The organism is Microcoleus asticus IPMA8, assembly GCF_013179805.1.
In the GTDB taxonomy this organism is placed as follows: domain Bacteria; phylum Cyanobacteriota; class Cyanobacteriia; order Cyanobacteriales; family Microcoleaceae; genus Microcoleus; species Microcoleus asticus.
In genome coordinates, this window is sequence record NZ_SRRZ01000037.1 from 1 (window position 1) to 54,337 (window position 54,337).

A 54,337-nucleotide genomic window follows, 5' to 3' on the forward strand; every position below is an offset into this window, starting at 1 on the left:
TTCTGTTTTCCTTTCTTCTTGCCGTTTTTACGGATATGGGTTGATTTACATTCTGGGCATTGCATAAATTATTCCTCCTATTCATACTCTAACTCAGCAACGCCTAATTTTAGTACAGATTACCAAATCCGCTTTTAGATGGTAGGGTGCGGCTCTTTTGTAGTAAATCCCGATCGGTTAAATAAAGAACTTCCTCCCTGTCAATCGATTTTAGATTTTAGATTTTAGATTTTAGATTTTAGATTTTAGATTTTAGAATCGACCCCACGGATGAATCCGGGGGCGAGCACAAGATGATTCGGAGCTTTCTTTCTCCCTCCACGGATGAATCCGGGGCCCCGGATCTAATTACTTTCGATCGGCGGAAAATTTCGCAGAGAGCGAGAAATCGAGTTGCAAATATTCCTTTAGCTAGGAGGTACAAAAATTCACCAACCTTAGTATATCGAGCTTATTGCCGTGACAGTAGCGGCGGTGGTTTTAGCAAGACCGATCGCGCTTAACAGAAAGCAATATCATAACTAACAAGAATTCGAGCAAGTTGCATCCTGCCGTAATCCTCTAGAGATACTATTCGACTGCGATCGCTCTGACTAATTTACCTACCTGGAGGGATGCCACAAATTGCTGAACTTCAGAAATTAATAATAGGAGAACTATTTATACCAACATCCGCCCAAAAAAACCCGATCTTGCTTGTCCTATAACCAAAAATAGGTGAGCGATATGCCTCCGGCACGCTACGCGATCGCAACGGATTTAGTATGATGCACTTACAATACCCAACTCAGTCTAAATTATTGTAGAAAAATATGACCGATCGCAACTCACCAACTGATAACATTAAACAATCAGTCCGACGCGCAACCTCTGACTCTTGGTTCGAGCGACTGGCAAGACTGGGATATGCCGCCAAAGGCTTGGTTTACTTTATTATCGGTTTTCTAGCCGCCCAAGCAGCTTTTGGGACTGGCGGTAGAACCACAGATAGCAGCGGTGCCTTAAGCACAATTGTCACCCAACCCTTCGGAAAATTCCTGCTGTTTCTTGTGACAATTGGCATTATTGGGTACGTTATTTTGCAAATTGCTCAAACGATTCTCGACCCGGAACACGCTGGTGAAAAAATGGATGTCAAGCGAATTGCCCAGCGCGTTGGCTATGGTTTTAGTGCGTTAGCTTATTCAGGTTTGGCGCTGACGGCTGTCAAATTAATTATCGGTTCTGGTGGTAAAAGCGGCAATGCAACTGAAGATTGGACGGCCCAATTTTTAGCACAACCTTTTGGACGGTGGTTGGTAGGATTGGCAGGAGTAATTGTTATTGGTGTCGGTTTTTATAATCTCTACCAATCTTATAAAGCTAAGTTCCGCCGCCATTTAAAACTCAGTCAAATGAGTCAGGCAGAGCAAACTTGGGCGGTGCGGTTGGGTCGATGTGGTATTGCTGCCCGCAGTATTGTTTTCGTGATTATCGGTATTTTCTTAATTCAAGCTGCCAAACTATCTGATGCCAGTCAAGCTAAAGGATTTGGAGAAGCGCTAGCAATCTTGGCACAACAACCTTTTGGTTCTTGGCTGTTGGGAATTGTCGCTTTAGGTTTGATCGCTTATGGCATATACTCCGCGATCGAAGCTCGTTACCGGCAGATTGTGCGTTGAAAAACTGATGAATTTTCCAGTTAAACTATATTAAATCCCCACTAAAATTGGTTGGTAGTGCGGAGTTTAGTCCGCAGGTCGGAGCGGACTAAACTCCGCACTACCAACCGTTTTTTATTATGGTAATCAATCGGACACGATCTGATATGATATCACCAGCCCCCAATCCAAAATAAAAATCGGGGCGATTCCAGACAATCCCAGAATCACCCCAATTACCGATTTCAAACTTTAGATTCAATCCAAAATCCCAAATCCAAAATCAATTAGGCAATAGTTGCCATTTTCACATCGCTATTAGCCAACAAATTTTGCAATTCGTCCGAATCCACAGTTTCCTTTTCAACTAGCATATCTGCCAAAGCATTAAGGACGTGGCGGTTGCCGACGAGTACATCTTTAGCGCGGCGGTAAGCTTGCTCTACCAACAAACGCACTTCATCATCGATCGTCGCTGCGGTTTCTTCGGAGAAATCCCGTTCGGCCATGATATCGCGACCCATGAACATATTCCCTTGCTGGCGGCCCAGAGCTACAGGGCCTAGCCGATCGCTCATTCCGAAACGAGTCACCATTTGCCGCGCTACTCTTGCCACTTGCTGCAAGTCGTTCGAGGCACCGGTTGTTACTTCTTCTTCGCCGAAGACAATCTCTTCAGCAATGCGGCCGCCCAAAGCTACCGCCATTTGATTTTGCAAGTAAGAGCGAGAATACAAGCCAGAATCCATCCGATCTTCGCTCGGTGTGAACCAAGTCAAACCGCCAGCGCGGCCGCGGGGGATAATGCTAATTTTCTGCACCGGGTCGTAGTCGGGCATCAAGGCACCGACTAAAGCGTGACCGGCTTCGTGGTAAGCTACCAAAGTTTTGCGCTTTTCGCTCATCACGCGGTCTTTCTTTTCTGGGCCGGCGAGCACGCGGTCGATCGCGTCGTTGACTTCATCCATCGAAACTTCGGTCAAGTTGCGGCGGGCTGCCAAAATTGCTGCTTCGTTCAGCAAGTTTGCCAAATCGGCACCGGTGAAACCGGGAGTGCGACGGGCGATTTTCTCCAAGTCCACGTCTTTTGACAAAGTTTTGCCGCGGGCGTGAACGTTGAGAATTTCTAGGCGGCCTGAGAAGTCGGGGCGATCGACTACAACTTGGCGATCGAAGCGACCCGGACGCAGCAGCGCGGCATCTAGCACGTCGGGGCGGTTTGTGGCAGCAATCAGAATGATGCCAGTATTGCCCTCAAAGCCGTCCATTTCTGTCAGCAACTGGTTCAGGGTTTGTTCCCGTTCGTCGTTACCACCGCCCAAACCAGCTCCCCGCTGGCGGCCTACGGCGTCAATTTCATCGATAAATACGATACAAGGAGCGTTCGTTTTAGCTTGTTCAAACAAGTCGCGGACGCGGGAAGCACCGACACCCACGAACATTTCCACAAATTCTGAACCGGAAATCGAGAAGAAGGGAACGCCTGCTTCTCCAGCAACTGCTTTTGCGAGCAAGGTTTTGCCTGTTCCGGGAGGGCCGACCAGCAGCACGCCTTTGGGGATTTTTGCTCCGACTGCGGTGAAGCGGTCTGCATTTTTCAGGAAGTCCACGACTTCTGCGAGCTCTAGCTTGGCTTGTTCGATGCCGGCTACGTCGCCGAAAGTCACCTGAGTTTGGGGCTCCATTTGGACTCTAGCTTTGGATTTGCCGAAGTTCATGGCTTGGTTGCCGGGCCCGTTTTGGGCGCGCCGCACCAGGAAAAACAGTCCCACCAAGAGCAGGATCGGGAAGAACAGGCTGCTGAGGGCTTTTACCCAAAAGCCTTCGTCGCTTTGGGGCAGAACGGAAATGTCTACGTTGTTTTTGGTCAGGATGTTGATCAGTTCGGGGTCGTTCGGCAGGTTAACGATTACCTTGTTGCCGTCCTGAGCTGTAACCAGAGCTTTGCTGCGGTCAGAACTGATATTTATTTTGTCTACTCTCTTGCCTTCGACTTCCTGAATGAATTGACTGTACTTCCAAACTTCCCTACTTGGGGGCTGTTTGTCAAAAAATGCCGTTGCTAAGGCAATGACTACAATAGCCAGCAGTGCGTACAGGCCAGCGTTTCTCCAGCGTTTATTCACCGAGGTCGATCCTCCTAATTTTTAGTCCCTGTAATTTGGGATTTTTTATTTATGTTCATCAATCTTAACGTAATTGTAACTTGTTTGGGGCCGGCAAGTATCTTGTGAAAGAAGAAGGAGTTTAGTTATATAGGAGAGAGGGCAGAGGGCTGGGCTGGGCTTCGGCTTAAGGCTGAGGGCATTTGGAGAATTCCCAAACAGTCACGGACGATCGCACCGCGGCTTCCCAATAGTGCGCTTGTAGGCTAGATTTAATCTGCGATCGATGCGATCGAACTGTCGATCGACCTCTAAAATCTTAGTTGGTTACACCTAAAAAGTTAGTTTGTCAAGGATGCTGAAAATGTTGTGCGAGTGCGAGCTGAGCGTCACTGCTTTGCCGGATGATGCCACTTACTCTTAGAAGAGTGAATCTTTCTAGGAGCGATCGCCCGAAAAAAAAATTGAAACAAGATCGATGACAAGTGTCTGCTCTGTAGCGATAGATTGAGCTTAGCACCTTTCCCTATAGGGAACAAGCCAATCGGTACCAGCGTCTAGTCGGTCAAAGTATTTATTGGGTGAAATAAACTCAATCGCCGAACGCATTTTTCTATTAATATACCTTTATTTTTTTACTGGAAATTGTCAATGTCAGACTTGCAAGATACTTTTATTTTCAACGGTCAGCGCCTACAGTACAATCGACTCAAACACAATAATTTTCCGAGTTCTGAGAGAGCAGTAGAAATTCCCATAGCCTGCAATTTTCTGGCCAGATTAAAGGATAAAAGCAGGCTGCTGGAAGTCGGCAACGTGCTGAAACATTATGAACAACTTATCGAGCGAGATCTGGCCGAAATTCAAGCTAGAAGAATTATAGACAAATACGAAATAGCTGATGGAGTAGAGAATGTAGATTTAATGGATCTTTCACCATCTGAGAAATATAGTGCTATAATTTCCATCTCTACAGTAGAACATATAGGACAAGGAGCTGAACCAAATGAAACTTACGGTGAAAAACTAGAAAAGTGCGATCGAGAAGGGCCTTTAAAGGCGATCGCTAAAATCTACGATTTGCTGGCAGATGGCGGCGAAGCATTGATTACTGTACCCTTTGGCAAACTTCTAGAAAGGGGATGGTTTATCCAGTTCGATCTTGATTACTTGAACCTCTTATTTAAAAAATACAATATTCCGCAAACAGCTATAAATCCAAGTTTTTTAAAGTTAGTCCAAGCCTACTACCGACCTACGCACTGTTCTGTTTGGGTACAAGCGAATCCCCTAGAACTTAGCAACGTAGAATATGATTCGCCTTTTGGTTTTGCCAATGCGATTGCTGTTCTAGAAATCACCAAAGTTCCTTCAAACATCTCTAATTTTACTCTAGAAAGCCTTCCCCAAAAACCAGAAAAACTTTTGATGACCAGCAGGCTTTGTGTATACAAAGATTTCCAAACAGATTACTATCAACGCTGGATTTCCCAAATGAGGGAGCCTTTTACTCCTCGCCGCAAACAGTGGGAATTCGTGGCAATTGTCCAAGCTCTGCAAGAAAGAAACTTTCTGGGTAAGGGCAAAAAAGGTTTAGGATTTGCTGTTGGAAATGAACCGTTACCGTCTTTGTTTGCTGCTTTGGGCTGTGAAATCACAGCAACCGATCAAAGTATTGATTCCCTTAGCGCCAAACAATGGGGCGAGACAGACCAACTTTGTAAAGGGAAACAAGCTCTCAATGTCAAAGGCATTTGTCCGCCAGAACAATTTGACAGATTAGTTGAATTTCGGGAAGTAGATATGAACTACATTCCTGAAGATTTGAAGCTAGGACAGTTTGACTTTATTTGGTCGTCTTGTGCTTTTGAACACATAGGTTCGATCGAAAAAGGGCTGCAATTTGTGCAAAAATCTTTGGCTTGTTTAAAGAGTGGCGGAATTGCGCTTCACACAACAGAATATAATTGTACGTCGAATACAGGTACGCTAGATTTACCCCATTTAGTATTTTACAGGCGTCAAGATATCGATCGACTAATTGAAGAATTAGAGAAGCAAGGACATTGGGTAGAGCCTGTAAACTATGACATGGGCAATCAAGAGCCTGACTTAAAAATAGCAAAGCCACCTTATACTGAGCCGCATCTAAAATTAGAAATGGGAGGTTATGTTGCCACATCTCTGCTTCTGATTATCCACAAAGATTTTCATAAAAAATCAGAAACTTTCAAATTCTCAGCCGTTGGCAGCCAAAAAACAGAAAAACCGCTCAAGATTCTTTACGACATTTCTGTCCTCGGATACGGCCATCACGTAACTCGTTCTCGAACTGGTGTTGCCAGAGTTATCGAGAATATCGCATTAGGTCTACTTACCTCAACAGAATTAGAGCTATCTTTTTGTGCCACTCATTCTATAGGAGCCGTCCACAATACCCTGGATTACTTGGAATCGCAGCCAATTTTTAAAGACATACCCTTTGTACATCCCAGCTTTATTTATCAATTGCGCACCAAGCTAATTGAACTTTACAGAATGCTGGAAAATCAGAGTAAAGTTTTGATAAATAATGGCAGCGAATCAGAGGCTCTGTCTTTGATAGAAAGTTTAAAAAATCCTCTGGTTCAGGCGATGAATCTCACCGCTAATCATAACTCGCTCGATCCAAATATTTTGAGCGAAACAGATATTTTTCACTCAACATTTTATCACATTCCCGACCAAGTAAGGCAAATTAAAAACCTGAAAAAAGTTACCACAATTTACGATTTGATTCCCATTGTCTTGTCGGATTTATTTGTCGGCAAAAACGACGGCGATTATCAGAGAATGGTAATGTCATTACAAAGCTTAACTCCTGAAGATTCCGTAATTTGCATCTCTCAAGCTACTAGAAACGACCTACTCAATCATGTCAAAAATCTTGACCCAGCAAAAGTTTCCGTTTCCTACCTAGCAGCTAATCCGGATATATTCTATCCCTGTTATGACACCAACAAGATTGCAGCAATCCGAAAGAAATACTCCATACCTGATGCACAATATATCTTGGGTGTAAGTACGATAGAACCTCGAAAAAACATCCAACACGCCATCCGTTGTTTTGCAAAAGTAGTCCAACAGCAAGGTATTAAAGATTTGTACCTCGTATTAGTTGGTGCTCTCGGGTGGGATTACGAACAAATATTGGCAGAAATATCCCAGAGCAGTTTATCAAAAGACCGGGTGATTATGACTGGTTATGTAGCTGATGAAGATTTAGCGGCAGTGTACAGCGGTGCGCTAGCATTTGTTTATCCATCGCTCTATGAAGGTTTTGGTCTTCCACCTTTAGAAGCAATGCAGTGTGGCGTTCCAGTCATTACTTCAAATACCTCATCTCTTCCCGAAGTAGTTGGTGATGCAGGAATTACGATCCATCCTCAAGATGCTGACGGACTTTGCCACAATATGCTCAAAATTTATAACAGTCCATCTTTGCGAAATGAGATGTCATTAAAGTCGCTGAAACAAGCTCAAAAATTTAGTTGGGACAGGTGTATTCAGGAGACAATTGCTGCCTACAAAATTGCTTTATCTAGCTAAAATATTAATCGATAAGAACCATAGATGCAACCATCAAACCTAGAGCCAATAAAAGTTATCTACGATATTTCAGTCCTGGGACAAGGACATTTGCATTTGCGCGCTCGCACGGGAATTTTTAGAGTAGTTGAAAGTATTGCTGAAGGATTAACCAGCTCGAAAGAATGCGATTTACTGTTTAGCGTAAATCAGTATTTTCAGTTGCTCGATGCTAGCCTCGATTATCTAGAATCTAATCCTAAGTTAGCAAAAGTTCCCCTGCTGCACTCAACTTTTCCTAGGATTTTTTACAAAAAGCTAATCGATACTTACAATCTGGTTGGGTGTCAAATAAAAAATAATGCGGCTGGCAATCCAGGGGAGGATAAGTTATTTTTGGAGGAAGTGAAAAATCATCTAGAAAACACGAGTAAAATGATTGGGGCTTACTCTAATACTCTTGACTCTCGCAGTTTAGATGAAGTCGATATTTTTCACTCTCCCTACGATGAAATACCTGCATCTGTTAAGAGAGGAAAGAAACCGCAAGCATTTCTCACTATTTATGACTTAATCCCGGTTTTATATCCCCAGTTTCTGCTGAGCGAACAAATCCCTTTACTTTACAAAAAAACTTTAGCAAGCATTTCTCAGAAAGACTGGGTGATTTGCATATCGCATTCAACAAAAAACGACCTTTGCAATTATCTAAACATGGACGAGTCGAGAGTTTTCGTCACGCATCTGGCTGCGGAACCGACTGTATTTTACCCCTGCCGCGATGCGGAAAAACTTGCTTCGACTCGGAGCAAATACGGCATTCCCGACGCTCCTTATATTTTGAGTTTGGGTACATTGGAACCTCGGAAAAATCTCGACGGTGCAATTCGCAGTTTTGCTAAACTAATTGAGGAACAAAATATTAAAGATTTGTATCTGGTGTTAGTGGGTACTCCGGGATGGAAATACGATAAAATTATGGAAGAAGTTTCTAAGCAAAACTTTCTAAAAGAGCGGATATTTTTTACAGGATACGTCCCAGAATCTGATTTGGCAGCCCTTTACAGCAGTGCTTTAGCATTTGTCTATCCGTCGTTTTATGAAGGTTTTGGTTTGCCACCTCTGGAAGCGATGCAGTGTGGAGTACCGGTGATTACCTCAAATACATCTTCGCTTCCCGAAGTAGTTGGGGAAGCGGGAATTATGGTAGATCCAAAAGATACCGACGCGCTTTGTCATAGTATGCTGGAAATCTACAACAAATCATCGCTGCGAGAAAGTATGTCTTTAAAATCCTTGGCACAAGCTAAACTTTTTAGCTGGCAAAGGTGCACTGACGAAACTATCGCTGCTTATCGAACTGCTTTATCGTAATTTTACAGGAAATTCACCAATCATGAAAATAGTTATTGACGGCATATTTTTTCAAAGCCAGCAAAAAAGCGGGATTGCTCGCGTTTGGCAGTCTTTGATGGAAGAATGGGTAAAAGACGGTTTTGCTCAGAATATAGTAATGCTCGATCGCGCCGGCACAACACCGAAGGTTGCCGGCATTCAATATCGCTCGATTCCGGTTTACGATTACAACAAAACCGATGCTGACAAGCAAATGTTGCAGCAAATCTGCGATCGAGAAAATGCAGATTTATTTGTTTCTACCTACTATACAACACCGATTTCGACGCGATCGGCATTTGTCGCCTACGACATGATACCCGAAGTTACGGGAGGCGACCTGAATAATCCCATGTGGCGTGAAAAACATCATGCTATCCGCCAAGCATCTTCCTACATCGCCATTTCCCAAAACACGGCCCGCGACTTAGTAAAATTTTTTCCCGAAATATCTCCCGCATCAATTACTGTCGCTCACTGCGGCATTCAAAAACATTTTTATCCTTCTAGTATACCAGAAATAGAAGCATTTAAAACTGCACACCGGCTTGAAAAGCCCTACTTTTTAATAGTTGGAGAAAGATTGGGGTTCAACGGTTATAAAAATACAATTACTTTTTTTCAAGCTTTATCGAGACTCAGCAGCAAGTCGGGATTTGATGTTGTTTGTACTAGCGGTCAACCTTCGCTAGAACCTACATTACAACCGTACACTGCTGGTTTAAACGTCCACCTGCTGTATTTGGGCGACGATGAATTAAGAGCGGCTTACTCGGGTGCGATCGCCCTCATATTTCCGTCCAAGTATGAAGGCTTCGGGCTGCCAATATTGGAAGCAATGACTTGCGGTTGTCCCGTCGTCACTTCTCCCAACAGCTCGATTCCAGAAGTAGCAGGCGAAGCAGCATTTTATGTAGGTGAAAATGATGTTAATGCACTGGGAAATGCCCTGCTTGACGTGCAAAAACCGGATATTCGTCGGTCGTTAATTGGTGCCGGACTTGGACAATCCCGCAAATTTTCTTGGTCAAAAATGGCAACAACAGTTAGTTCAGCGTTGATGCAAGCCTGCGGCAGCGGACAGCAAATCCCGGCAAAATCGCCGGAAGCTCCAATATTATTGTCAAGCATTATCGAGCAATACCAGAAAAATTCGACCGATTTATCCGCACTAGCAAATGCCCGCCAAGCTAGAAAACAAATTGCTGCTATCTGGCTTAATTTACCAGTCGAACAAGTTGCAAGTGCCTTTGCAGGCGATCCAGGCAAACACCACCAAGCGCTGCTGGCCAGCGAGATTAGAGATGAAGCGCTAACGGATACAGAAGAGACTTTTGTCAGCGAATTAGCCGCCAATGTGGCGAAAGGATTTAACGAGCCAAAAGCCATCAATTACCTGCTCGCAGCCATGCTGTACCGTCGCGCCCACCAATTGCCGCTCAAGTACGATCGCGCTACACTGCCTAATTGGTTCGCCAACGAATATCTCAAATTCATGTTTACTTGTCCCAACCTATTCCAAAGCAGAGGAGAAGCAGACAGTTACTATCAATTCATCCAAGGCTGGGTGGATTACGTCCACAGCAATATCTTCAAAAATCCCGATTCCCAGCTTTGGCAAAATATAGCTTTATTTTTCTCGCAAGTTGCGAACTTTATCCCGCTTTATTTTACCACGGCAAATCTGCGCGATATTTACACCAAACGGGCGGAAATTATTGAGTTTGCACTCAAAAATCGCGGCTGTTCAATTGATTGTATTTTCCCGGCGCGATCGCCAAATCGCACAAAAATCCGCCTCGGCATCATCAACGACCATTTCGCGCCGCAAACCGAAACCTTCGCTACAATCCCGGTTTTCGAGCATTTAAACCGCAACCAGTTCGAGATTTACCTGTACGCGCTCAACACCAGCGGCCACCAATTAGAACAATACTGTCAAAGTCGGGCCGACAAACTGGTTGCACTCCCGAAAGACTTTGCATCGCAAGTCCAAACAATTCGCGCCGACGACTTAGATATCCTGTTTTTAGGTACGAATTTAACAGCTATTAACAAACCGCTGACTTCACTAGCAATGCACCGTTTAGCGCGGGTACAAACTACCTCTTTCTGTTCCCCGACAACCACCGGAATCCGGCACATGGATTACTACATCGCCGGTCAATTTACCGCACCGGATGCTAGTTATCAAGAACAATATCGCGAACAGTTGGCTGTTCTCGAAGGCAGCGGTTTTTGTTTCAAATACGCAACAGAGTCGGAAGTAGCTACAGTCAAACCTACGCGCCAAAGTCTCGGAATTTCCGACAAGACAACAGTTTTTATCTCCGGTGCGAACTTCTACAAAATTCTGCCTGAATTGAGGGAGAGTTGGGTAAAGATTCTAGCTGCTGTACCCGATTCAATCTTAATTTTATATCCCTTCGGGCCGGCTTGGACTCGGACTTATCCGGCTACGCCTTTTGTTAACAATATGAACGCTGTCTGCGCTAAATACGGCGTAAATAACAACCGCTTGCGGTTCGTAAAACAACTGCCAAGCCGCGCGGATGTCAAAGAATTTTTGCAGCTAGCAGATGTTTATCTCGATTCCTATCCTTACGCTGGGGCAACATCGTTAATTGACCCTTTGCAAGTAGGATTGCCGGCGGTGGTTGTGGAAGGAAATGCTTTGCGGTTCCGCCAAGGTTCGGCGATGCTGCGGGAACTGCAAATGTCTGATTTAATTGCGTATGACGAAGCATCTTACATTCAGCTAGCCGTTACCCTCGGCACTAACCAGCAATTGCGGCAGCAAAAACGGCAGGAAATTCAGCAAAAAATGCAAGGCAATCCCCGCTGTTTTGACAGTGTTGCATACTCTGGGGCGATCGGCAAATTATTCCAAGAACTCTTTGGCAAATGGCAAACCAGCCACCAGGAAGCATCCCGCAGCTTACAAGATAGCATTCCCAAGCAGGCAGATTTGGGCGAGATTCTCTCGAATGCCGTCAAGCTTTACCAAAGAAACTCATCAAACATCTCAGCAATATCCGAACTGCGTCAAATTCGCAAACAAATCGCTGATTTTTGGCTGAACATTCCCGCCGAAAACCTTGAAACCGCCTACAAAAGCGCTTCAGGTAACAGCTATCAAATCCTGTTCAAGAGTGGCTTCCAACATCAACCGATGATGGAAAGCGAACAAATATTTTTGCAAGAATTAACCCAGATTAGCAAAGGATTAGTGCATCCCAAAGCTATCAATGCTCTACTGGGTGCGATGCTGTATTTTCCACCGGGAACCATGCGAATTCCCGACGCTCGCAACCGTTTGCCGCACTGGTTAATTGCGGATTACGAACAAGTTTTTGAGACGGAAGCTGCCGTCAACTCTGACTCAACTTCTGATTTGCTAGCTCAATACATTCAATCGCCACAATTTGCGAACCAACTGTTAGGATGCGTCAATCTTTACCGCATAGATTCGTCTGACGAATCGGTAGTTTTGGAACTCCGCCAAATCCGAAAGCAACTGGCTGATTTTTGGCTAACTGTTCCTTCAGAAAAACTTGAAAGTTTTTACCGAGGAGACGTTCGCAAGGGATATCAAGCACTACTTAGCTGCGGCTTGCAAGCAGAATCAATGACTGAAGCCGAACAAAAATTTTTGCAGCAATTGACCGAAATTAGCAAAGGGTTGGTGCAGCCTCAAGCTATCAATGCTCTGCTGGGGGCGATGCTGTATTTTGTTCCGGGAAAAATGCGGGTTCCCGATGCTCGCACCCGCTTGCCGCAGTGGTTGCTTGAAGATTACGAAAAGGTGTTTGAAAGCGCATTTGCGACAACCGAACAAACACTTGTCAAACAAGATTATCTGCCGCAGTTTCTCAATCAATTAACTGCTGCCGTCAATCTTTATGAAATCGACCCGACGGCTGAATTGGTAATAGCAGATTTGCGCCAAATTCGCAAGCAAATTGCCGATTTGTGGCTGAGCCTTTCCGGCGAACAACTGGAACTTTTGTACCGGAGTGATTTTGGCAATGGTTACAAAGCAATGCTGGGCAGCGGGTTTATTAATGAGCCACTGAATGAGAGCGAACGCGAGTTTTTCAACTCGTTGGTTGCTGAGTTGGGTAAAGGGTTTGGAACGCCTAAAGCTGTGAATAATTTGTTGGCGGCGATGCTGTATTGTCGCGCTGGACAGTTGCGGGTTCAGGATGCGAATACTTGTTTGCCTCCGTGGTTGTTGGCGGATTACGAGCAGTTGGTTGGGGGTGCGGTTAAGGTAGCTGTTGGGTGATGAAAGGCGGAGTAGGCGATATCTTTAGGGAGACGGCACTGCCGTATCCCTACTGTAACGTAGGCTGGGTCGCATACCACCCAGCCTTGTCTGGCGCGATTAGTTAGGCAATTGGAACTTGATTTTGAAGGGCAAAAGAAATGCTTAAAATATATAGAAACGGTGCAAATGGAGAAATAATTCGAGGTCAAGGGTTGTCGGCATTTATACACAACTGGAACTACTATGAAACCATCATCGGAGTTTTTGAGGACGGTACGATCGATTGTTGGGGATTGGTTAACTTTGAGGAATTCAAAACCAAAGTTGCTGAGGGATGGGTTGTTACCGAAGTTCCGAAGGGTGCGAGGATAAGCTGTCACCATCTATACTACGGAAATTCGACTTTAGAGTTTTATAAAGAGATTGATGAGTTTGTTAAAGAAGTAGAAGATACGATCAATCTGCTTCAGGGCAAGCAAACAGTTGCAGAGACTTGTGTTGAAGCCTTTGCTAGATTCCTAACATTGCCAACAAAAAAAAATAAAAGTAGGTTGCGAGCAGCTTACAATGCTATTCCAAAACATCTGAGAATTTATGTTCTTGGTGATATGGATTGTAAAGATTCCGCTATCAGAATGTGTATCGAAAACACAGAAATTTCCCAGGAAATTCTCGAAAGCTTCAAGAGGGACTATGAAGGGATATTGGAACAATTAAATTAAGCGAATATCTGAATCCTCAGTATTGTCCCAAACTGTATCTAGTGATGTTTGACTGGCTTGAAGCCAAAACTCAGCTTCTTCATCAGGTAAGAGTGTTACTAATACTTTTGCCCCTTCGGGTAACTCTGATAACTCCAGCAGTTCAATTTTCCCTTGTCGAACCGTAGCCCAAAGCGTTTTCAGCATATCCACCTCATAAACTGTGCTTTATGCAATTTGCAGATTTCTGGTAAGTTGTCGCACAGAGCGACTAATTACAACCTAACATTGTTTAGCCCGATCGCCTGACGGGGAGTGGCGGGCAATGTTTCGCCCAGAAGATGGACAAGCTGCGACATTACGCGATCGCTGTTTGCACCGCAGCAGTCCTTTATCCGCAGGGAAGGTTTGTAGTGGCGCACTGCAAAGGCATTATTACTGTTGGATCTAAAATCCAATTTTAACCCCGAGTTGCTATTAATTTAACACGAGTTCTGGCTGCTGAGTCTCAAACAAAGGACGAGTTACCTGGCGCAAGAGCACTGTTTCTAAACTGCCTTCTACTACATTTTCTGCTTCTATTTCCAACTCGCCCCACAATAGCCGATCGCCTTGATTTGGCATTTTACCTAAATTGTGGATCACGAATCCGGCGATTGTTTGGTAAGCTTGGTTAGTCGGCAGGTTTAACCCGAGTTTTTCGTTAACTGCTCTCACTTCCCATAGGCCAGAAATTAGTGCTGAATGAGCATCTTTTTGAACGAGAGTTGCCTGGGAAGGTGACACCAGCGGTTGAGACTCTTTACTGGTAATCCAACCAGTCAGCAGCCGCACGGTACCGTTGAGAATTGCTAGCAGCGGCCACAGTAATTTTGAGCAGAGTTCGAGGGCCGGCATCAGCAGCAAAGCGGTGCGTTCTGGGGCGTGGGTTGCTAATACTTTGGGGATTAGTTCTCCTAAGACTATTTCTACGTAAGTTACTAAGATAAAAGCTGCGGGAACTGCGATCGAATGAGCAGTCAGCACGGCGGGCAAATGACCGATCGGCAATTTGTCGATCCACGGTTCGATCCAGTGTACAGTTGCTCCCTCACCCAACCAACCCAACAGCAAACTCCCTGCTGTTGTGCCAGTTTGAGTCACAGACAAATAATGGGGTATGTTGTTTTGAGCTTGGTGGACGAGTTCGGCGGTTTTCGCGGTTGGGCGATCGTCCAACTGGGCAAGTTGGCGGATTTGATGGCGATCGGCTGATACTAATGCTAATTCTGACGCCACAAAAAACGCGATTGCAAGTGTTAATCCCAGCAACATTGCTAATCTCAGCACTGTTTCGGCGACTTCTATTTCTAGCGATGTAATGTTGTTCAAGATAGATATCTAATACGATAGATGTTTTCAGTTAATTATTTAATTTTAGCTGGCGATGGAGATAGATTGAGCGCCATAAATTGCGGATATCCCCACTACCCGTATTCGTAGGTGCGCCTCGGCGCACCTTAGCCGTAAAACTTGTTAACTCTTTCTCTTCTCTTATCCTCCTTCGCGCATGAAAGCGTCTTCGCGGTTCGTTCAAAACCATCCAATTCACAAAGCCGGAACTCATTGCTATATCAACTCTCCTTTACTTCCCGGAGCGAATTAATTTCCGTAAAAGTCTGCACCGGATCGGACTTCAACCCGCCTTGAATGTAATTCAACTTCACTTCTTCTAACAAATCCGACAGCAGCGATTGCAATTCACCGAGAGTTTTTTCATCTTGCAATTCCCGCCGCAAACTTTGATTAAATTCTTGGCTGAAATTATCGAGAATTTTTCGACCTTTATCGTCTTCATAAGTAGTAGATACCACATCCACAGCAGTTTGAGCCAAATAATTTGCTAGCTGTTCCGTCATCTCGGTCGGCAAAATATTAATCGGAGAGAAAGTTTGCAGGATTTGATAGAAATCCGACTGTTTGATTGTTGTTTCCAAATTGTGGTGCAGCAATTCTTCCAAATCCGGTTGCACCTGCGGCAAAACTTTGTAAATTGTCAGATCCAAAATCCGTTTGGTAATTTGTTCGATCGTATTTTCCTGATTGACGTGAAGGTACGGCTGCTGCGCCAGCAACATCTGCGCCGCGTCGCCCTGTTTTATCGAACTTTTAGCTTGATTGATAAACCGCACCATCATGTATTCCGACATCGTATTGGCTAAATAAGCCACCGGTTCGTAGGTAATTTGAGTAACTACGCGATCGAGATTCACCAAACCCGACTTGTGCAGCCGCACCAATACCGGCAGAATCCGCCACCCCTGCCAAATCGGGAGCACCAGAAACACCTCGTACCAGCGCCTCAGCACAAAATCAAACCAAGTTACCCCCGGCTTGCGGCGGGTGTGGAACAGACTTTTAATCAAAAATTCCGCCCCAAAAAAACCGATAAACAACGCATCAATTCGCCAAAACTGGTCAGCGCTTTTCAAATATTCGGGATTTGCCAAACTCGAATCAATGCCTTTAATCGGGTCATAAATTTTAACTAAACCCGGAAAATAGCTCTGATAAACAGGGCGCAACGGCAGGTAACTGAAATGGAAAATTACCAGCAAAAAATTGACCACTGCTACTAATGCGCTCAGTTTTGCCCAAGAAATTGCTTTTTTGGACAACTTTACATCGGTGCTGTTAACAGTTGTGTTGGAATCTGACATAAAAGTAATTTTCCCAGTTTGCTAATCGATAAATCTATCTTGTGGCCGACGCTAAAAAACTCTTAACCTATTATAATCCCTTGGTGGACAACAAGTATAAGGAAACCAAATGCCGTGAACTTAAAAACAGTCATATCGCTGCTCAAACAAACTTTTACTGAATGGCAAGAAGATAAAGCGCCAACCCTAGCCGCGGCCCTAGCCTATTACACAGTCTTCTCCCTCGCCCCGCTGCTAATTATCGTAATTGCGATCGCCGGTTTAGTCTTTGGTGCAGAGGCAGCCCAAGGTCAAATCGTCGCCCAACTCCAAAGTTTAATCGGCAAAGATGGTGCCCAAACCGTCCAAGAACTAATCCTCAAAGCCTCCGAACCAAAGTCGGGAATGATTGCTACTCTAGTCGGCATCGCTACACTTTTGTGGGGTGCTTCCAACGTATTTACTAATCTCAAAGAAGCCCTCAATACTATTTGGAATGTTTCACCTCCTCCCGGACGCGGAATCTGGGGATTTTTGCAAGACCGCGTATTGTCTTTTGCAATGATTTTAGGCATAGGATTTCTACTGCTAGTATCTTTAGTAATTAGCGCAGTTTTAGCAGCGGTTAGCTATTGGTTGAACGGCTTGCTGCAATTACCAATCAACATTTGGCAGATTGTGGACTTTGCTCTCTCCTTCGGCGTAGTTACGCTGCTTTTTGCCTTAATTTACAAACTTTTGCCCGATGTTAATCTTGCCTGGAATGATGTTTGGATCGGTGCCGCCATCACCTCAGTGCTGTTTACGATCGGCAAATCTCTAATAGGAGTTTACCTCGGAGGTAGCGGTATTGCCTCTACCTACGGTGCTGCGGGATCGTTCGTGATTATCCTGCTTTGGATTAATTATTCCGCTCAAATTCTCTTCTTAGGTGCCGAGTTTACCCAAGTTTGGGCTAACCGATACGGATCTCTAATGCAAGGTTCGCGAAAGAATATCCTAAACAGCGAAAACGGGGAATCCTCCGCGCGCAAACATCGGAAGAACTCTTAATATTAGACAAACGGGAAATTTGAGGTTAAAGTCGCACTCCGGGTTTGACAGAAAAAGCAAAAAGGAAGAGGGAAAAAGGCAGAAGGTGCAAGGCGGAAGAAAAGCAAAATTTTGAATGCAATAATTTTGCTTTTTTTTTCGCTTGCCCTCTAACATTCAGTCTTCGGGACGACCGACTTCTGCTTTCTCGAAAGCCCTACTGATTGATTCAGAGGGGTAAAATTCTACCTTTTGCTGACCTCGCATCTCTAGCAGCAAGCTGAAAGCAGGCTCGAGTTAGATATGGCTAGGAGGTGCGAGTTTGACAGCGACCAGAATACAGGAAATTCCCTTCACCCTCCTTCATTTATATTTAAATTATCTAGAATTTGAGCTGCTGCACGTCTCTGTCAGCAGAAGGAAGTCGTCTGTCAATTTTTCCCTGCAACTTATCCCTGAAGGATGATTTTTCGATCCCGCATTTTCACTTTAATACAAATTAGCTAGAAGATTCCAGTGCAGGCGCAGCAGCCAAAATAGCACTTTCAATCTTCTCCTAAAATATTTTAATTTTTGCTAAAAAATCATGATTTCGTTAAGTAGAAAACGCATCGCTCTCATTTCAGTACACGGCGATCCCGCTGTGGAAATTGGCAAAGAAGAAGCGGGCGGGCAAAATGTTTACGTGCGTCAAATAGGGGAAGCTTTAGCCAAACAGGGGTGGCAAGTTGATATGTTCACCCGCTCATCCGATCGGCAACAAGCAAGGATTGTACAGCACAGTCCCAATTGCCGGACAATTCGGCTAGTAGCAGGGCCGCAAGAATTTATTCCTCGCGACGAAATTTACGGATATTTGCCAATCTTTGTTCAAGAATTTCAGAAGTTTCAGTTAGAGTCAGGCTTTCAATATTCCTTAGTTCACACGAATTACTGGCTTTCTTCTTGGGTGGGAATGGAGTTGAAAAAATCGCAACCCTTGGTGCAAGTTCACACTTACCATTCTTTGGCAGCAGTTAAATACAAGTCGGTTTCGACAATTCCCATGATTGCCAAAACCAGGCTGCAAGTCGAAAAAACACTTTTAGAAACAGCCGATCGCGTAGTGGCTACCAGTCCCCAAGAAAAAGAACACATGAGGTCTCTGGTTTCCTCAAAAGGAAATATTGACATCATTCCCTGCGGTACGGATCTTGAACGGTTCGGCTCGATCGCCCGATCGACCGCCCGCCGCGAGTTGGGAATACCCCCGGAAACCAAAGTCGTGTTGTACGTCGGCCGTTTTGACCCCCGCAAGGGCATCGAAACCTTAGTCCGCGCCGTCAGTCTGTCGGCGGTGCCCAAAGCCGATTTAAAACTCATAATTGGCGGCGGCTGGCGTCCGGGGGAAAGCGACGGCAAAGAGCGCGATCGTATCGGCAGCATCATTGAAGAACTCGGGCTGAGCGACATTACCATTTTTCCCGGTGGCTTGAGCCGAGACATTCTCCCCGCCTACTACGCCGCCGCCGATGCGTGCGTCATTCCCAGCCACTACGAACCTTTCGGTTTAGTCGCCATTGAAGCGATGGCCTGCGGCACGCCCGTAATCGCCTCCGACGTGGGAGGGCTGAAATATACTGTAGTGCCGCAAGAAACAGGTTTGCTGGCGCCGCCGAAAAATGAAGCAGCCTTTGCCGATGCGATCGATCGCTTGTTAGTTGACTCAGTATGGCGCCAGCAACTCGGACACAGAGGCCGCCAGCGCGTCGAAACCTATTTCAGTTGGGACGGTATCGCCTCCCAACTCAGTCAACTTTACACTCAACTGCTCGAACAATCGGTCATTCAGCTTGACCCCGTGAGCGCTTAGTAGTATCACTTAGTATAGTTGAAGCCAGTTTCCCTCGATCCCTGTTGCACTCATCCGTTCTAACTGGGAACCTTCAACTATAAGTGATATCAGGAGGTACTATTGTACGCGCCAGAACATCTGGGAAGCCATCTGCAACCCATTTCAGACATCGAGCTAATTCGCCTGTGGGTGGAGCGCAAATCCCCCCGCAGCAAGCGCTTTAGCTCGCAGGCGGCCAACCGTTTTCGGCTGTTTGTAGCAAAACCGCTGGCAGAAGTGACTCTGACTGATGTCGAGACTTTCGCTGCAGCAATGAGATCTCGAAAACTTCCACCCGGTTTCTACAAGCAAACTTTGCTAGCGCTGAAATCGCTGTTCGCCTTCGGCCAGCAAACGGGAATCTTGCCCGCAACCATCCCCCTGCACGGGTGGCCGATGCGGCAGCGCAGGCAACTGTCCAAACGCCTCCGTTTTAGAATCTCTTGGACTTTGTTAATCTGTTTGTGCTTTTTCTTAGGTCGAATGACGCCGAGGCTGCTGTGGGCACAATCGGTCTCGCCAGAAAGCTCGCCCGCCCCGAAACGCCTGCCGGAAGTTGCGGCGATCGATTCACCAGACAAAGGAGAGGATAACATCGAGCGCGATCGATCGCCCGAAACTACAACTCTGAATTCACCAGAGCCCATACAGGATAAAAGACTCGATAGCATCGGTCCCGAACGTCGAGTCAAAGCCTTTCTCGACACGATTGCCAGCGCCGAAGGAACCGCTAGCCCCGACGGCTACCGCACCCAGTACACCGGCACGAAATTTGTCAGCTTTCAAGATCATCCCAGGGAAATGAGGTGCGGCCGCCGCTACGGCAAAAAACTCTGTTCCGACGCAGCGGGGCGGTATCAGTTTCTGAGCACAACTTGGGACAGATTTGCCAAAAAATTTGGCGTCCGCGATTTCAGCCCAGAAAATCAAGATTTGATGGCTATAGAGTTAATCCGAGAAAAAGGTGCATTAGAAGATATAGAAGCGGGTCGATTGGAGTCAGCAGTGAGAAAACTCGCTTACATCTGGCCTTCTTTTCGCCGTTATGGCGGTTCTGTAGAATCCTCTATGCCCACACTCGAAGCAATGTACCTGCAAAATTTGGGGATTTACCGGCAAGGATTGGTTGTTAGCAATTAGTCAACAGTTCAAGGACGAGTGGAGATTCGAGTTTGGGAATTTTGGATTAAATTTTGACATCCAAAATTGAAAATGGGGCCGTTATGGGTGATGTCTATTCTTCAGAAATTTAAAAATTAAGCTAATTTTCCATCTTCCATGTGAACGATGCGATCGGCAATATCCAAAATTCGGTTATCGTGGGTTACTAACAAAATAGTACAGCCCTGTTCTTTGGCAAGTTGCTGCATCAAATTCACCACTTCGCGACCGGATTTGCTGTCCAGGGCTGCGGTTGGTTCGTCAGCTAAAACAATTTGCGGTTGACTGACCAAAGCGCGGGCGATCGCCACTCTTTGTTTTTGTCCCCCTGACAAATCATCTGGATAATAGTTAATCCGCTGTTCCAGTCCTACTAACTCTAACATTTTTACAGAGCGATCGCGCATTTGAGAACGCGACAAATTTCCGTGAACTTCCAAACCCATTTGCACGTTTTGCAGCGCCGTCAAACTCCGGTGCAAGTTGTGCGCCTGAAAAATATAGCCAATTTTGCGTCGCGCCTTTACCAATTGGTCTGCACTCGCTTTGCACATTTCTTGACCGATTATTTTGAGACTTCCCGATTGACCGGATCTCAGTCCGCCAATCAAAGTTAAAAGCGTGGTTTTTCCTGAACCGGAAGGCCCCGTCATCAGCACGATTTCACCTGCATTAATTTCTAGGTTGATGTCAAAAAGTACCTGTTTTCGCAGTTGACCTTGACCGAAGTAGTGGTCGAGTTGGTGCGCGGAAATTATTGGTGCAGAAATCTGTAATGTGTTGGTTTTTGGGTGGAAAGTAGTAGAATTCATAACTTATTAGTTTGAGGTTTGATCTTTAATAATCAATCGCTTTCGTCGCCGAAAACACAGAGCCAAAAGAAGATAATAATTTGCCAAAAAATCAGTTTCTAGTCAGTAATTTTTACAAATCAAGCTTTAATACCCCTTTCTTCTTTAGTTTCTCTATGCTGGAACTTCCTTTGTGTAGGATTGGTTTTAACCAGTATTATAAAGGGGTTTCTCACTCAGATTTAGTGTATTTACGACTCTATTCTTCATTTCCCCTTAAAACATATCTGCCGGGTCGGCTGCTTGCAGCTTGCGAGTGGCAATTGCTCCAGAAATAGTGCACATAATTACGTTCAAAAGTAATACTATAAAAGCTCTAAGCAGCGTCATATAAAGGGGTAAATTTGTAGCTTGGCGAGTTAAAGAGTAAAGCCCGAAAGAGACTCCTACTCCGGGCAAAAAACCGAGGAGGGAAAGAATTAGAGCTTCTTCAAAAACGATGCCGAGTAAATAAACATTGCGGTAGCCCATCGCTTTGAAAGTAGCGTATTCTCCCATGTGGTCGCTGACATCGGTTGAGAGAACTTGATAAACAATAATCACACCCACTACAAAACCCATCGCGACGCCTAAATTAAATACAAAGCCGATCGCAGTATTCTTGGCCCAATAGTTTTTCTCAAAATCGATAAATTCTTGTTTGGTTAGTACCTTGACATCATCTGGTAAGTATGCTTTCAAAACTTGTTGAACTTCCACGGGGTCAGCACCCGGTTGCAGTTGAATTAATCCGGCATTAACACTCGCGGCGTTTTGTCTGGGAAACAGGCGCAGGTAATTTTGATCGCTAGTCATCAAAATACCGTCGGCGGCAAAAGATGCTCCAACTGTGAATAAACCGCTGACGTTAATCGTGCGCCGCTCGACCTCAGCTTTAACGGCTTTTCCTTCAGTGATTTGTGCGATCGTTCCTTGGTACTCTCCCCTAGAAGCTCGATCGAACAACACGGTATCCGGCAATTTAATCGCGCTCAAATTTTGGTTAACTTCGGGAAGCGCAAACGCAGGGCGATCGGGATTGAAACCCACCACCATCAGCGACGTTTCGTGCCGAGTTTCGGGATTTTTCCAGTTAGCAATTTTCACGTAAAGCGGCTCTGCTGATTTCACGCCCGGTACGTTCATTGCTTGATACAATCTGCGCCTGGGGAAGGAAGACAAATTAATCAAATTTCGCGCTTGAGGGTGAATCAAAACTAAGTCTGTTTGCAAGGTTTGATGCAGCCGCGTATTGCTGGTGTAAAGCGCATTTTGAAAGCCTAGCTGCATGAACATCAAAACGTCAGCAAAGGCAATTCCTGCTACTGCAACCAGCATTCGCCCTTTGTCGTGACTCAGTTGCAGCCATCCGAGGGGAGTTCTGCGTCTTAACTGTTCTAAGGGTTTTATTAGTCCAATCATAGGATTTTAGATTTTAGATTTTAGATTTTGGATTTTGGATTTTGGATTGAAGAAAGCGACTCTGCGGTTTAAGACTTCTTAATCTTTAATTTCCCCGAGCGATCGAGTTTAGATTTGAGATTTTGGATTTAAGATTGAAGAAAGCGACTCTGCGGTTTAAGACTTCTTAATTTTTAATTTCCCCGATCGCCACTTTGACTTGCAAATTGGTTAATCCCGCTACTTTCTGGCTGGAAGCTTCATCTAAGCGCACTTTTACTTCCACAATTCGACCATCAATATTCGCAGAAGGATCGGTGTTAACAATGTTTTGCCGCTGCACTTGCAAACCAATATGTTCGACAGTTCCCCGCAATTCGCCTGTCAAAGCATCGCTAGTAATTTTTGCAATTTGTCCTAGGCGTACTTTGTCCACATCGCTTTCGTAAATTTCCGCAACAGCCAGCATCTCGCGAGTTTGTCCGAGTTCGACAATGCCGTCGTTTCCCACCCTTTCCCCCGGATGCGTGTGAATTTTCAGGACTTGGGCGTCTCTGGGAGCACGGATGTAAGCTAGATCCAGATTGGCTTTGGCTTGTTTGGCTGCTGAAGCGGCGGAACTGACTTCGGCGGCGGCTGCTGCTATGTCAACGGGACGCACTTCGGCGATGCGATCGAGATTTGCCGCAGCTTCATTAATCTGCTGTTGTCGAGATTGCTGAATTTGGCTGAGTTTGGCTTGGGCTTCGTTAATTTGTTGTTGGCGAGATTGCTGAATTTGATTTAGTTTGGCTTGGGCTTCGTTAATCTGCTGTTGGCGGGATTCCTGAATTTGATTCAGTTTTGCCTTTCCTTCGTTGAGTTGCTGTTGAGTTGTTTCGGCGGCGAGGCTTTTGCTGTCGCTAGTTGAGGCGGAAATTGCTCCCTGTTCATAGAGTTGGGAGTAGCGGCGATCCTCGCTTTGGGCGTTGCGGAGTTCGGCTTGTAGGCGGGCAATTGCGGCTTTTTGAGTTTGAATTTCCCCTTGCTGTTCGGCCCTCAAGCGAGCAATTGTGGCTTGTTGCGCTGCGATTTCGGTGCTGCGATCGACTTCTAGGCGGCTGACGATCGCCTGTTGCGCTGCGATCTCGTTGCTGCGATCGGCGGATAAACGGCTAATAGCCGCTTTTTGGGCTTGAATTTCCCCGTTTTTGGCTCCGGCTTTCACTTTTGCTAGATTTGCCTCGGCGACGCGCACTTGTTCTTGAGCTTGGTCGAGGGCAGCTTGCAGGCGATCGCGGCTGTCCAAAATTGCGATCGCCTGGCCTGTTTTCACCCTGTCTCCCTCTTTCACCAAAAGTCGATCGATTCGGTTTCCTTCCGCCGCACCAGAGGCAGAGACTTTAATTACTTCTCCTCTGGGTTCCAGTCGCCCCAAGGCTGTAACTGTGGTTAATTGGGATGCTGCGACTGCTGCTGCTGCGGCTACTGCGTTGGGATCGGGTATGCGCGATCGCCAGATCGTGTAGCCTGTTGTTCCCCCTGCCGCCAGCGTTGCTAGTGCTGCCACAACTAGGAGTTGTTTAACTAGGGATGGAGTGGAGGATAAGCCGTCTGCTGTTGGTTGGTGTACCATGACATACCTCTTTTTGAGGAATAAAACTAAACCGTTTAGTTCTGATATGTCTTAATACTAAACCGTTCAGTATAATGATGTCAAGAGCCCAAATAAAAATTACAGAAGCAAGGTATGGCAAGGACAAAACCGATCGAACCAGAGGCAGCAGGAGGTGACAAGAGTGAGCAAATCCTGCAAGGTGCGATGCAAGAATTTTTAGCCCACGGCTACGCGGGGACGAGTATGGATAAGGTAGCGAAGACGGGAGGAGTTTCCAAAGCCACGGTTTACAGCTATTTTGCAGATAAAGAAGGATTATTCGTGGCCTTGGTACAGCGGCTGGCCCAAAAAAAAGTCAATTTTACAGTTCTGGATGAAGAACCGGCCGTAGCGCTGCGATTCGTTGCCACCACTGTATTAGAGCAGGTGACGCAGGAACCTGAATTTCTCAATTTTGTGAGGTTAGTGATTGCCGAATCAGGGCGTTTTCCCCAGTTAGCGCAGACTTTTGTGAAAAACTTAGCTAAACCGGGTATCGAGCGGCTTACTCAATATTTGGCATCGCATCCAGAGTTAAAATTGCCCGATCCGGAGGCAACGGCGCGGATTTTTATTGGATCGCTGGTATATTTTCAGTTAACGCAGCATATGATGCACGGCAAAGATATTATCCCAATGGAGCGCGATCGACTGATCGACGGTCTGCTGCACTTGATTTTAGGCCGGCAGTCCAATTCCTAAGTGCGATCGACAGAATCTAGGAATTTTATTTGATAACATTTAAATGCCATAAAGAGCGAGATCCCTTTATGGCTGCGATCGCAGGTTTTAGTCAGGTATTTTTCCTAACCGTTCCCTCAATTCATCAGCCGATAACTGCGACAGTTGTTCTACAAACAATGTCAATTCTGCCACAGGCAATGCCAATAAATTAGTAACGGCTGCAGGCAGAATATCGCCCAATTCAGGCGATCTTATTTGCAACGCACTTTCAGCTAACAATTTAACGGCTGCTTCGCGCCCTGTTTCATCGACTGTCAGCATCGATATTGCCAGCAACAAAACTGTAAATTCAGCCGCCGCCAAGTTGGATATTGGAGATAGAAAAACCGTCATTTTGGGGCTTAATTCTCCAAATCTAACTCGCAGAAAGTTTTCTAAGATTAAGCGCTGTTGTTCTTGCCTGCCTCGTTCTAGTCCTTCTTCTAGTCCCTGTTCTAGTCCTTCTTCTCTAGCTTGTTGCTGTGCTGCTTGTATTTGTTGTTGAAAAAGTGGTGCAATGGCCATAATTAACTCCCGCTCTTCTGGCTCTAATTCTTGTGGCGCATCGGTTACTAAATTTGACTGTAACCGATACAGCAATTCTAGCGCAATTATCCGTAACGGATCGTCCGTTGCTAAAGCGCTCAATTGGGAAATAGCCCTTTGCTGCACTCCCCCTTTGCCCAAAATCCTCAACCACAGAGTTTCTGGAGTTTCTGGCAACTGGTGAATCGCCACAATTGCCGATCGCAAAGATTCACCCAAAAAATAGATTCCCTGCATCCAATTCTCTGTGTCTGGTATCGCATTAAAGCTATCTACCAATGCTTTCGATGCTGTGGGCATCAAAATCCACATTTTGGGTAACTGGGCGTCATCATAGCGAGTATTTTCTCTCCTAAATTTTCGCTCCAATTCACCTCGCACGTCCAATAACTTGCCCAGACAGCTACAAATTTCGCTGACGTTTGCCGGATTGCGAAAGGGTTCAAAAATTGCTGTTGTGTTTGCCATTTTTCCCAACAATCCCAGGGTTTCTGAGTATTCTGGAATTGCGGTGCTGGGAGTGAAGTAAACATCGATTTCTCGGACTTCGGAAGTTACATCGCGGCCGATATTAACCGTTCCGATCGGCGAAAGCAATTATTCCAGAAATTCTTTGGCAAAGCGATCGTGAATAAATCGCGTCATAGAAATTAGGATGAGTTTTATGAGTGAATCTTAGCATACCTACACGCTTTTGATTTAGGTGAGTAAGCCTAGGCGCATCTAAATTTTACAGTCAAGTTTGATGAAATTCTTGTGAGGTGATATCTCGTAGGCTGCCCGAAAAATACAACGCAAGGTGCAGGACAGCTTATGGTAAGGTGCGCATTACGACCCTACAGAATTAATTGATGCGTCCAGGAATGTTTAGGTTAATTTTCACTTTCCACACTAAATAGATCTTTGAGCCGTTTCCTTACCCACTCTATAGGATTTTCATCGTCTTCCGCTGCATCTACCAATTCCATTTCTCGAAGTTGCTGTTGCCTCTGGCTTAGTTCTTCTTTGTGTTTCACTATCTCTTGAATAATTTGTTCAGATAAATCCGGCTGTTCTGTTAAAATTTTTTGGAATCCTTCTTTATTGATAGCAAACAATATTGTTTCTTCCAAAGCTCTCACCGAAGCAGTTCTAGGGATTCCCAACATCAAAGAAAGTTCCCCCAAAAACTGACCCGTACCGAGGTTATTCAGATGTTTGTCAATAGCTTCCACAAAAACTTCGACTGAACCTGAAAGAATCATGTAAAAAGCATCTCCAGGGTCGTTTTCGCGAAATAAAAATTCTTGCGATCGCAGCCGTTGGCGGTATCCAACTTCAATCAATTGCCGCAATTCGAGATCCGTCAGATTTTCAAAGTATTCCACCTCTCGCAGCAAACAGCTAAGGGACGATTGCTTTTTCATTTCCTCTGCAATAATCGGCATTTTTTGCTTGTTTTCCGAGGAAGTGTTCGTGATGTCAATTCCACTTTTTTTGTTGTTGAACATTGACAAAATAACTTCGGGATTTTGCAAATAAATTTCTCTGTCGTTGAACGGAAATTCTATTTTATGCTGGCGGAAATTGTACTCAATCGCAAAATTCAAAGAACTTTTAATTACTTCTCTGTCTGTCGGTCTGTCCGTCCAAACTAAAAGTTCAAATTTAAAACTATCATCGCCAAACTCGACAAATAATACTTTCGGATTCGGTTCGTACACAACTCCCGCCTCCGCGTAAGCAATATTTAACAGAGTTTCTGTCACTAACAGCGGGTTACTATTCTCGGCTACTTCTACGGGAACTCGCAGACAGAGTAGCGAGTTTTCGTAACTCCAATTAACAATTTTGTTGCTAATCATTTTGCTGTTGGGAACTATGACGCTGGAGTCGTCATTGGTTTGGATGATGGTCGAGCGAATCGAGATTTTTTTGACGATTCCCATTAATCCTTCTAATTCCACAAAGTCTCCGACTTTCACAGGTCTGTCTAAAAGCAGCGTTAAGCCGCTGACGAAATTAGTTGTTAAATCCTGGATTCCGAAACCAATTCCGACTCCCAATCCTCCCGCAACTACTGCAAAAGAAGCGAGGTTGAAGCCTATACTTTGGATGGCGACGATCGCTCCGAAAGCTACTATTAAATACCCAATAATTACTGCGATAGCTTCCCGGTTTCCCTCGTCAATTCCCAGTCTAACTAGCAAGCGTTCCTTAAGAAAGCCAGTAAAAGAACGCGAGATGACGAGGATAGCTATGAACAATACAATCAGTTCCACAAGTGACTGCAGCGATACAGGATTCTCACCTATTGTAAATAAGGTCGCTGTAAATATTTGGGAGATTTTTATCAAAAATTCTTCGGGTATTGTAGTCACTTTAGTTCCAGTTAATAATAAGTTTATAAAAGGTTAAACCTTTGGAGATAAGGACTAATATCCTTATTTTTAAGTAAAAAAGAAACCAGAAAAAAAGTCTTTTTTACGAGATTTTTATTTGTTTTGAGTATCCGAACAAACTGATTTTTTTACAGAGCAGATATGTGATGATTCAGACTACGCCGTTATGCGTATTGCTAATTTCTCGGATATATGGTCTTCCCCTGCCTGCGGTTAGTGTGCCACTTTTTCGCCATAGCGGAATCATCTATTATTCATGCGAACCCTCTACTAGCTTTAGTCAACTTTAACTGTCTTGGATTTTATCATACTTTCCGCTGATTTTTGGTTTAAGTCCCGTTATAAACTTAAGCAGGGATTATTCAATGACTATTTAAGTAGACAAGTCAAATATCGCAGTATTACAATGAGTTTAACTGGTGGGAGAGAGATTGCTATCACTGTGCCAGTTGCGTCCGTCTTGTGTATATCTAAGAATGTCTAGCTGAAAATTTAACGGATTTAGCTAAAATTGAGAACGTTCCAAGAATACTTGGCATTCTACCGACATTGGGAAAAAATTAAAACTTAATGGCATTTGTCAATCAGTAAAATTACTTAAAACACTGTTTGTTTAGGAGTGGAAAATGCGCGATTTGGGGGTGGGTGGGCATAAATATGGCGTGAGGCATGATTCCTCGATCGCCCAAATCTAAGTTCTCCACCCCCAACCTGAGTAAATGCTGAGCATAATTGTTGATTGACAAATGCTTCCCTAGCTTAAGTTGTCACCAATGTTCTACCGATAGGATTGATTAGCAATAGAATTGATGAACAATAGAACGGCTTGGGGATACATCCGAAGAATTAACGGAAATAATGTCGCAAGGGATACATATATCGCCAATTGAAAACCTAATGGTCGCCCTGCTGAACGTTTTCTTCAGTACCCAAATAGGAGAAAACGAAAACCTTGCGATCGCGTAATTGGAAAGAAGTTCTAGAATTATAGCTGAAATGCACGAGCCAACATGAGCAAATTCCCACCAGAGAAAACCCAACCGCCACACCAACAGAGCACAACAGCACAGGTATTGCGACAGGCTCACTTCGACGCTTTTTTTGCAGGTTCCAACGCCGGACTGCTGATTTTTGACCGCCAACTCCGGTACGTCCAAATTAACGAAGTTCTAGCCCAGATGAATGGCATTTGTGTGGCAGACCATATTGGTAGGTCAGTGCGTGAAGTGCTGCCAGAATTAGCTCCAGCTGTGGAACCGATGCTGCAAGCCATTCTGGATACAGGCAAGCCAATTCTCGACTATGAATTAGTGGGTGAAACCCCGAAAGAACCGGGCATCCTGCGCTACTGGCAAGCATCTTACTATCCTTTGTTGGATGAAAATGGCATCGTTTTTGGTCTTGGTGGGATTGTAATTGAAATTACCGATCGCAAGCGGGCAGAACAAAAGCAGGCACGACTGACGGCAATTTTGGAAGCAACTTCCGACTTAGTAGGAGTTGTGGATGCGACTGGGCATAGTGTCTATCTCAACAAAGCCGGACAGGAAATGCTGGGGATGTCCCCAGAGGAAGCACGATCGCCGTTTACTATAGATTCTGTATTAGCTCCCTCGGCAAGGGCAAAATTCCACAACGATATAATTCCCACCGCCTTGCGAGAGGGTAGGTGGGCTGGTGAAATCCTATTTTTGTCACGCGATGGGGAAGAAATTCCAGTCTCCCAGGTTTTGATCGTTCACAAAACCGAAGCGGGTGAAGTCGAGTTTATTTCGACTATTGTGCGGGATATTCGCGAACAGCAGGCGGCGCAGCGCGATCGCAAAACTGCTGAAGATGTCCTCAAACAAAGTGAAGAACGGTTTCGTTCTTTGATGGAAGCCAGTGCTCAAATTATTTGGAACTGCAATGCCGACGGCGAAATGGCGATCGAGCAACCTACTTGGAGTGCATTTACAGGACAGACATTTGATGATTACAAGGGAGGGGGTGGGATCAACGCTATCCATCCAGACGATCGCTCGTCTATGTTCACTGCCTGGTCAACTGCTGTTGCTAATCGCTCGTTCTATGAAGTTGAATTTCGTATGCGCCGCTATGACGGGGAATACCGCTACATGAGTTGTCGTGGAGTGCCTATCTTAGAAGCTGATGGCACGATTCGCGAATGGGTGGGAGCAAATACGGATATAACAGAGCGCAAACAAGCTGAAGAAGCTCTGCGCCAACAGCAAGCTGCGCTGCGCGATCGCAACTTCTTACTGAACTCTATTTTGGAAAGTACGCCAGACATTATTGTTGTTAAAGATCTAGAAGGGCGTTATGTTGCCATTAACTCCAATGTGGCAAACTTTTTGGGCAAGTCAATTGAGGAAATCATCGGCAAAGATGATTTAGAATTAATGTCTGCTGACAGTGCTCGTGAACTTATGGCAAAAGATCGCCAAGTCATGGCAGCAGGAATCACTGAGACTTTCGAGGATGAAATCTCTGCTGATGATGAAACCCCTACAACCTTTTTAACGACAAAAGCTCCTTGGCGGGATGCTAATGGCAATATTCTGGGCATCATCGCCACAAGCCGAGATATTAGCGATCGCAAACAAGTCGAAGCGGATCTGCGCGATCGCAATGCACTTTTAAACTCTATTTTGGAAAGTACGCCCGACTTTATTATGGTTAAAGATCGGGAAGGGCGTCATGTTGCCCTTAACTCTAATCTGGCAAACTTCTTTGGCAAGCCAATTGAAGAAATCATCGGCAAAGACGATTTGGAACTACTGCCGCCTGATATTGCCCGTGAAATTATGGCAAAAGATCGCCAAATTATGGCAGCAGGAATCACTGAGAGTTATGAGGAAGAAGTCTCTAATCATGAAACCAGTGCGACCCTTTTGACTACCAAGGCTCCTTGGCGGGATGCTAATGGCAATATCTTAGGTACCGTCGCTACAACGCGAGATATTAGCGATCGCAAACAAGCTGAAGAAGCTCTGCGCGAACGCAACGATCTGCTGAACTCGATTCTGGAAAGTACGCCAGACATCATTGTGGTTAAAGACCGGGAAGGGCGTTATGTTGCCATGAACTCCAATTTGGCAAACTTCTTAGGCAAGCCAATTGAGGAAATCATCGGCAAAGATGATGGCGAATTACTGTCGCCTGAGAGTGCTCGTGAAATGATCGCAAAAGATCGCCACGTCCTGGCAGCAGGAATCACTGAGATTTACGAGGAAGATGTCTCTCAGGGTGAAACCACTAAGACGTTTTTGACGACAAAGGCTCCTTGGCGGGATGCTAATGGCAATATCCTCGGCATCATCGGCACTACACGAGATATTAGCGATCGCAAAAAAGTCGAGCAAACACTCCGTCAAACCCTAGAAATACTGGACTTAGCTAGCGATAGTATCATTATTAGAGATATGGACGATCGCATCATCTACTGGAACCAAGGTGCAGAAAAGCTCTATGGTGGGACAAAAGCGGAAGTAGCCGGAGAGTTCATTCACGCATTCTTAGAAACCATCTTCCCTAAACCATTAGAAACCTTATTGGCAGAGTTTTTCGAGCACGGAAGTTGGGAAGGAGAACTGCACCACACTACCCGTGACGATCGGCATATTATTGTCGCCAGTCGCTGGACATTACAACGCGACGCAGAAGGAAAGCCTTGTGCCCAACTCGAAATTAATACCGACATTACCGATCGCAAACAAGCGGAAGATGCTATAAAACAAAGCGAAGAACGCTATCGTTCGCTAATCCTTGCTACGTCCCAAATGGTCTGGACAGGCGATGCTGAGGGGCGATGCCCGGATATGCCGAGTATGAGAGCTTACACCGGACAAACGGAAGCTGAGGTTGTTGGTTTTGGCTGGTTAGATGCAATGCACCCGGACGATCGCGAACGAACGGCTCAGGTCTGGATGGAAGCAGTGCAAACGAAAAGCCTGTATGACATAGAATATCGAATTCGCAGAGCAGATGGAAACTATCGCTATTTCCAAGGTAGAGGCGTGCCCATTCTGAATGAAGATGGCAGCATCCGGGAGTGGGTTGGCACTTGCAGCGATATCCACGATCGCAAACAAGCGGAAGATGCTATAAAACAAAGCGAAGAACGCTATCGTTCGCTAACCCTTGCCATCTCCCAAATTGTCTGGACAACCGATCCTGAAGGAAGATGCCAGGATTCACCGAGTATGAGAGCTTACACCGGACAAACGGAAGCTGAGGTGGTTGGTTTTGGCTGGTTAGATGCAGTTCACCCGGACGATCGCGAACTAACAGTTCAGGTGTGGATGGAAGCAGTGCAAACGAGAAGCCTGTTTGACATACAGTATCGAATGTGCGGAGCGGATGGAAACTATCGTTATTTCCAAGCTAGAGGGGTGCCAATTCTGAATGAAGATGGCAGCATCCGGGAGTGGGTTGGCACTTGCACCGATATCCACGATCGCAAACAAGCCGAAGAGGCTATCAAACAAAGCGAAGAACGCTATCGATCGCTAATAGTTGCTACGTCCCAAATCGTCTGGGCAATGGATGCTGAAGGAAGAGGCACGGAGCTACAGAGTTGGAAAGCTTACACCGGGCAAACTGAAGCTGATGTGCTTGGTTTTGGCTGGTTAGATCCAATTTATCCGGACGATCGCGAACGAACGGTTCAGGTGTGGATGGAAGCAGTGCAAACGAAAACCCTGTTTGAGATAGAATATCGAATCCGGAGAGCGGATGGAAACTATCGTTATTTTCAAGTTAGAGGGGTACCCATTCTGAACGAAGATGGCAGCGTCCGGGAGTGGGTTGGCACTTGCACCGATATCCACGATCGCAAACAAACAGAATTCGTACAGGCAAAAGCCAGGGAAGCCGCAGAAGCAGCTAATCGGGCTAAAAGTGAATTCCTTGCCAACATGAGCCACGAATTGCGGACTCCGCTTAATGGCATCATGGGATACGCGCAGATTCTTCAGCGTTCCAAAGTCTTGAATGAAGAAGAGCGATCGCGCATTGATGTCATTTATCAGTGCGGTTCGCATTTACTGACCTTAATCAATGATATTCTCGATTTGTCGAAGATTGAAGCGCAGAAAGTCGAACTCATGCCCACGGATTTTCATTTCCCGGCGTTCCTGCAAGGTGTCGCAGAAATGTGTCGCATTCGAGCTGAACTTAAGGGAATTCACTTCCATTTTCCATCAAGCCCCGAACTCCCGATCGGTATTCGTGCAGATGAAAAACGCTTGCGACAAGTATTAATTAATCTTTTGAGCAACGCTATTAAATTTACGGATGAGGGCAGTGTCACTTTTATAGTCAGTTTTGCAACAGAAGGAAAAATTCGCTTTGAAATACGCGATACAGGTACCGGCATTGCACAAGATCAACTCCAAGCTATCTTTGAGCCCTTCGAGCAGGTAGGCGATCGCAGGCGGCAGACGGAAGGTACGGGATTGGGACTGGCAATTAGCAAAAAAATTGTAGAACTAATGGGCAGTACCATTCAGGTTCAAAGTGAGATGAATGTTGGCAGTATTTTCTGGTTCGATGTCAATCTGTCTCAAGCCGATGAATGGGTGAAAACGTCTCAAATCGACAATCGCGGGCAGATTATCGGCATCAAAGACCGCCAACCTAAGATTGTGGTTATCGATGACAAATGGGCTAACCGTTCGGTAATTAGCAATTTGCTCAGTCCGATCGGCTTTGAGGTGTCTGAAGCCAACGATGGGCAGGAAGGCTGGGAAAAAATTCTGGAGGTACAGCCAGATTTAATCGTTACCGACTTACTAATGCCCGAACTAGATGGCTTCGAGCTAATTAAGCGGGTTAGAGAATCGGAAAATTTCAAAGACATCGTTATTATTGTCTCTTCTGCCAGCGTATTTGAAACCGATCAATACAGAAGTTTAGAGGCAGGAGGCAACACCTTTATTCCCAAACCTGTTCAAGCAACGGAACTCCTGCAAAAATTACAACAGTATCTGGATTTGGAATGGGTTTATGAAGGTAATGAAGATCCACTGGCGATCGCCTCAGACACCAACGAGCTAATTGCCCCGCCTGCTACAGAAATGGAAATGCTATACGAGCTGGCTCTGAAAGGAAATTTCCTAGAAATAGTTAAGCAGGCGTCATTACTTGAAGAAATAGACCCAAAATACATTCCCTTTGCTAAAATATTGCATCAAATGGCAAAAGACTTTCAAGACGAAGAGATTTTAACTTTTATTCAGTCCTACAAGTAAGGTTTATGAATTCAGCAATTCAACCAAAGAGTACGATTCTAATAGTTGATGACAATTCAGCTAATCTAGGTGTCTTATCTGATGCTTTAAGTCAGGCAGGATTTGAAGTTCGGGTCGCCAAATCTGGAAAAATGGCACTAGAGCGGGTCAAATATGCTCTACCAGATCTAATCTTACTAGATGTCATGATGCCCGAAATTGATGGATTTGAAACCTGTCGTCGATTACAGGCTAATCCAGAAACTAAACAGATTCCCATTATATTTATGACTGCTCTCTCGGATACGGCTAATAAAGTTGAGGGATTTCAGGTTGGGGCTGTAGATTATATTACCAAGCCCTTCCAACAGGAGGAAGTATTAGCTCGCGTTAAACTGCATTTAAAGCTTCATGTTCTTACAGACAAGTTAGAGGAAAAAAATACATTATTGGAGCAAAAAGTTGAAGAAGTCAGCCAAGCCTATGATGCTCTGCAAAAAATGCAAATTAAGTTAATCCAAAACGAGAAAATGTCGGGATTAGGGCAAATGGCGGCTGGGATTGCTCATGAAATCAATAACCCTATAAATTTCATCTCCGGGAATCTGGGTTATGCCCAAGAGTACGCTCATAACTTACTAAAAATTATACACCTTTATCAAGAAGATTATGTAAATCCCACCCCTCGGATTCAAGCAGCAATGGATGAAATAGAACTGGAATTTTTGGAGGAAGATTTTATAAAAGTTCTTAACTCAATCAACTTAGGAACGCAGCGCATCCAGGAGATTGTCAAGTCTATGCGAATTTTTTCTCGCCTGGATGAGGCAGACGTGAAAGCAGTAAATATCCATGAAGGAATTGATAGTACACTCACCATCCTGCATCATCGTTTAAAAGCAAAACCAGACCATCCAGAGATTGAACTAATAAAAGAGTACGGTCAGCTTCCACCAGTAGAATGCCATGCCGGACAACTCAATCAAGTGTTCATGAATATTCTTTCCAATGCCATTGATGCTTTGGATGAATCTAATCAGCAGCGTTCCTTTGCAGAAATCAAACAAACCCCAAACCGCATTCAAATTTCTACAAAAGTAATTGACGATAATTGGGTTGCTATTCATATTAGTGACAACGGTCGGGGAGTTTGCGAAACTTTACAAGCGAAACTATTTGACCCTTTTTTTACCACCAAACCTATCGGTAAAGGAACGGGGTTGGGGTTATCTATCAGTTACGAAATTATTGTTGAAAAGCATGGGGGCAGATTATACTGCCAGCCTATAGCAGGAAAGGGAATAGAATTCGTCATTGAAATTCCAATTCGGCCACAAGCTAGTCAAGCTGCTTAGTTTCCCGGTGCAATGTCTCTTACGAACTTTGCTTAATTTCTCGCCGATAGCGCTGATGACAGGGATTACCCGTACAAACAAAGCCGGCAGGCATATTTTTAAAGACACTACTGCGAGCTCCAATTAAAGCGTTGGCACCGATTTCGACACCAGGGCCAATGAAGCAGTCTGCCGCAATCCAAACGCCGTTATTAACGATCACAGATGCTGTTATTAAGCCAAAGGCTGGGTCTTGGGGGTCGTGAGTGCCGGTGCAGAGGTAACTTTTTTGAGAAATGACGCAGTGTTTGCCGATCGCAATTCGATCGAGACTGTACAATACAACATCATCTCCGATCCAACTGTAGTCGCCGATTTCAATTTTCCAAGGATAGGTAAAACGAGCGGTAGGGCGGATAATCACACTACAACCTATTTTCGCTCCAAATAACCGCAGCAAGCCGCTTCTGATGCCGTTAAAAGGGTGTGGAGTGAGGGAAAATGCGATCGCCTGCACGAACCACCAAACCAAAATTAGCCAACCAGGCTTTCCTCTATCGAAATTTGATTGATCGTACTTGCGCAAATCAACCAAAGATTCCCCTGTCAAAGTATTTAGCTGATTGTCGCTAATTGGACGATCGTTTATTTCAGGATTTGGGAAATTTGCGATCGGCTTTTCCGGTTCTTGGTTCGGATTTGGTATATTATAAGTCATTGATAGTTAATTTAATGTTTAATTAAAAATCGAGTTTAACCTGAAGGACTGCTGCATGACATTTCCAGTTACGGACAATTTTGAATCTGAAAACGCCAACGATCTCGTATATTGCGAGAATACAAATCCCAGAATTGGCAAAGTGCGACTTTTACAAACAGCATTGGTACTGCTTAGCAGCTTTTTTGTCGCAGAGTTAATCGCCGCACTTAATTCTCATAGCTTGTCCCTATTAGCAGATGCGGGTCACGTTTTTTCAGATGTAGCAGCTTTAGCAATAACTTTGACAGCGACTTGGTACTCCTCAGTCAAACGCAAAAGTAAATCCGTAGATTGTACGATCGCACAATCGCCAATCCCTGAACGAGGAGAAATCATTGCTGCTTTAATTAATAGTATCAGTTTAGTAGCGATCGCCCTTTGGATTGCCGCAGAGTCGATCGACCGCTTGCAGTCCCCAACCCCGGAAGTAGAAGGGCTCCCGATGTTAATTACCGCCATAGTCGGTTTAAGCATCAATTCAATCAATGCTTGTTGCTTGCATTCCTGCTGTCACGGCGACTTAAACCTCAAAAGCGCGTTTCTGCACGCAGTTGCCGACATATTTTCCTCGGTTGGAGTAATTCTAGCTGCGATCGCCGTAGCGTGGCTGCACTGGAATTGGGCGGACGGCTTAATTAGCTTGCTAGTTTCGGCATCAATTATTTTATTAACTCTACCGCTGCTAATAGAAAGCATCCAATTGCTGCTAGGAAAAGTATCAGCAATATCCGCAACTCAACAGCCTTGCGACTGCGAAAAAGTAAGCGCAGAAAATTTGCTTTTTCCATCCCTCGAAGAACTTATCAAATAATATCTTTTCATCAGCTCTCAACCATAGAAATAGATAACTAATGTCCTACAGTGATTTTACTTTTAATCGAGTTACCAAAGACTTTAATTTAACGATTTCCGAGCGCTCTAATAAATATTTTCGCAGAAATTCCAGAATTAACACCAAGCGATTTTCTCCAAAAAACCCTGCGCGATAATCTACCTTTAGCCCTTGGTAGCAATACTGAAAAAGCGCGATCGGAATTAATTATTGCTCCTATTCTGGTCGAGCTCAGAAAACAATTAAATTATCAAATTAGCTGGTTTTCGGGTATTGACTTTAGTGTGGATGCCAGTAAAGGATTAAACGGCAGTTGTGATTTTATCATCAGTCAATCACCTGAACTTTTATTTGTTAGTGCGCCAGTTATTACCGTCGTGGAAGCTAAAAAAGAAAATATTTTAGCTGGTTTGGGACAATGCGTAGCGGAAATGTTGGCAGCGCAAATTTTTAATGAAAATGAAGGCAACGAAATTCCTGTGATTTACGGTACCGTTACCACCGGCACTAACTGGAAATTTCTGAAATTAACAAAACAGACGATCGAAATTGATTTAGTCGAATATTTTATCAACGATTTAGGTAAAATTTTAGGTATTTTAGCTAGTGGCATTCACTCAAGTATTAATTAGGTCAAGAAACCCGGCGGTTGAAATTGCGTCTTGTCAAACGAAGTCCCTCAGTAACAGGCTAAGAGAGACTCGGCGGTTGAAACCCTGTCTGCACAAACTTTCGTCCACGCGGACTAACAGATATTCTCACGGCAATTTCACTTCTGTCTCCTGACTGATAACTACTGGCGGCGACAAAGGCGGCTGAGATTCTGCCACATTCAACTGACCGCCACAACAACGCAACTCGTAAAGTTTGGCATTAATTTGATACTCGTATTGGCTCAATAGCCTTGCATAAATATAGCCAGCTTTTCCATCCAAAAAGCCTAACTGAATGAAGTAAAATAAAATAAATCTGAGCATTGGTTTAAAAGGCAGCCACACCCAAACTTTTTTGAGAAATCGCTTCCGCTGTACGGCATCTCCAAATAAGTTAGCACCAATAGTGCCGCTGTCGTCGCGCCCTTCAATAATATTGTAATAAACGCGAGCTTCCCAATTAGAATAGCGGTTGTGCCGTTCTATCCAGTGGAATAAATCGCGGTAATCTTCGTGGATCATGTCATTTTTTAAGTAGCCGACTTGACCGGATAAAATGACGTGTTCGTGAACTTCGTTGTCGCCCGTATTGGGGACGGATTCAGTGCCGAGATTTTCGTAACGGCCTTTTTGATGCTTGAACAAACGCAAATTCCAGTCGGGATATCGGCCGCCGTAACGCAGCCACTGACCTAAAAATAAGACTTTGCGGTTGAGGTAGTAGCCGTCAAAATTGGGGTCTTCGATCGCCCGCGCGATTTCGTCCCAAAGTTCCGGCGGAATGCGCTCGTCGCAATCGACAATTAATACCCATTCGTTGCGAAAGGGTAGATTGTCCAAAGACCAATTTTTCTTTTTCGGCCAGCGTTTGTCGAAGTAGAATTGCACTACTTTTGCGCCGCTACTGATGGCAATTTCTACCGTGCGATCGCTGCTTTGGGAATCAACCATGAAAACTTCATCCGCCCTGGCAATGCTGGCCAGACACGCAGGTAGATTAAGTTCTTCGTCTTTTGCCGGAATGAGAACTGAAACCGGAATCTTGGATGAACTAGATGTCATAATCGAGTGCTTGAACCTGAATGCGGTAGAGTTTTTGTGGATGAAATGCGATCGGCACAGCCGCGCCGACGACTTGACCGGCGAGGGATATTGCCTATAGCCTAATGCCTAGTGGTCGATTTCGGTGCAAAAATCAGGCTGCGGATGGCTGCGCTCAAATAACCGATTTGACCCCAGGCAAAAACGAAATTTTCAAAGCGCAGCGCCGGATCTCTAATATATTTAAAAGACTTCCAGACACCCCTCAAGATTCTTTCACCCCCTCGCCCAAGCTGAGCAATACCCGCTCGATCGGACAATTGTTCCCGATAACACTCGCTGATGCCTTGCCACCACCCGCGCTCTAGAAACCAAGCTTTGTTGAGCCGTTCTGCAGCGACATTGTGAAGCACCACGGCCTCCGGTAGATAAACTACTTGCCAACCTAACTCTAAAGCTAATTCAGTGGCCCGCAACTCTTCATTTGACAACAATTTTGTGCCGACTCTACCGAGTTTGACATCGAAGCCGCCAATTTTTTCGAGAAAAGCGCGCCGGATCGAGTAGTTTACACCCCTGGGAGTCAAACCGGCAGCAGTCACGTCAACGCAACTTTCCCCCAAATCGTAAACTCCCAAGTTCTGAGCCAATCCCGGTGACAGCCATTCGGGCGGGCTGACTCCACAAGGCCAGATCAAGTTGACTTTGCCGCCGGCCACGGCTAGTTTTTGATTGCTTTGATAAGCCGCGTGCAGCACCCTGAGCCAATTAGGCTCAGCAACAGCGTCGTCGTCGAGATAAGCTAATATTTCGCTGCGAGCTTCTGAAGCGCCTGTGTTCCGGGCTACAGACAGACCGATTTCGGGTTCCCAGACGTACTTGAGGCGGCGATCGCCCAGTCTTGCTTCTACCACCTCGCGGGTGCGCGAAGTGGAACTTTCCGGGCTCGCATAATCGCTAGAGGCGTTATCCACTACTACTACTTCAAAGTTGTCGGGAAAATCCTGTACCAGCAAGCTGTCGATCGCCCCCCCTAAATAGGCGGCGCGATTGTGGGTGCAAATAATCGCTGATATCTGAGGGTCTGGCATAAATAGCAGCTTGGGAAATACTGGGGTTCTCGATCGACTTACTGTGAAATTGTCTCAATAATGCTATTATCGCTTAAAAAGCATTTGGTAGTTGGCAGTTTAAATCATAATTGGTAATTGGTAATTGGTAATTGTGTTTAATCCTTTGTATGTGACTAATGACTGCTGACTAATGACTAATGACTAACTCACAACCTCCGGCATCGAGACAATTAATCTTAGTAACTGGGCCGGCCCGAAGTGGCAAAAGTGAATGGGCCGAAACTCTGGCTGCGGGTTCGGGAAAACAAGTAATCTATGTGGCTACCGGCCGGGTTGATGAAACGGATTTGGAGTGGGTTCGTCGCCTCGAACAGCACCAAAATCGCCGTCCAGTTGATTGGACAACTCTAGAAGTGCCGATCGAATTATCGGCCGTTGTGCGAGCCGGCAAGCCCTCGGATTGCTTGTTGATTGATTCCCTGGGAACTTGGACGGCGAATCTTTTGGAACAAGAAGCGGCTGTTTGGGCTACTGTGCAGCAAGAGTTGCTGGCTAGTTTGAAGTCGGCGGCGGCTGATGTGATTTTGGTAGGGGAAGAAACCGGATGGGGCGTTGTGCCTGCTTATCCGGCGGGGCGGCTGTTTCGCGATCGCCTCGGCACTCTCGTGCGCCAGATCGGGGCGATCGCCGATAATGTTTATCTCGTCACCGGAGGTTACGCCTTGGATCTGAGCGTTCTGGGTACGCCGCTGCCGCCTGCTGCGAAAAATTAACAGCCGGATTCGCCATTGACAAGCGAGAAAAAATCTCGGTTTCCCGACGGACAATTTTAACTGAAAATCAGGTATAATTTTAACTGAGATTGAAAACTCAAGACTCAGATAAATGAGTCAAAAAACATACTCCCTCGGGCAACCCGCACAACAATTTGACACGAGGAATAGCAAAATTTTCAAATAATGTAAAATATAAAATGTCTCTTGAGAAAGAGTGCAAATTTGAAAGTGAAAGTCTAAAATCACCAATGAGTTGACAGGTTGACTAAAAATTATGGCATCAGAGAGTGAAGTGAGAAAATATATTGCTTACTGGTTTCAGTTAGGCAAAAAAGTATTAATTCGCAACGGTTCCGAAGTGCTGCTGCCCAAATCGGTAATTGCGGGCGATCGCTACAGCCAGGAATTTGAAGACTGCTGGCAAAAAATTATCTCCCCTGACAGCGGAGACTGTTACCTGCAAGGTACAAACGAAACAATTGCCCAACTGCTGACACCAGCTTGGGACATCAGCCCCTGCGCGCGCTGCGCGATGCCCGTAGTGTTCCAAAAAACCGGAATGCCCCCGGAGTTCTGTCCCTGTAACGACTTACCGAACTGGCCCGATACCGAAATGCCCCAACCTCGATCGCCAGTCAGCACAAAATCGCAACTGTCAGGAATTCGCGATCGACTCCTCAAAGCTGGGGGCGAATAAACGAATCACATTGTAGTGCGTTCACGTGACGCGATCGAGTGGACGCACGAGTGACCAGAAAGCGGGTTTTTCGCGAAAAGACGCGTTGCAACCCCCAGATCCAGTAAAAAACCCGCTTTCTGTAGTCCTAGTGCATAAGTCTTGGACTATTGGCTAGTGACTAACCCCTAAGGACTAATAACTTTTGCCTTCGGTTTTATACCTTAAAGCAGTGGTGAGAAGGCCACAAATTGTTACAATGTCTTTACAATGCTTCACAGGTCTGAGTTTTATGGATGTCAAGACGGTATCGCCAGCCTCCCCGCTAACTTACTCAAATTCAGGGACTCACGCTGCACTCGGGAATCTCAAAGAGGTAGAAACAGTTCCCCTGCAAGCTGTACAAGTAGAACTAGAGACAGTGGCGGTCACTCCCGAACCGCTCAAATCAGCCAGAGACATAGCTTATGAGTTGGCAGGAGATGCTGTGCGCTACGATCCAGTGGCGATCGCAGCGCTGTACCGAAATCGCCCCCTGCAAGTCTGGGGACGGCTGTCGAGCGTTCTTTGGACATTTTTTAGCTTTGCCCTCAGTGTGTGGTGGGACGGCAAAAGAGGCAAAACCGCCAGCAACGAAAAGCGTCGCGCCGCCAGACTGCGAGAAATTCTCAGCCAACTCGGCCCCGCTTTCATCAAAATAGGACAAGCACTCTCAACACGGCCCGACTTAGTACCGCCCGCATATTTAGAAGAACTAACAACGCTGCAAGACCAATTGCCAGCATTTCCTAACGAAGTAGCATATCAATTCATCCAAGAAGAATTGGGCGCCCACCCCAAAGACATCTACGCAGAAATCACCCCCGATCCGATCGCCGCAGCTTCTCTCGGACAAGTCTACAAAGGCAAACTCAAAACCGGGGAAACAGTCGCAATCAAAGTGCAGCGACCAGATTTAGCCGAGAACATCGGCTTAGATATCTACATCCTGCGGCGCGTTGCAGTTTGGGCACAAAACAACTTCAAAATAATTCGCAGCGACCTCGCAAGCATTATGGACGAGTTGGGCGAGCGCATTTACGAAGAAATGGACTACACCCACGAAGGTCAAAATGCCGAACGGTTTGCCCAACTATACGGCCACATCAAAGACATTTACGTTCCCAGCATCTACTGGGAATATACCCGCCGCCGCGTCTTAACAATGGAGTGGATCACCGGCGTCAAACTGACTAATTTAGAAGCAGTTAAAGCTCAAGGAATCGACGCTCCTTACTTAATAGAAGTGGGGGTGCAGTGTTCTCTCAGACAACTGCTAGAACACGGTTTCTTTCACGCTGACCCGCATCCCGGCAATCTTTTGGCAACTCCTGACGGTCAGTTGGCTTATCTCGATTTCGGGATGATGAGCGAAGTTAAACCTTATCAGCGATACGGCTTGTTAGAAGCTGTGGTGCATTTGGTGAACCGCGACTTTGAAGGTTTAGCAAAAGATTACGTGAAGTTGGAGTTTTTAACGCCAGACACCGATTTAACGCCAATTATTCCAGCTTTGGCCAGCGTGTTTAACAATGCTTTGGGTGCTAGCGTTGCCGAACTAAATTTCAAAAGCATTACTGACGAGCTTTCGGCGGTGATGTACGAATATCCTTTCCGAGTTCCAGCTTACTATGCTTTGATTATTCGATCGCTCGTCACCTTAGAAGGGATTGCCATTAATGTCGATCCAGAATTCAAAGTGCTGAGCAAAGCTTATCCTTACGTAGCAAAACGGCTGTTGAGCGACCCCGCACCGGAACTGAGAGCATCCCTGCAAGACTTGCTGTTCAAACAAGGGGAATTCCGCTGGAACCGCTTAGAAAACTTGCTCAAAAATGCCCGCGAGAGCGATGATTACGATGTCAGCAAAATCTTGAACCAAGCATTAGAATATTTATTTTCCGAAAGAGGAGATTTCATTCGCGATCGTATTGTCCTCGAATTAGTCAAAAGTCTCGACACACTTTCCAGCAACGCCTTTGCTAACGCCAAAGCAGTCGTCGGCGAATGGTTTGGAGTCAAGGCAAATCAACCAGTGGTTTCACCAACTGAACAAAAAAACTTAGAACACATCAAGCGGATTTGGGATATTTTGCAATCAACTCCCGGTTTTGACACGATGAAAGTATTGCAGCTTCTTCCGCAGTTGTTGGTGAAACCGGAAGTGCAGAATATGGGCCAGAAAGTAGTCGGCGGTTTAGCTCAAAGAGCAGTTGCTAGGGTAATTCGCGAGTTTTTGCTTTCCCAGGAACCGGCAGCAATTCCTGAGAATGGAAGCTACCCTAAAACTTCGCCTCAGTTGTCTTTACCTGCTGCGAAGTAGTTTGATTGGGCGTTTTTTTGACCGCCGATATTAGCAGATAAACACAGATGAACGCAGATGAAATTTCGTCTGCGTTCTTTTAATTAAGCTTGAATCCTTTAGCGGCTAATTGCTGGCGGAGACTCTGAATCATTACGCGATCGAGAGTATTTTCACCACTATTGGTACTAGATTGGCGCTGTTGTTCAATATATGCTGTACGCTTTTGAGATAAGTCGCGGATCGTCTTTTTAATCGCTTCTCTTTCGGTTTTCTTTCCTGCAACATATGCTCTTTTTTCTGTTAGCGTCATCCCTCGCATGATTTCTGGTAAATTATCATCTGATATTGCCTCTAGTTTAACTGTTCCGTTTTCGAGAGCGTCCAGCAAGTCCCAAGAAGCATTATCATAGTATTCAGAAGCTTTGGACGCACTACGCAAAACCGTATTGCTGCCAGCATTACTATCTTCAACTGCTTGACGTTGTTGTCCTATTCTTCCTTCTCTACCGTAAGGAATGTAGGTTTGATTGAGTTTAGTATTCCAAGTAGAAATTTCGTCGTCGTAAGGGGACTTAATTACCACAATTTGTTGGTTTTGATTAATGTTGAAGCTACTGCCTTTTGCTAAATCTGCTCCTGATGCCCAAAGTTGTCGCTCCTGACTTTCGGCTGAACCACAGTAGATTGTATTAACGAGTGTATCTCCTTTGACAGCGAGATTGACAGATTGATTCCAAACTATTGGGCCTTGATCGAATGGTTCATTACCCGCAATAAAAATCACGCGAAAATCTTCCTGATTTTTACTCCAGTTTAATTCTTGCATTGCTGAACGAATTACCCAGCCAGCATATTCTTGACCGCCGTTGGTTTTGATACTAAATAGCTTTTCGGAAACTAAATCTAATTCAGGAGTAAACCCAGTTAATAATCTCACAAAACCTTCCGAGGATGGTAAGCTGTCATTACCATAATGGTAAAGAGCCACCTCTAACTCTGGTACTTCGCCATCTTTGGTTACTTTAGTTAAAAAATTAACAATTTGCCAAAGTTGAGTACGAGTCTGGTCAATCAATCCATCCATGCTATTACTAGAATCTAAAAGGATCGCGATCTGAATTTTTGCTTTTGCGAAAGCTGCTGTGGGAGAACACAAGATACTTAGGGTTAAAGCTGTAGTGAATAAAATTCTAGTTAGTTTCTGCATGGAATTTTTTGATTTGCTTATAGACAGGACTGACGCACTCAATAGCTGTGTGGCAAGGGTTTGAGCCCCTTCGCAACCAAGAGCGAATGACAGCATTACGTTTTCCCAATTATAGTCATTCCAAAATAAATTTAATGACTGATGTCAAGTAACTTGTAACAAGATTTTACATTTGTGATTAATTCAGTCAGTCCTAGACGCAAAAAACCCGTTTCTCCGAAAAATCCTGGATTGATTCGAGATCTATTGACGTAGAAACCAGGTTTTTGGCTCGGTGTGCGTCCAGAACTGACTTAAATAAAAATATCTACAAACCAAAATCCGGTTTCTGCAATAAACCTGGTTTTTATGTATTCGATAGATGTCAACTTATATAGGATTACTTTGAGCGAGGCATGACAATCATCTTCTTTTTGTTGTAGCCCCAAAATTTTGTTACCGCCTTGAGCATACAAAAAGACCAAAAGCTTTTTTAACATTAATTTTTGGACTGCTAAAGCCTGAATTATTCGTCCACATTCATTGATAAATATAATTTTATTTTACCACATTTTTAAATAAGCTGATTGATAGCTTAATTAGTATTCCAGGTCTAAAAGTTAGAAGTAGTAGCCACGATATTGTCCTCGCGTAGTAGATACAAAGTGTGCTGAAAATTGACAAAGTGACTCTATCGGCAAGCCCGATCGCACTTTTGTCCTCTGTAGCCGTCATAAATCCGTCATTTACCCAAACAGAAATGATCGCACTTTTGGATAACTCTCAACAAGTGCGATCGCACTTCACAATTTCTCTTCTGTTTACTTATCAGGGTGATCTCGGTGGTTTTATGCGAAACTCTATAGATTGTTGGGTAACGTTTTACAAATACTGGTGAAAGTAGGGAATAACCAGTGTTTTCGGGCTTTAAGGGCGATAGGGTGGGCAGAAACCAGGTTTTTTCCGAAATACTTCGTTACAGACCATAAAAATCGCAAAAAACCCGGTTTTTTGGTTTGGATGCGTCCAAGACTATAGCATTTAAGGGCGATCGACCTTACAGCCTTAACGATGTCGCCACTTTAGGGCTGATGACCGAATTTTACGGCAATTTGCCGCAGCCAATTAAAGCTGAAGCGGTCAGAAAAGCTCAACTGGCAATGATCCACAAACAAATTTTAGTAAAAGACGGTCAATTGCGGGGAGATCAAGGCGCGATCGACCTTACTCAATCGGCACAAGTAGCAAATTCAGATTTATCTCATCCGAAGTTTTGGGCCGGATTCACAATCATTGGCAGTCCTTGGTAATAGGCGATATCTGTAGGGAAACGGCACGGCGTCTTGTCCGGCGCGATATCTGTAGGGAAACGGCACAGCGCCTTGTCCGGCGCGGAGAGTAACGACGACTACTATCTTTTTATGTCATAAATTTGCTATGAAGAGGACAACTCAACTCTAGTGGAGCAAAACCAGTGGGCAATTTTGATAAAATATTCAATTCTGAAGACAAATCCAAAGCAAGCTTTACTCCAGAGGAATCGCTAGCAGCGGTAGCACTTGTCGCAGCGTCGGCAAATTCCCCTGACACAGATGCTGATATCTTAGAAAGCATACTTTGGGAATCAGAAATATTTGCTGAATACTCGGAAGATGATATGTCAGCAATGTTTCAAAGACTCTCAGGTATTGCTACTCAAGACGGTTTAGGAGCATTATTTAATGCTGCTTGGGAGTCACTACCAGATGAGTTAGTTTTAGATACTTTTGCAATAACCGCAGCAATGTTTGTCGCAGATGGCGAAGTGCCTGACAAGCACAAGGGTTTTCTCCAGGAATTCCAGCAAGCATTAGGTGTGGAAGACGAGGAAGCTGCGGAAATTATTGAGGATGTAATTGTTGCATACTCTCAAGAAGATGTCGAAGTGTCTGATGTAGAAGGGGAATTGTACGTATCTCCTGAAGGCAATTTTAGCGTCCCCATTCCAGTTGACGAGCAACGAGGCGGTAGAATTGATGAGGAAGAAGGCTCTGTTGCATTTTCTGACGACTTTGGTGTTTTGTTAAAAATTGATTATTTCCCTATTGCGGGTGAAGTGGAAGAAACAATCGAGTCGGTTGGCGAGGAAGCTTATCTCAAGTCTTTTTTAGACAATTTTGTTTCTCAGGCAATTATTGCTAATATTGCCAAATCTAAGTTACTTCATTCGGAATATTTAGAAGATGAAGAAGCTTATTTCGCGGTTGTTGATTTGCCTGCGGGTGCAACTATGAGCGTGCAGAAAAACCAGCGCCCGGCTACTCGGCTGGATGCTTACCGGGGACTTATGGCTTTTATCGCTGACGATTTTTGCTACACGGTAAGCTGTCAGCGAATTTATCAGGAGGGGGATGAATTGGGTTCCCTTGAGTCTGAAGTTGAGGGAATTTTGAACAAGATTTTCGAGTTTATTCAGACTATCGAATTCTCGGCACTCGCATAAACAGGACTTATTTAGGGGCTAAAAACCCGGTTTCTTTCTAGATGTCTTGCTACTCAACCCCATATTTTCATAGAAACTGGGTTTTTTTGCTAACCATCCTCAGAATATTACATCGTGTCCTGTCGATCGACCAAAATCAAACTGGTTTCTAGTGAGGACTTGAGTCCTCATGAAACTGAGGACTCAAGTCCTCACTACTTGCCCGATCACGGTTATTTTACCGCACTGCTAGATATTAGAGGTTTTTTACAATAAAATAGTGCGATCTAGAACAGGCTTATTTGAGCCTTTCTCGATCGCACTTCCAGATACATTCAGTCAACCGCAGTCGAGAGACAGCAGCAATTAGCCGCCATTTTCGACTAATTAGTAGTCTGAGCTTCCACCAATCTTTGCTTGAGCTCTTCCAGAGCGCTCGCCCAGCGCGGATCTGGCTGCACCGAGCCGGAATCGGCGTTCGGCACCGCTGCTGCTGACTGATTGCGACGAGACTTGTTGTTGTCACCCCGACGGCGATTGCTTTTACTAGGGCCTCCACCACCTTGGGCAGGGGCAGCATCCCGCTGCTGTGGCACAGGCACAGGCACAGGCTGCGACGCCGACACCAACTGCGGTGACTGCGACGACGACTGCTGCTGATCTTCTTCGCCTTTCTCAGATTTACCCTTAGAGCGGGGCAGTGCCTTCTCTATTTTCAGCGGGTTTTCTTTGAACATCAAGCCGTTGTATTTCTCAATAACTTGGTCGGCTTGTTCGTCGGTTAGCACCGTCACAAAACCGAATCCTCTGCATTTTCCAGTTTTGCGGTCTGTAATTACCTTTGTGGTAACAGATTCGCCCTCCGGTGCAAAAACTTCTTGCAATTCTTGGCGATCGAGTTCCTTCGGTAGATTGCCAACATAAAGACGAATAGACATGAAAAATTCCTCCCGACTTGGATTTTAATTAATTTGCTCGAACAGAATTCCCTGAAGTCAACTGAATATTGACTTCAGGGAAACACCACATAACCCGAGAATTTGCACATTCCTCCCACCAACCTTGACATATCCCCCCACCTTTTAGAACAAAAAGATGATTTACTCTGATAAGGCAGGAACTTAACCGCCGATGCAGAGAGCTTTTAAATCTCAGGTTGTTGTGTAAACTTTTAGTCATCACTCAAATGTTGAGGCTATTGGCTATTCTCTATTACTTGCTTCCGGTTTTGATTCAGAATGTTTATAGCCAGGGCCGTGTAGAAATTTATGTCCAAGGATGTGTCAATTGCCAGCGATCGGAATGCCAGTATTCAGTTTAATACAGTGATGGATAAAATGGCTAACATTTTTTCAGCCAGTAATCTTACCTCGTTCCTAATCTCGCTCCTAATGCTGAGAACTACTCACTTACCCGCTATCCCTTAAATCAGACCCGGCAGAGTCCGAGCATTCTTTAAAGGTATCACAGCCTTGGTAACAGAGCTAGTTATTTAGGAAGATTTCAGTCTGAATTTAACGGAAACCACATCTGAATCACTTTTGAGAATTCATCCCGCACAGCAAAAATAGCTGTCGAAAAAAAACAGCCGACAAGCGGCTGGCTGTACTTGCTGTGTTGGGATGTTGACAATTTTTACGCAATGCCTTAGTGGGTTTTAGCCAACTGAAGTTATTGCGCTATTTGGTTCAATCCTGTTTATGTAAACTAACGTAACAGATTGCTGGTAAAAAAGCAACTTTTCTTTACGAAGGAAGAAGGAAGAGGGAAAAAGGAAGAAGGAAGAAGAGTGTAGGGTGTGCACCGCGCACCGAGAACATTGGGTAGGGTGCGCCACCAGCACCGAAAACATCGTTAGCGAAGCCCTCGTAGAGGATCGCCCATCCGCTGTTTAACTCAAAACCGATCGAGCCTGCGCGTTGTTCGCGACTCGCGCGGCAATCCGATCGCTATTCCTCACCTTGGGCCCTGGATAATGATGTATGCGCCCCAAAAAGCAGCAGCAAAAGCCAAAATCGCAGACCAAATCGGATGTCCGCTGTCACTAACTTTCCCTCCTTGACTGCGGAGACTTTCGAGGTCGATCGCCACAGTAGCACCCCGGCGCAGCCAACCAGTCGCCACAACAGATTTTCCGATCAAATCGCTGGGGCGAGTCGCTTTCGGCCATAAAGAGCCAATGTAGCCAAACCTCGAAACATAATGCAACCTCACCAAACCCGTCGCCGTCTGCAAAATCAAATCTTGTCCCAGCCAATTATCTATACCCGATCGACCCAAAAGTTGCCCCTCCAGCCGCACCGGTTCAGCATCCAGCGGCAAACTCTCGGGATTTGACAAAATTTCCGGCAAACTCGGCGAAGCAGTTTCTCGCGGTGTAATGTCAGGGAAAAAATAATTGATCCGCATCAAAGTACCGATGCTAAATCCGATCGGCAAACAGCCCCAAATAATCGATCGATCGCCCCAAAGCCAATCCAACTGCCAAATACTCGTCCTTGAAAAAATCCCCCCAATCAGCCAAAGCACCCCGACTATCGCCAAACTCATCGGAATTCCAAAAAACGGCGCACCCTGTAAAAATAGTTTTGAGTCTTTAAATTCGAGTATTGACTTAAACAGAGACAATTTTCCTTTCCTGGGTTGTTCTTGCACTCCCGCGTTTGCCAAATCTAACTCTGTCTCTAGCTTCCAGAATTGAGCATAGAGGGCCAACAACTTCAAACGCTCTCCCAGCAAAGGATGCGCGCTGTTAACCGTCAACCAGTTGCGATCGCGATTGCTGACATCCCACAGCAAAATCTGTTCCAGCGGCGCGTGTAATGCAGCAGAACCAAGGGTTACAGCTTGTCCAACACCTACGGGTAACAATAGATCGAAACTTTCGAGGAAAAAGCTAGTTTGTTTTTGCTGTTCGATATTATCAGCAATGCCGATCGCAATTTTACCTAGTGCCCGCGTCAAACCGTTAGGATTGCCCGTAATTTCCGCAGCAGTGCGATCGCTAAAATATACTCGTCGGCGCGACAGCCACAACATCGGCCAGCGCAACAACTTATAAATCCCGTAACTAATAGCAGAAATTGCAGCGGCCACAAATTTGACAGCAGAACGCAAAAACTCGATCGTCATTAAATCGCACAACCGCTCTTGCCATTGCGCCACCTGCCAATAAATCAAGTAAGGAATCTGAATCACCAGCAGCGCCAGCGACATCGGCGCAAAATCCCAGTAAGAGATATGGCCCAACTCCCGCGCGAAAATAGTAGCAATTTCATCATCAGTCAATTGTTCCAACAGCCCCCGACTCACAGCAATCCGAGCAAAACGGGGCAAACATCCGTAACTGAAAGCTACAGGAACATTCAGCGGCAAGAGTTTCAGCACCGGCACCGGCATATTTTGCTTGGTACAAAAACTTCGCAGTACCCGACTAGCTTCCTTGCTGTGCTTCGATAAAACTGACCCGCGCAGGGTTTCGATGCCGCAAAACAGTTTCAGCAGCGCGTCTATCAGCCACGGAGAGGACGCTAAAAGCAATCCAAAAACCATCTGAACAAAGGGAGTTGGATCTCGGTAAAAAAGCTGAATTGGCGCGAAAATAGGCAGTCTAGTGAATATGTAAAGCTGAACCAATAGAGAATTAGTGTTTGTCAGCAGGAATTGCAGGACAAACCGGGCTAGGAAAAATAGGGCGATCGCACTTGCAACAGCTTGCAGCCGAAACTCCAGCAACTTCAGCGGTTTGAGGGGGCGCGGGCTTTTGGCGCGCCCTGCTTCGCGCCAAGTGAGTTGGTAAGTATCTGGGCTGGCGACTCCGGGGATATCTGTTGGGGAACCGGAACTATTTTCGCCGCTAATTTCTGTATCGGGTGCGGTTTCGGTCGAGTTTTCCGGTTCAGAAGTCGGGCGTTTGGGGGGTGGAGGTAGCGGGGAAATATGTTGCGATTTGGCGTTTCCAGGCGCGGCAGCAGGCTCTAAAGGTAAAAATCCTGTTTTTTTATCTGCGGTCGGTCGATCGCCCCCTGGCGTTTTTTTCGGCGATTTTGTTCCTGCATCAAAGGCGACAAAGCCTGTTTCGGGGGGAGTTTCTGCGGATTTTGGTTTATTTGCCGGTGGTTTTGGGGGGCGAGGGGGGGTTAATTCTGTTAAAGCGCGATCGGCCCAAGTTTTGACTTGAGAGTTGGGACTTTTGGCGAGGGAAGAGCACAGGGCGATCGCCTTTTTCAGATTACCGGTTGCTTTGTACGCAGCCACCAATCCCATCTGCGCGCGGATTCCCGACGGCCCATTGGCGGCGGTTTGGGTAACGGATTCTAAAAGGGCGATCGCTGTGGGGTAATCCTGCTGTTTCAAAGCTGCTAGCCCAGCCTCTAGAGACTGTTTTGCAGATGAATCCGCCGGATTTGGATTAGTGGGAGGTGCCATGACTGTGCTTTCGCTAGCGTCCTTTCTAAGATAGCTTTGCTGGTCGATCGATTACGGTTTTAACACAGCTCTATTTCTCTGTCACCAGTTGTTGCAGTTTCTTCGGCGGTTGAAACCGCTTAATAGTCAAACTTTCGTCCGCTGGGAGTGGCCGAAAGTTGCGATCGGGCAGGAGTTTAAACTCCTGCCTCAAAGCTAAAGTCTTCGCTATGAAGACTGAAGATTTATGCTAAATCCGGGTTAAATACTTCCTCGATCTCTTAGTCTATTAGAGAGAAACTAAAGTTTGTGGACACGAGATTTCAATCACCGAGCCCATCTAATTTTTGCTTATAATTAAATTAACACCTCACCCGTACATTTATGCCAATTGACGACGAAGATTTTGAAAGCGAATCTATTAGCGGCGATCGCAAACTGGAACTTTTTACCGACAGATACGAATTTACCCGCCGATTTGCCTTTTATTTAAACGAAGACCCCGCGCGCCAACAAATTTTGTATTTTTACGGAGATGGAGGCAACGGCAAGTCTTTGCTGCTACAACACTTGCAGTTTCACTGCTGCAAAAGATTTTCGCCGCAGGTGTGGAAACAATTGCACGACATCCCCGAATCACAAGCCGCCCAAGTTGCTGATTTTGTCCGCTATGCTGAACCTAAGACCTACACTCCCATACCCGCAGTCAGACACGATTTCGGATTGATACCGATTAAAGAAGATAAACCGCAAGATAGATTTTACGGCTTGCTGATGCTGCGCCGAAATCTGGCAGCAGCCACTAAGAAATATAAATTTAAATTTCCAAATTATGACTTTGCTTGCTTTTGGTATTTGCTGAACAAAGGCGAATCACAGGCAACTCTCAACCAACTTTTCCCCGATGATGTGGCGGAATTGGTGGTACCTATAATTGAAACTTTTGCAGATTTTCCGGTGGTGGCGCAAGCTGTAGCGGTGCTCAAAGGGATAGATAAATTGGGCGGGATTAAGCGGGCGATGAAATTAATTCAAAATCGCTTGGGCGTCAGCGATGAAAAGGCGGAGGAAATTCGCCGTCTAGATATTGATACTGAGTTAACCGACTATTTGCCGAAATTGTTTGCTGGGGATTTGAATGCGACAATGGCTGGCAAAAATAAACCCGATCGCCTCGTGATGCTGTTCGATACTCACGAGAAAATGTGGGATGAAAAACGCAATTCTCAAGGCGCAACTTTTTGGTATCAAGATGAGTGGTTTCGGCGGTTGTTGAGGGCATTGGATTACAAATTGGGGATTGTAGTTGTTGTGGCGGGGCGAGAGTGTCCGGTGACGCAATTGCGGTGGCCGAATGCGTCAAGGTTTCCGATTCCCGCAGATTATATAGATGCACAATTGGTGTGGCATTTGTCGCCGGATGATGCGAGGGATTACTTGCACAAAGTGAAGATTGACAAGGCAGATTTGGCAGATGCTGTAATTAAATATGCCAGCGTCAATCCCGCTGATAATTGGGAGAATTTGCAGGTACATCCGTTTTATTTGGGTTTGTGCGCGGATGCGGTGCTGGCAGAAAGAAGGCGGGGAATTGAGTTGATGTCGTCGGATTTTGCGCGGATTCCGAAGTTGGAAAACAAGACTGCGGAATTAACAGATCGGTTGCTGAGTTATGTCGATCGAGAAGTGCGATCGGCCGTGCATTCGCTGAGTGCTGGTCGCGCTTTTGATGAGGATTTGTACGTAAAATTGGGATCTGGTTGCCACTTCCATGCAAGCAGTGCAAATTTTGAGATGTTGACGGGTTTTTCCTTTGTGTGGAAATCGCAGAAGCGGGGGGATAACTGGTATCGGATTCACGATTTATTGCGGCGTTTGGATGCCGATCGGGATCATCCGAAAACTCGCAGAGCTCATGAGGTTTTAGAGGGGCATTATCGAGAAGTGGGGAATGCGGCGGAGGCAATTTTTCATGCTAATCGCTTGGATTGGCAGCGGGGTGTAGAAGAATGGAAAGAGGTGTTTGATGAAGCTTTGGAAAAGAGTCGCTATAAGGAATGCGAGGCTCTGCTGGAAGTTAGAAATGAGTTGTGGATTAAAAGTGATTATTGGCTCGGTAGAATTTCGAGATCGGAGGGAGATTACTATGCTGATTTGGCTCGATATGTAGAGGCCAAACAAGAATATTTAGAGGCAGTTGCGGCTTATAATTCGGCTTTACTTATTGCACCGGATGATATCAATGCTCTCACCAACAAAGGAAATGCGGTGCGATGTCTGGGTTATTTGCAAGCACAGCTAAGTGAATTTGAGGCGGCCAAACAGTTTTACTTTGAGGCGATAGCAGCCTATAATTCTGCTTTACTTATTGCACCGGATTATATCAATGCTGTCAACAACAAAGGGAATGCGCTGCAAAGTCTGGGTAAATTGCAAGCAGAGCTCAGTGAATTTGAGGCAGCAAAACAGTCTTACTGTGAGGCGATCGCTGCCTGTAATTCTGCTTTACTTATTGCACCGGATTATATCTGTGCTCTCAACAGCAAAGGGATTGCGCTACTACGTCTGGGTGAATTACAAGCAAAGCTAAGTGAATTTGAGGCGGCAAAACAGTCTTACTGT

General features: G+C 45.3%; 40 protein-coding genes. 23 read left to right on the forward strand and 17 right to left on the reverse strand.

Features of this window, described 5'->3' with window-relative positions; genetic code table 11:
* Window positions 1-65, reverse strand: a 65-nt coding sequence (locus tag E5S67_RS34735; RefSeq protein ID WP_422614717.1) for a transposase-like zinc-binding domain-containing protein, incomplete at its 3' end; no start/stop codon positions are given.
* Between the two features lie 228 nt (window positions 66-293).
* Between E5S67_RS34735 and E5S67_RS12075 the strand changes: the two genes are divergently transcribed.
* Window positions 294-503, forward strand: a complete 210-nt coding sequence (locus tag E5S67_RS12075) for a hypothetical protein (RefSeq protein ID WP_172187430.1) — start codon at window positions 294-296, stop codon at window positions 501-503.
* A gap of 309 nt (window positions 504-812) precedes the next feature.
* Window positions 813-1,661, forward strand: a complete 849-nt coding sequence (locus E5S67_RS12080; protein ID WP_172187432.1) for a DUF1206 domain-containing protein — start codon at window positions 813-815, stop codon at window positions 1,659-1,661.
* Window positions 1,662-1,927: 266 nt separating this feature from the next.
* On the opposite strand, the gene ftsH3 is transcribed toward E5S67_RS12080, so the two are convergent.
* Window positions 1,928-3,766, reverse strand: coding sequence for an ATP-dependent zinc metalloprotease FtsH3 (gene ftsH3 / locus E5S67_RS12085; RefSeq protein WP_172187434.1), 1,839 nt, complete (start codon window positions 3,764-3,766; stop codon window positions 1,928-1,930).
* Window positions 3,767-4,396: 630 nt separating this feature from the next.
* Here ftsH3 and E5S67_RS32390 point away from each other — a divergent pair.
* The 4 genes from E5S67_RS32390 (at window position 4,397) to E5S67_RS12105 (ending at window position 13,699) form a co-directional block, all read left to right on the forward strand.
* Window positions 4,397-7,333 carry a glycosyltransferase gene (locus tag E5S67_RS32390; protein WP_216670381.1) on the forward strand — a complete coding sequence of 979 codons (2,937 nt, stop codon included), beginning with the start codon at window positions 4,397-4,399 and terminating at the stop codon, window positions 7,331-7,333.
* Window positions 7,334-7,357: 24 nt separating this feature from the next.
* Window positions 7,358-8,686, forward strand: a complete 1,329-nt coding sequence (locus E5S67_RS12095) for a glycosyltransferase family 4 protein (protein WP_216670382.1) — start codon at window positions 7,358-7,360, stop codon at window positions 8,684-8,686.
* 22 nt (window positions 8,687-8,708) lie between these two features.
* Window positions 8,709-12,995 carry an O-linked N-acetylglucosamine transferase family protein gene (locus E5S67_RS12100; protein ID WP_172187436.1) on the forward strand — a complete coding sequence of 1,429 codons (4,287 nt, stop codon included), beginning with the start codon at window positions 8,709-8,711 and terminating at the stop codon, window positions 12,993-12,995.
* 140 nt (window positions 12,996-13,135) lie between these two features.
* Window positions 13,136-13,699 (forward strand): DUF7638 domain-containing protein, encoded by a 564-nt coding sequence (locus E5S67_RS12105; protein ID WP_172187438.1) that lies wholly within the window; start codon window positions 13,136-13,138, stop codon window positions 13,697-13,699.
* Here the strand turns inward: E5S67_RS12105 and E5S67_RS12110 are convergent.
* The 4 genes from E5S67_RS12110 to E5S67_RS12125 all read right to left on the reverse strand — a co-directional run bounded on the left by E5S67_RS12110 (window position 13,691) and on the right by E5S67_RS12125 (window position 16,377).
* Entirely contained in the window at window positions 13,691-13,885 is a 195-nt protein-coding gene (locus E5S67_RS12110) for a hypothetical protein (protein ID WP_172187440.1), read from the reverse strand. The genes E5S67_RS12105 and E5S67_RS12110 overlap by 9 nt on opposite strands.
* A 68-nt stretch (window positions 13,886-13,953) precedes the next feature.
* Window positions 13,954-14,136, reverse strand: coding sequence for a hypothetical protein (locus tag E5S67_RS12115; protein ID WP_172187442.1), 183 nt, complete (start codon window positions 14,134-14,136; stop codon window positions 13,954-13,956).
* 19 nt (window positions 14,137-14,155) lie between these two features.
* Window positions 14,156-15,049, reverse strand: a complete 894-nt coding sequence (locus E5S67_RS12120; RefSeq protein ID WP_246276748.1) for a CNNM domain-containing protein — start codon at window positions 15,047-15,049, stop codon at window positions 14,156-14,158.
* A 242-nt stretch (window positions 15,050-15,291) separates the two neighbouring features.
* On the reverse strand, window positions 15,292-16,377 hold the full coding sequence (locus E5S67_RS12125) for a hypothetical protein (RefSeq protein ID WP_172187444.1): 1,086 nt from the start codon (window positions 16,375-16,377) through the stop codon (window positions 15,292-15,294).
* 114 nt (window positions 16,378-16,491) lie between these two features.
* Between E5S67_RS12125 and E5S67_RS12130 the strand changes: the two genes are divergently transcribed.
* The 4 genes from E5S67_RS12130 to E5S67_RS12145 all read left to right on the forward strand — a co-directional run bounded on the left by E5S67_RS12130 (window position 16,492) and on the right by E5S67_RS12145 (window position 20,401).
* The gene (locus E5S67_RS12130; protein ID WP_172187446.1) at window positions 16,492-17,409 is read left to right on the forward strand and encodes a YhjD/YihY/BrkB family envelope integrity protein; all 918 of its coding nucleotides are present in this window, start codon (window positions 16,492-16,494) and stop codon (window positions 17,407-17,409) included.
* A 301-nt stretch (window positions 17,410-17,710) separates the two neighbouring features.
* Entirely contained in the window at window positions 17,711-17,854 is a 144-nt protein-coding gene (locus E5S67_RS12135) for a hypothetical protein (RefSeq protein WP_172187448.1), read from the forward strand.
* A 120-nt stretch (window positions 17,855-17,974) separates the two neighbouring features.
* The gene (locus E5S67_RS12140; protein WP_172187450.1) at window positions 17,975-19,240 is read left to right on the forward strand and encodes a glycosyltransferase family 4 protein; all 1,266 of its coding nucleotides are present in this window, start codon (window positions 17,975-17,977) and stop codon (window positions 19,238-19,240) included.
* 102 nt (window positions 19,241-19,342) lie between these two features.
* Window positions 19,343-20,401, forward strand: coding sequence for a glycoside hydrolase family 24 protein (locus E5S67_RS12145; RefSeq protein ID WP_172187452.1), 1,059 nt, complete (start codon window positions 19,343-19,345; stop codon window positions 20,399-20,401).
* A 116-nt stretch (window positions 20,402-20,517) separates the two neighbouring features.
* On the opposite strand, the gene E5S67_RS12150 is transcribed toward E5S67_RS12145, so the two are convergent.
* The 3 genes from E5S67_RS12150 to E5S67_RS12160 all read right to left on the reverse strand — a co-directional run bounded on the left by E5S67_RS12150 (window position 20,518) and on the right by E5S67_RS12160 (window position 24,268).
* Window positions 20,518-21,234 (reverse strand): DevA family ABC transporter ATP-binding protein, encoded by a 717-nt coding sequence (locus E5S67_RS12150; protein WP_172187454.1) that lies wholly within the window; start codon window positions 21,232-21,234, stop codon window positions 20,518-20,520.
* Between the two features lie 255 nt (window positions 21,235-21,489).
* The gene (gene devC, locus E5S67_RS12155) at window positions 21,490-22,674 is read right to left on the reverse strand and encodes an ABC transporter permease DevC (protein ID WP_172187456.1); all 1,185 of its coding nucleotides are present in this window, start codon (window positions 22,672-22,674) and stop codon (window positions 21,490-21,492) included.
* A 166-nt stretch (window positions 22,675-22,840) separates the two neighbouring features.
* Entirely contained in the window at window positions 22,841-24,268 is a 1,428-nt protein-coding gene (locus E5S67_RS12160; protein WP_172187458.1) for an HlyD family efflux transporter periplasmic adaptor subunit, read from the reverse strand.
* A 114-nt stretch (window positions 24,269-24,382) separates the two neighbouring features.
* On the opposite strand from E5S67_RS12160, the gene E5S67_RS12165 reads away from it, so the two are divergent.
* The gene (locus E5S67_RS12165; RefSeq protein WP_172187460.1) at window positions 24,383-24,991 is read left to right on the forward strand and encodes a TetR/AcrR family transcriptional regulator; all 609 of its coding nucleotides are present in this window, start codon (window positions 24,383-24,385) and stop codon (window positions 24,989-24,991) included.
* A gap of 87 nt (window positions 24,992-25,078) precedes the next feature.
* Here E5S67_RS12165 and E5S67_RS12170 read toward each other — a convergent pair whose 3' ends face one another.
* The gene (locus E5S67_RS12170; protein WP_246276749.1) at window positions 25,079-26,155 is read right to left on the reverse strand and encodes a flagellar assembly protein H; all 1,077 of its coding nucleotides are present in this window, start codon (window positions 26,153-26,155) and stop codon (window positions 25,079-25,081) included.
* 275 nt (window positions 26,156-26,430) lie between these two features.
* Window positions 26,431-27,918 (reverse strand): mechanosensitive ion channel domain-containing protein, encoded by a 1,488-nt coding sequence (locus tag E5S67_RS12175; RefSeq protein WP_172187462.1) that lies wholly within the window; start codon window positions 27,916-27,918, stop codon window positions 26,431-26,433.
* Between the two features lie 1,031 nt (window positions 27,919-28,949).
* Here E5S67_RS12175 and E5S67_RS32395 point away from each other — a divergent pair.
* Together E5S67_RS32395 and E5S67_RS12205 are read left to right on the forward strand one after the other, a co-directional pair.
* Window positions 28,950-34,193 carry a PAS domain S-box protein gene (locus tag E5S67_RS32395; protein ID WP_216670383.1) on the forward strand — a complete coding sequence of 1,748 codons (5,244 nt, stop codon included), beginning with the start codon at window positions 28,950-28,952 and terminating at the stop codon, window positions 34,191-34,193.
* Between the two features lie 5 nt (window positions 34,194-34,198).
* On the forward strand, window positions 34,199-35,527 hold the full coding sequence (locus tag E5S67_RS12205; RefSeq protein WP_172187464.1) for a hybrid sensor histidine kinase/response regulator: 1,329 nt from the start codon (window positions 34,199-34,201) through the stop codon (window positions 35,525-35,527).
* Between the two features lie 19 nt (window positions 35,528-35,546).
* Here E5S67_RS12205 and hpsU read toward each other — a convergent pair whose 3' ends face one another.
* Window positions 35,547-36,224: a hormogonium polysaccharide biosynthesis acetyltransferase HpsU gene (hpsU, locus tag E5S67_RS12210; protein ID WP_172187467.1), complete on the reverse strand. Its 678-nt coding sequence runs from the start codon at window positions 36,222-36,224 to the stop codon at window positions 35,547-35,549.
* Window positions 36,225-36,279: 55 nt separating this feature from the next.
* Between hpsU and E5S67_RS12215 the strand changes: the two genes are divergently transcribed.
* Window positions 36,280-37,077: a cation diffusion facilitator family transporter gene (locus tag E5S67_RS12215; RefSeq protein WP_172187469.1), complete on the forward strand. Its 798-nt coding sequence runs from the start codon at window positions 36,280-36,282 to the stop codon at window positions 37,075-37,077.
* A gap of 305 nt (window positions 37,078-37,382) precedes the next feature.
* A complete protein-coding gene (locus E5S67_RS34380) occupies window positions 37,383-37,730 on the forward strand; it encodes a hypothetical protein (RefSeq protein ID WP_339382848.1) in 348 nt (115 codons plus the stop codon).
* A 126-nt stretch (window positions 37,731-37,856) separates the two neighbouring features.
* On the opposite strand, the gene E5S67_RS12225 is transcribed toward E5S67_RS34380, so the two are convergent.
* Window positions 37,857-38,792 (reverse strand): glycosyltransferase family 2 protein, encoded by a 936-nt coding sequence (locus tag E5S67_RS12225; RefSeq protein WP_339382849.1) that lies wholly within the window; start codon window positions 38,790-38,792, stop codon window positions 37,857-37,859.
* Here E5S67_RS12225 and E5S67_RS34385 point away from each other — a divergent pair.
* Window positions 38,701-38,913, forward strand: a complete 213-nt coding sequence (locus tag E5S67_RS34385; protein WP_339382850.1) for a hypothetical protein — start codon at window positions 38,701-38,703, stop codon at window positions 38,911-38,913. The genes E5S67_RS12225 and E5S67_RS34385 overlap by 92 nt on opposite strands.
* A gap of 1 nt (window position 38,914) precedes the next feature.
* Here E5S67_RS34385 and E5S67_RS12230 read toward each other — a convergent pair whose 3' ends face one another.
* Window positions 38,915-39,883 (reverse strand): glycosyltransferase family 2 protein, encoded by a 969-nt coding sequence (locus tag E5S67_RS12230; RefSeq protein ID WP_172187474.1) that lies wholly within the window; start codon window positions 39,881-39,883, stop codon window positions 38,915-38,917.
* 179 nt (window positions 39,884-40,062) lie between these two features.
* On the opposite strand from E5S67_RS12230, the gene cobU reads away from it, so the two are divergent.
* The 3 genes from cobU to E5S67_RS12245 all read left to right on the forward strand — a co-directional run bounded on the left by cobU (window position 40,063) and on the right by E5S67_RS12245 (window position 43,679).
* On the forward strand, window positions 40,063-40,638 hold the full coding sequence (gene cobU / locus E5S67_RS12235; RefSeq protein ID WP_172187476.1) for a bifunctional adenosylcobinamide kinase/adenosylcobinamide-phosphate guanylyltransferase: 576 nt from the start codon (window positions 40,063-40,065) through the stop codon (window positions 40,636-40,638).
* A 277-nt stretch (window positions 40,639-40,915) separates the two neighbouring features.
* Entirely contained in the window at window positions 40,916-41,338 is a 423-nt protein-coding gene (locus E5S67_RS12240; RefSeq protein ID WP_172187478.1) for a hypothetical protein, read from the forward strand.
* Window positions 41,339-41,609: 271 nt separating this feature from the next.
* Window positions 41,610-43,679 carry an ABC1 kinase family protein gene (locus E5S67_RS12245; protein WP_172187500.1) on the forward strand — a complete coding sequence of 690 codons (2,070 nt, stop codon included), beginning with the start codon at window positions 41,610-41,612 and terminating at the stop codon, window positions 43,677-43,679.
* Between the two features lie 79 nt (window positions 43,680-43,758).
* Here E5S67_RS12245 and E5S67_RS12250 read toward each other — a convergent pair whose 3' ends face one another.
* Entirely contained in the window at window positions 43,759-44,868 is a 1,110-nt protein-coding gene (locus E5S67_RS12250) for a vWA domain-containing protein (RefSeq protein WP_172187480.1), read from the reverse strand.
* Window positions 44,869-45,532: 664 nt separating this feature from the next.
* Between E5S67_RS12250 and E5S67_RS12255 the strand changes: the two genes are divergently transcribed.
* From E5S67_RS12255 to E5S67_RS12265, 3 genes are all read left to right on the forward strand, one after another.
* A complete protein-coding gene (locus tag E5S67_RS12255; RefSeq protein ID WP_216670385.1) occupies window positions 45,533-45,745 on the forward strand; it encodes a hypothetical protein in 213 nt (70 codons plus the stop codon).
* Window positions 45,746-45,863: 118 nt separating this feature from the next.
* On the forward strand, window positions 45,864-46,157 hold the full coding sequence (locus E5S67_RS12260) for a CHAT domain-containing protein (RefSeq protein WP_172187484.1): 294 nt from the start codon (window positions 45,864-45,866) through the stop codon (window positions 46,155-46,157).
* Between the two features lie 164 nt (window positions 46,158-46,321).
* Window positions 46,322-47,329, forward strand: coding sequence for a tellurite resistance TerB family protein (locus E5S67_RS12265; protein WP_172187486.1), 1,008 nt, complete (start codon window positions 46,322-46,324; stop codon window positions 47,327-47,329).
* Between the two features lie 362 nt (window positions 47,330-47,691).
* Here the strand turns inward: E5S67_RS12265 and E5S67_RS12270 are convergent, their stop codons facing one another.
* Window positions 47,692-48,246 (reverse strand): RNA recognition motif domain-containing protein, encoded by a 555-nt coding sequence (locus E5S67_RS12270; protein WP_172187488.1) that lies wholly within the window; start codon window positions 48,244-48,246, stop codon window positions 47,692-47,694.
* Window positions 48,247-49,264: 1,018 nt separating this feature from the next.
* A complete protein-coding gene (locus E5S67_RS12275) occupies window positions 49,265-51,736 on the reverse strand; it encodes a zinc metalloprotease HtpX (protein ID WP_172187490.1) in 2,472 nt (823 codons plus the stop codon).
* A gap of 363 nt (window positions 51,737-52,099) precedes the next feature.
* On the opposite strand from E5S67_RS12275, the gene E5S67_RS12280 reads away from it, so the two are divergent.
* Window positions 52,100-54,337: tetratricopeptide repeat protein (locus E5S67_RS12280; protein WP_172187492.1), on the forward strand; the 2,238-nt coding region annotated here is incomplete at its 3' end.

Coding starts and splice junctions, on each gene's coding strand:
- E5S67_RS12075 (WP_172187430.1), top strand. CDS start 294: ATGATTCGGAGCTTTCTTTCTCCCTCCACGGATGAATCCGGGGCCCCG.
- E5S67_RS12080 (WP_172187432.1), top strand. CDS start 813: ATGACCGATCGCAACTCACCAACTGATAACATTAAACAATCAGTCCGA.
- E5S67_RS32390 (WP_216670381.1), top strand. CDS start 4,397: ATGTCAGACTTGCAAGATACTTTTATTTTCAACGGTCAGCGCCTACAG.
- E5S67_RS12095 (WP_216670382.1), top strand. CDS start 7,358: ATGCAACCATCAAACCTAGAGCCAATAAAAGTTATCTACGATATTTCA.
- E5S67_RS12100 (WP_172187436.1), top strand. CDS start 8,709: ATGAAAATAGTTATTGACGGCATATTTTTTCAAAGCCAGCAAAAAAGC.
- E5S67_RS12105 (WP_172187438.1), top strand. CDS start 13,136: ATGCTTAAAATATATAGAAACGGTGCAAATGGAGAAATAATTCGAGGT.
- E5S67_RS12110 (WP_172187440.1), bottom strand. CDS start 13,885: ATGCTGAAAACGCTTTGGGCTACGGTTCGACAAGGGAAAATTGAACTG.
- E5S67_RS12125 (WP_172187444.1), bottom strand. CDS start 16,377: ATGTCAGATTCCAACACAACTGTTAACAGCACCGATGTAAAGTTGTCC.
- E5S67_RS12140 (WP_172187450.1), top strand. CDS start 17,975: ATGATTTCGTTAAGTAGAAAACGCATCGCTCTCATTTCAGTACACGGC.
- E5S67_RS12150 (WP_172187454.1), bottom strand. CDS start 21,234: ATGAATTCTACTACTTTCCACCCAAAAACCAACACATTACAGATTTCT.
- devC (WP_172187456.1), bottom strand. CDS start 22,674: ATGATTGGACTAATAAAACCCTTAGAACAGTTAAGACGCAGAACTCCC.
- E5S67_RS12160 (WP_172187458.1), bottom strand. CDS start 24,268: ATGGTACACCAACCAACAGCAGACGGCTTATCCTCCACTCCATCCCTA.
- E5S67_RS12165 (WP_172187460.1), top strand. CDS start 24,383: ATGGCAAGGACAAAACCGATCGAACCAGAGGCAGCAGGAGGTGACAAG.
- E5S67_RS32395 (WP_216670383.1), top strand. CDS start 28,950: ATGAGCAAATTCCCACCAGAGAAAACCCAACCGCCACACCAACAGAGC.
- E5S67_RS12205 (WP_172187464.1), top strand. CDS start 34,199: ATGAATTCAGCAATTCAACCAAAGAGTACGATTCTAATAGTTGATGAC.
- hpsU (WP_172187467.1), bottom strand. CDS start 36,224: ATGACTTATAATATACCAAATCCGAACCAAGAACCGGAAAAGCCGATC.
- E5S67_RS12215 (WP_172187469.1), top strand. CDS start 36,280: ATGACATTTCCAGTTACGGACAATTTTGAATCTGAAAACGCCAACGAT.
- E5S67_RS34385 (WP_339382850.1), top strand. CDS start 38,701: ATGAAAACTTCATCCGCCCTGGCAATGCTGGCCAGACACGCAGGTAGA.
- E5S67_RS12230 (WP_172187474.1), bottom strand. CDS start 39,883: ATGCCAGACCCTCAGATATCAGCGATTATTTGCACCCACAATCGCGCC.
- cobU (WP_172187476.1), top strand. CDS start 40,063: ATGACTAACTCACAACCTCCGGCATCGAGACAATTAATCTTAGTAACT.
- E5S67_RS12240 (WP_172187478.1), top strand. CDS start 40,916: ATGGCATCAGAGAGTGAAGTGAGAAAATATATTGCTTACTGGTTTCAG.
- E5S67_RS12245 (WP_172187500.1), top strand. CDS start 41,610: ATGGATGTCAAGACGGTATCGCCAGCCTCCCCGCTAACTTACTCAAAT.
- E5S67_RS12250 (WP_172187480.1), bottom strand. CDS start 44,868: ATGCAGAAACTAACTAGAATTTTATTCACTACAGCTTTAACCCTAAGT.
- E5S67_RS12270 (WP_172187488.1), bottom strand. CDS start 48,246: ATGTCTATTCGTCTTTATGTTGGCAATCTACCGAAGGAACTCGATCGC.
- E5S67_RS12275 (WP_172187490.1), bottom strand. CDS start 51,736: ATGGCACCTCCCACTAATCCAAATCCGGCGGATTCATCTGCAAAACAG.